Here is a 56,519-nt window from a genome sequence, read left to right as displayed (position 1 = left end):
GTCAGCCTGTCACAGCCCGCCAGCGCAAGGATTTGCTCGGTGCGGCGGAAGCTGGCACCCATAACGATGGTTTCATAGTTATGTTGCTTGAAATAGTCGTAGATATTGCGCACCGATTTCACGCCCGGATCCTCTTCCACTACGTAGGGATCCATCGGTTTGCGGGCCTGATACCAGTCGTAAATACGGCCCACGAACGGGGAAATCAGGAAGACGCCGGCTTCCGCACAGGCGCGAGCCTGAGCAAAAGAAAACAGCAGCGTCAGGTTGCAGTTGATGCCTTCTTTTTGCAGCTCTTCTGCCGCGCGGATCCCTTCCCAGGTTGAAGCCAACTTGATAAGGATACGGGACTTATCGATCCCTTGTTCCGCGTACAGCTCTACCAGGCGACGAGCCTTGCTGATGCTCTTTTCTTTGTCATACGACAGACGAGCATCCACTTCGGTTGAAACGCGCCCCGGAATGCTTTTCAGAATTTCCGCACCCACATTGACCGCTAGTTTGTCACTCGCTTCGGCCACTATCTGCTCTCTACTGCCGCCACGTTTCTTGCCGTAGGCCAGGGCGTCGTCAATAAGCGGTTGATATTGCTCAAGTCCTGCGGCTTTTAACAACAGCGAAGGGTTGGTGGTGGCGTCTTCAGGCTGGTAGTGGCGAATGGATTCGATATCACCGCTGTCGGCAACGACAGTGGTGTACTGTTTAATACTGTCTAGCTGATTCATTACTATCTCCTTGAAAAGCAATGTCTTACCTGAGCGTTCCGTGTCGCTCACCGTGAAAAATCACTCTTTGCCTAACCCAAAAGCATAGCAGATGGGGAGCTGTTACGGGGTGGCCGCTAACATCGGTTCTATAGTTAGCTAACAATAATTACGCCTAATCTTAATAGTATGGCTACCTTCAAAGTTTGCGAAACGTGCCCGCGTGATACTACGTGGCTGACGTAACAATAAAGAAGACCGAAAAAGGAACGATGCAATGGATGAACAACTGAAGCAAAGTGCCCTCGATTTCCATGAATTTCCGATCCCGGGGAAAATCCAGGTTTCTCCGACCAAGCCCCTTGCCACCCAGCGCGATCTGGCGCTGGCGTATTCACCGGGCGTAGCGGCACCTTGCCTTGAAATTGAAAAGGATCCGCTGGCAGCCTACAAGTACACCGCGCGCGGCAACCTTGTTGGCGTGGTGTCTAACGGTACCGCAGTGCTCGGGCTGGGTAACATTGGTGCGCTGGCGGGTAAGCCGGTGATGGAAGGGAAAGGCGTTCTGTTTAAAAAATTCGCCGGTATCGATGTCTTCGACATCGAAATTGATGAGATGGATCCGGACAAGCTGGTCGACATTGTTGCCGCGCTGGAGCCAACCTTCGGCGGCATCAACCTGGAAGATATCAAAGCGCCTGAGTGCTTCTACATCGAGCAGAAGCTGCGCGAACGCATGAACATTCCGGTGTTCCACGACGACCAGCACGGCACTGCGATTATTTGTACCGCGGCGGTGCTTAACGGCCTGCGCGTAGTGGAAAAGAACATTTCCGACGTGCGGCTGGTGGTGTCTGGCGCGGGAGCTTCCGCTATCGCCTGTATGAACCTGCTGGTTGCGCTGGGCATGCAGAAACACAACATCGTGGTTTGCGACTCTAAGGGCGTTATCTATAAAGGCCGCGAAGAGAACATGGCGGAAACCAAGGCCGCCTATGCCGTGGAAGACAGCGGCAAACGGACGCTGGACGATGTGATTGAAGGTGCGGACATCTTCCTCGGCTGTTCCGGTCCGAAAGTGCTGACCCAGGAAATGGTGAAGAAGATGGGCAAAGCGCCGCTGATTCTGGCGCTGGCTAACCCGGAACCTGAAATTCTGCCGCCGCTGGCGAAAGAAGTGCGTCCTGAAGCGATCATATGTACCGGCCGTTCCGACTATCCGAACCAGGTAAACAACGTGCTGTGCTTCCCGTTCATCTTCCGCGGCGCGCTGGACGTTGGCGCCACCGCAATTAATGAAGAGATGAAGCTTGCCGCGGTTCATGCCATTGCGGAACTGGCCCACGCCGAGCAGAGCGACGTTGTGGCCTCCGCCTACGGCGAGCAGGAACTGACGTTTGGCCCGGAATACATCATTCCTAAGCCTTTTGACCCGCGTCTGATCGTCAAAATTGCGCCTGCGGTCGCGAAGGCGGCGATGGACTCCGGCGTGGCCACGCGGCCGATTCAGGATTTTGATGCCTACGTCGAGAAGCTGGCCGAGTTTGTCTATAAAACAAACCTGTTTATGAAGCCTATTTTCTCCCAGGCGCGCAAAGAGCCGAAGCGCGTGGTACTGAGTGAAGGGGAAGAGGCTCGCGTGCTGCACGCGTCGCAGGAACTCATCACCTTAGGGCTGGCGAAGCCTATCCTGATTGGGCGCCCGAGCGTCATCGAAATGCGCATCAAAAAGCTGGGCCTGCAAATTCAGCCGGGCAAAGATTTTGAGATCGTGAACAACGAGTCCGATCCGCGCTTTAAAGAGTACTGGAACGAGTACTACAACATCATGAAGCGCCGCGGGATCACTCAGGAGCAGGCGCAGCGGGCGGTGATCAGCAACACCACGGTGATCGGTGCGATCATGGTGCATCGCGGCGAGGCGGACGCCCTGATTTGCGGGACGATCGGCGAGTACCATGAGCACTTCGACGTGGTGGAGAAGCTGTTTGGCTACCGCGAAGGCGTGAAAGCAGCCGGGGCGATGAACGCGCTGCTGCTGCCGAGCGGCAACACCTTTATCGCCGACACCTACGTGAACGATGACCCAACGCCGGAAGAGCTGACGGAAATCACCTTGCTGGCGGCGGAAACGGTGCGCCGCTTCGGCATCGAGCCGAAAGTCGCGCTGTTGTCCCACTCCAACTATGGCTCATCTAACAGTAAAGCGGCCTGCAAAATGCGTAAAACGCTGGAGCTGGTACGCGAGCGTGCGCCGGAGCTGGAAATTGACGGTGAGATGCACGGGGATGCGGCGCTGGTCGAAAGTATTCGTCATGAGCGCATGCCGGACAGCCCGCTGAAAGGTTCGGCCAATATCCTGATCATGCCGAACGTTGAGGCGGCGCGTATTAGCTACAACCTGCTGCGTGTTTCAAGCTCTGAAGGGGTGACCGTCGGGCCGGTACTGATGGGCGTGGCGAAGCCTGTTCACGTGCTGACGCCGATAGCCTCTGTGCGCCGTATCGTGAATATGGTGGCGCTGGCCGTGGTGGAAGCGCAGACCGCTCCGCTTTAATAGGGGGAGTCTGAAGAAAAGCACGAGGCTTGCCTCGTGCTTTTCTTTTTCCTGCGTTTTACATCGTGGAGAAGGCGTTCATTACGATGCCGCCGCAAATAATAAGCACCATTGAGAAGATGGCCGGGAAGTCCGGGCGTTGCTTATAAAGTATCATTGAGCAAATTGTTACCCCAACAATGCCGAATCCGCACCATAGGGAATAAGCAACCCCTACCGGGATAGTGCTCATGGCCCGCGTCAGGGCGAAGTAGCACAGCGAATAAGCGCATATCACCAGCACCGAAGGCCCCAGTTTGCTGAACCCGTTGGTTTTCTTAATCATCGAGGTGCCGGTAATTTCTGAGCCGATGGAGAGCGCCAGCCATAAAAAGCCTAGATTAAACATAGATGCATCCTTTCAGGTTAATGGGCGACGTGGTTATTGAGCGGAGCGGCGCCGTCAGGCGGCGTTTCTGTTGGCTCTTCGCTGCCCATTTTGGAGAATAAATTCATAATAATGATGCCGCTGGCGATGATGACCATCCCGATAATGGCCGCCATATCCGGATGCTGGCCGTAAAACAGCATACCCAGCGTAGAGACCATCAAAATACCGGTGCCGGACCAGGTGGCATAAGCCAGACCGACGGGAATATCTTTGACCGCGCGGGAAAGCGAGTAGTAGCAGATGCAGTAGAGTACGACGATCAGCGCCAGCAGCAGCGTTTTGGTCATCCCTTCGCTGTTATCGAACATTTTTAGCGTCGACGTTGCCGAGGTTTCGGACAAAATAACCAGCAGCATCCATAGCCAACATTTTGTTTTAGAAGACATAAGTTAAACTCCAGGGGTTACGATTTAAGGTAAGGTTCTTTTTTCTGTTTTTAAAAAATCGACGGCGGCATCGGTAAGCTGCGCATTGGGTGCTGAGGCCAGCGCAGGATTATTCATTATGTCTGTGACAGTGAGATAACGGCGTGAGCCGTCGGCCTTAGCCGCTGCCGCCACGTCTGAGCCAAGCCTTTCCAGTAGCTCATTCATCGTGCATAACGCGACGCCTATCTCCGCTACTTTGGCCAGTGTCGCTTGTATATGCGCGCCGTAGGCAGATTGCGCCCGTGCGCCGCGCAGCTGGTTCAGTTCGCTGTTGGGATCGCAGTGATAGCGCAGAGCCAGAACCGGTAGACCAATGAGTAATGCGTCGTGCAGGCGCCTGGCTATCGGGCTTTGCAGCGTACCGTTCACCAGCTCTGCCGCCAGCGAGTAGTCGAGAAACGGCAACACCAGCGCCCGCCACTGCCCCTTCGGCAAGGTGTGCTGCCATTCGCTTGGCAGAAGCGTTTTGCCTGCCGTCTGCCATAGCCCGGCATCGCTTATCCCGTCTTCCAGCGCGAGGGTCAGAGGGTGGCCGCACTCTGCCAGACGATGGCGAATTTCGTGGCGATATCCCTCGGCGTGCGTGACAAGGACCAGCACCGGCGGACGCAGGCGCTGGAGGATCTGTTGCACCAGACTGTCAATTTGCTCCTCGGTCATGGTGAACCTCCGTTAACCCAGCAGAATGACCTGCGCGCCGTTTTTCAGTCCGGCAGCATTGGCCTCTTCGGTATCGATGTGGAATTCCAGGGCGAAGTCGTCGCGTACCCGTACCACCACTTCATCGAAGGTCAGTTGGCGTTCGCCCTGGCTGCGCACGCTGACCTTTTGTCCATTGGAGACGTTTAGTCGGCGAGCGTCCTGCGGCGGCATATGGATATGCCGCCAGGCGCAGATGACCTGAGAGTGCAGTTCCACGTGGCCTTTCGGGCCTATCAGTAGCGCGCTGCCGGAGTTCTCCAGCTGGCCTGATTCGCGAACCGGCGCTTTTATTCCAAGGGTAAAGCAGTCCGCACGGGAGATTTCCAGCTGTGAAACAGGACGAGTCGGGCCGAGTACGCGAACGTTGGTGAGTGAGCCTTTTGGGCCGACTACGGTGACGCACTCCTGGGCGGCAAACTGCCCCGGCTGGCGCAGGGGCTTAAGCGGCGTCAGGGCATATCCCCGTCCAAACAGGGTTTCAACATCCTTCTGCGCCAGGTGGATATGGCGGTTCGAGATACCTACCGGAATGACCGGGGTAAAAGGCGTCAGGCGGCTGATAATTTTTTCACGTAGCAGAGCGTCGATCATGCCTTCTTCCCTTTCTTCGTCGTGGTTTTGTCATCTTTGTTGCCCGTCACCTGAGCGGGGGAAGAGGGGGGCAGAGATGTGGAAGCCTGAGGCGATGGCGTCGGTTTGGGATCTGGCGCGATCTCAGGCTTTTGCGCCGTTTTTTGCTCCGGGATAGGCTTGAGTGCAGGGGCCGGGGCAGGTTTCTGAACCAGCGCTTTCGGGCTTTTTAATGCATCACGCCCCTTTAGCGTGCGTAAGGTTGCCACCACGCTTTGTTCCGGGCGGGCAATGACCAGAGAATGCACGCAACGGTCCGCGCCGATGGCGGCGACGCCGCACTCTACCGCGGTATGGATAGCGCTGATTTCCCCTTCGAAGCAGACGCTAACCAACCCCGAACCTACTTTGCGGTAACCCATGCAGGTGACGCCTGCGGCTTTACAGGCGGCGTCGACGGCCTGAATGGCGGCGACTAATCCTCGCGTTTCTATTACGCCTAAACTTTTCATTGTCGGCTCCTGTTTAATGGCGAACTAAGCGAATATCAAAATCAAATTGCGTAAAAAACGTCTCCAGCCGATCTAATTCTTCGACGGAATAAGAAGGGTCTTGAGTAATGGGATAAGGCATATCCAGACGTTCATATTTTTTGCGCCCCAGCTGGTGGTAGGGCAGCATATCTATACGGCGGATATTTCCGCGCTTTGCCAGTTTTTGCACATAATCAATTGCGCCGGTAATAGCATCCCAGGAATCGTTATATCCGCGTACCAGCGGCATGCGGATAATCACGTTGGCACCGGAATCCACCAGCCATTCTAGATTGCGGCGAATACCTTCATTGCCGATACCAAAGAGTGCTTTATGGTGTTCACTGTTAATTTGTTTAATATCGAATAAAAATGTGTCGGTGACCGGGGCGAGTTTTTGATAATTAGCCAGCGGCGTAGTCCCCTGTGTTTCTATGGCCGTATTTAGCATCATCTTTTTACACTCACTAAATAGCGCGACGGCAAAGTCTGTTTGCAGGCTCATTTCGCCACCGCCGATAGTGACGCCGCCGCCGGACGAGAGATAAAAATCATAGTCCTGCATGATAATTTCCATTAACTCGCTGACGGTGACATCTTTGCCCATAATATCCAGCGCATTTTGGGTACAAATCTCTTCGCACTTACGGCAGCCAATACAGTCTTTATTACGATTAACGAAATGCTTCATTTCGCCATTTTCTTCCGCCCGATAATGAATACCCGCCGGGCAGACGTTGACGCAGTCACCACAGTTAATACATTTATCGTGAGAGAACATGACCTGAAACTGGCTATTAAGCCCTTCCGGGTTAGCGCACCACGGGCAGCGTATATTGCAGCCTTTAAAAAAAACCAGCGTGCGAATTCCATCGCCATCATAGATAGAGTATTTTTGAATATTGAATATTCGCCCGGTTAATTCTTGTTTTGCGCTCACAGATACCTCCAGAAAAAACGATTGGACATCCTTGTCCAAAAGCGTCCTTGTTTTGATCAGAACTTCTCAATGACCGTACGGCTGATAATTTCATCCTGAACCTCTTTACACAGCTCAACGAAGTAGGCGCTATATCCCGCCACGCGGACGATCAGGTCACGGTATTTCTCCGGCTCCAGCTGGGCCTTTTTCAGCACTTCATTATCGACATAGCTGAACTGCATCTGGCCGTTGCCGAGAATCGACGCCGCGCGCAGCAGAGTGATCAGGCCGTTGCGCCCTTCCGGGGTATCCAGCAGCCCCTTCAGGAACTTGAAGTTGTGCACCATGCCGATATTCATGGTTTCAACGTTCATCTTGCTCACGGATTTTATGATCGCCGTCGGACCCTGTTTATCCGCGCCCTGGGTTGGGCTGATACCGTCGGACAGCGGCATCCAGGCGAGTCGGCCATTAGGCGTGGCGTTCGTTAGCTCACCAATCGGCGTGTTGTTGGAAATCGACAGGGTGCCGTGGCTGAGAGTTGAGTAGAGCATTTTGTATTTACGGCACTCTCTTTCCGTCCATTCGGTGATATCCAGCGCATACTGGTCGACATAGTTATCGTCGTTACCGTATTTAGGCGCATTCAGGCAGTCACGGCGCAGGCCTTCATGGCCTTCAAAGTTAGCCAGCAGGGCGTCGCGGATTTGCTCCAGGGTGTATTTTTTGTCTTCATATACCAGCTTGCGGATAGCGGCCAGGGAGTCGACGTAGGTCGCCAACCCGGAGAAAATCAGCCCCGGGCCATGGTTAACGACGGCACCGCCGGCGGCGACATCTTTACCGCTTTCCATACAGCCTTCGACCAGCAGCGACATCAGCGGTTTTGGCGCGACATCCCGGTGGACGCGCTGGCTGATGACGGTCCCGATCGCGGACAGGCGCACGATATGGGCAATTTGTTGCTTCACCGCCGCGTCGAAATCATCGAAGGTACGCAGGTCGCGCAGGTCGCCGGTATCCAGACCCTGATAGCTGTCGAACAGCACCATTCGGCCACGGTTGAGAACGAACTCGATGGCGATGGGCCACTGGGTATACCCCGTGGAGGTCCACTGATAAATGCGGCCTGACTTCTGGGGTTCGACGCAGCCCATCAGGCAATAATCGCGGGCGTCTTCGAAGTCGAACCCTTTACGCAGCATCATTTTGATATGGGAGTCATCGAAGTGGCAGGCCGGGAACCCCATCCCCGCTTTTACAACGTCAACGATCTTTTCCATGTACTTCTGCGGCGACTGGTTATGAATACGGCAGGCCAGAGAAGGCTGGTAGACTTTAACGAAGCGTACGGCATCCATGATCAGGTAAGTCAGGTCGTTACAGGCATCGCCGCCGCTGCGCTTCTGGCCACCGACGGTGAGGTTGATAAACGGCTGATACCCGGCAAAGTATTTCGCCCCCAGTTCGCTGGACATCCACATCAGTTCGGCGCATTTGATGATAAATGCCTGCATCATCTCCAGTGCGTCCTCGTGGGTCAGACGGCCTTCGCGGATATCGGCTTCAAACATTGGGTAGCAATATTGGTCAACGCGCCCCAGCGACAGGCCGGTCTGGTTCTCTTCAATTTCGAACAGCGATTCGACGGTCCAGATGCTTTGCAGCGCTTCCTGCAGCGTTTTTGGCGGATTCGCCGGAACATTCTGGTTAACTTCTGCGATGGTCAGTAGTTCGGCGCGGCGTTGAACATTTTGCTCAACGGCGGCCAGTTCACGGGCGTGTGCGGCGATGCGATGCGCGTAGTTAATCACCCCTTCGCAGGTTTCAATCGCCGCTTTGTAGTAGTAGATGCGATCGATATCTTCCGGGTTTTCCATACTTAGTTGGTCAAGATGCGCCTGGGCATCGGCTTTAATACCGTTCATCCCTTTGGTAAACAGCAGAACGTCATAGCCCGGGCAGGTGTCGCCGCCGCCGTTAATCTGGTGGTAAGAGAGGTCGCTGACGAAGGTTTCGCCGCTGAATGCCCACACCCCGGCTTCGCGGTATTGGGCTTCGCAAATCTCGTCCAGCGAGCGGCCTTCCCAGAACGGCACGATCTCTTCGCGAATGGTCTTTTTATCGGCCTCGCTGATCTCAAACGGATCCTGTGGACGGGTGCTCATGGTATCGAGTTCGTCTCGCACCCAGCGCCAGGCGATATCCGGTGAGAAGGCACCGGCGCGTGCTTTACCGCAGGGGTGGCCGACAATCAGTTCATCGTCCTGAATCAGAATCGGTGCGGTTTCGCAGGCGCGGCGGAAGGCCTTAGCGCGCAGCAGAATGGTGGGCATACCCGGATTGGCTTTTACCACTTCGGTGAAGGCCAGGGCGCGATAAATAGAGACGCTTGGGCGAGCGGTCAGGTAGTGGCTACGCAGGCGCTGCATGCGCGGGGTTAGGCCTTCAACCGCTGGCGTCTCGCTACAGGCGGCAAACGGTATGCCCGATGCCTGCTGTGCGCCGTGGAACAGGCGTACCGGAAGGTTCAGGGCGTTCAGGTTACGGTATGCACTGAGGAATAGGGCGGAGAGTTCATTAATAACTACGCTGTCATCAAGGCTGGCACCGCGTGGCAGGGCGTCGAACATGGGGTAGCCATCAACCTTACCGGCGGGACGGACCTCACTGAGCTCTGCCAGTTTAAACCACAGGCATTCGACAATCTCATAAGCCTGCTGCGGTGCCAGCGTGCCGCTGTCGATATCGCGTTGGTACCAGGGCATCAGGGCTTTATCGGCCCCTTCCGGGTTAACCGCGTAGCTGCCGTTATCCAGGTGCAGCGCAAGCTGGAACAGATAAAATGCCTGGCAGGCTTCTTTAAAGTTACGTGCCGGATGGGCCGGAACGTGATGCAAAATAGCGGCGCTATCTAACAATTCGGCTTTGCGGTAAGCGTTGTTTTCAGCGGCGGCAAGTTGTTCGGCGCTGTTGGCCAGATTTTGCGCCAGCGCCAGCAGGGCATCACAGGCATAAATTGCCGCGCGACACCCGTTCACTTCGTCCATCCCGCTGCGGCTGACGGCGCTGCCAAGCGTGCGGGTCTTTTCTTCCAACTGGTGCTTAATCGCCAGCACGCCTTTATCCAGGATCATCCGGTAATCCGGTGAATCCAGATTGTCGTTGAGGTTAAGGAACTGGAACACTGACGGGCGCTGTACGGCGCTTTCATCGTGGAAAATCGCCCCGTGAGGTTTACGGGTTTGATCGCCGACAATCAGTTCGTCGGGGGAGATGCATAGCGGTAGCTGACGCATCAGCTCATAGAAGCGGTGCGCGGGTTTGACGGCGGCAGGAACGCCTGCAACAGCGCCGTCAATGGCATGTAGCGTGGTAGCATGTTCAGTACACAGGGTACTTTTATTCGCGAGTAAACGTTCCGCCAGCACTTTGACGCGTGGCGTTAAGCTGTAGTGTGCCATGAGGTTCTCCTGATAATTTTTTATCAATAGCCCTGTTCGGGATTGCCGGCCCAGGCGCGGCGATAAAGTTCGGTTAATGCGTTGGCGTCCGGGACCCGTGGGTTGGTTGGGGTGCAGCTATCGCGCAGCGCCTGAGCCACCATCTCCGGCAGTCGCTGTTCAAACTCGGCGCTGTCAACGCCGGTATCGCGAATGCCTGCGGGCATGACCATTTCATCTTTCAACGCCTGAATCGCGACCAGCAGACTGGCAACGCCCTGGCGGGTACTGTCAGCGGGCAGTTCCAGCAAATGCGCCAGCCGGGCATATTTGCGGGCCGCCTCGGTATCACATTGCCCCTGATAGTCCGCGTTCCATGCCACCACATCCGCCATTAGCAAAGCATTGGCACGCCCGTGCGGGACGTGAAATACGCCCCCCAGTGCGTGAGCCAGACTGTGGGTAATCCCTAAAGAAGCGTTGGTAAATGCCATTCCCGCCATGCAGGAAGCGTTGTGCATTTTTTCCCGCGCCTGCAGGTTGTCGCCGTTGCGCCAGCAGAGAGGCAGGTGAAGGAAGACCTGCTGCACCACCTTCTCTGCCAGCGCGTCGGAAAAGTCACTGGCATGGCGGGAGACGTAGGCTTCCAGCGCATGGCACAGGACGTCCATACCGGTGTCTGCGGTGATGGCCGGCGGTACGGAGGCCACCAGGGAAGGGGCCAGAATGGCGATATCCGGCAACAGCGACGGATCCACCAGCACCAGTTTTTCGGTGTGGGCTTTCACCACGGAAAAAGCGGTGACTTCAGAACCGGTACCGCTGGTTGTCGGGATAGCCACAAAGCAGGGGCGCTGGCGGGCGGTATCGACGCGGGTCTGCGCCAGGGCGAAAATCACCGCTTTGGCGGCGTCAATGACCGAACCACCGCCCAGCGCGATAACAACGTCCGGATAATTGGCGTCCATCAATTTCATACCGCGCACCAGGGTGGCGATATCCGGATCGGCCTTTACGTCATCCCAAATCTGGAACGTAATGCCGCGCTGGTGCAGAACCTGAGTGACGCATTCGGTCAGGCCAAACTTAACCATTGCCTGGTCGGTAACCAGCAGCACGTGACTGGCGGGGAGATCGTTCAGGATCGCCAGTGCGTCCTGACCGAAGCAGATCCGGGGTTTCAGCAAAAATTCACTCATTGGATTATTGACTCCTTAAGCGTCCCGAAACACATTCTCGACAATGGCGACCACCGACATGGCTTTGTAGCGTTCTTTATTGAGCGCTAAGTACTCTTCGGCCAGTACGATGTCGTGCATGCCTGCGCCGACGCTATCGACGGCGACCCAGGTTTGGTCCTTCATGGGCTGCTGGTTGTCATCTAATTGGGTGATCAACAGCAGATTGCTACCGCGTAGCTCATCGCATTTCTGCGTGGCGACGACATGTCCGGTTACCTTTGCGAGAATCATTTTATCGCCTTATATCAATGTGTTACTTGCCAAGCTGCGCCAGCGCCTGGCGGATGACGCGTTCCACATTTTGTTCGCTGATTTCTTCCCCGTTCGTGACGACTGCGCCAGCCAGGAAGCGGTTATCTCCCGCGGTATCGTCGGCGAGCATGGGCTTAGCCGTCGCTGGCTCGGCGAAGCGCGCGTCGTCGAGGATGCTGCGGTTTGGGTTATCCGTCGGGGGAGCGATCGTCGGCTGGGAGGGCTGGTGGCTGCCTGGGGCGCGCAGTTCATCAATCGAACGTACGCCGTAGCCCACTTTGCGGATATTGAGCAGGTTCATAGGGCCGACATTATCGGAACTGGATCCCCCGCCCACGGCACCGCAGCCGAGGGTCAGGGCCGGCGTAATGTTGGTTGTGGCACCAATACCGCCCAGCGCCGCGGGCGTATTGATTAAAATACGGTGGACCGGTTTTTCCAGGCTGAACTGGCGAATCACATCCTGGTTACGGGTATGGATCACCAGGGTATGGCCCAGTCCCTCGTTGGTCAGCAGCGTCATCACGCGTTGGCAGGCGGCTTTCCAGTCTTCTTCGACGTATAGACCGAGAACCGGGCACAATTTTTCACGTGAGTAGGGATTGTTGTGCGAGACGGTATTTTGTTCGGCAATCAGCACACGCGTGTCTGCGGAGACGCAGAACCCGGCAAGCTGGCTCAGGTAGAGCGCGCTTTTGCCTACGGTTTTTGGATTAATCGTGCCGTTAGGGCGAAGCAGCAGAGCCGCCATTTTTTCGGCTTCGCGCTCGTCCATGAAGTGTGCGCCCTGGGCAAGCAGTTCCCGGCGCACCTCGTCGTAAATGCAACGTTCAACGATGATTGACTGCTCGGAGGCGCAAATTACCCCGTTATCGAATGTTTTACTGGTAATAATGTCTTTGACGGCCTGGTGAATATTGGCGCTGCGTTCGATAAATGCCGGGCCGTTGCCCGGTCCGCCGCTGATGGTTGGCGTACCGGAGGCATACGCCGCGCGTACCATGCCCTCACCGCCGGTAGCCAGAATCAGCGAAACGTCTTTGCTGTGCATTAGCTCTGAAGTGGCCTCCAGCGTCAGTTCGGTAATCGCGCTTACGCAACCGACGGGAGCGCCTGCGGCTTCGGCGGCGCGTTTAACAATCTCAACGGCTTTCCAGCTGCACTGGCGTGCGCCCGGGTGAGGGGAGAAAACAATCGTGTTCCCGGCTTTCAGGGCAATCAGCGTTTTGTAGATAACGGTTGAGGTCGGGTTGGTCGACGGCACCAGCGCACAAATCACGCCCAGCGGCACGCCCACGTCCATCACTTTTTTTACCGGATCGTCATGAATGATGCCGACGGTCTTGATATCTTTGATGGCGTCATAAACGCGCAGCGAGGCAAAACGGTTCTTCAGCACTTTGTCCTGCCAGTTACCGAAGCCCGTTTCCTCTGAGGCCATTTTCGCCAGCGCTTCGGCGTGATGCGCCGCTTCCTGGGCCACGTTTTTTACGATGGCGTCGATTTGCTGCTGTGAAAAAGTCGCCAGGATCGCCTGTGCCTTTTTCGCGCTGCGCACCAGATCTCTTGCGTTCTGGCGGGACTGCAAATCATTATCCAGTTCAATCATGAGGGTATCCTTTATCAGGCTAAAAGAGTGGGGACGGGGCGCGCCCGCTCAGATCACGCTTTGTGCTGCGCCGCGATTTTTTCGATATCGTTATGGGGCCGTGCAATAACGCGAGACGTCACTACCTCACCGATGCGTTTTGCCGCTTCCACGCCGGAGTCCACCGCCGCTTTTACCGCCCCGACATCGCCTTTCACCATCGCGGTAACCAGCCCGGAGCCGACGTTTTCATAGCCAATCAGCTCGACGTTGGCGGCCTTGCACATTGCATCTGCCGCTTCAATACAGGCCACCAGACCTTTGGTCTCAATTAAGCCAAGTGCTTCTTTCATTTGGTTTTCTCCGGTTATTCCGCGATTTTGTAATGCGAGATGATTTTGTTGATGTCGTTATGCGGACGGGCGATAACCAGCGAGGTCACCACTTCTCCAATGCGCTGCGCGGACTCCACGCCGGAATCCACCGCCGCTTTTACCGCCCCGACATCGCCTTTCACCATGGCGGTGACCAGCCCGGAGCCGACGTTTTCATAGCCAATCAGCTCGACGTTGGCGGCTTTGCACATTGCATCTGCCGCTTCAATACAGGCCACCAGGCCTTTGGTTTCAATCAGACCTAATGCATCACCCATTTGCGTTCTCCCGGCCTCTAGGCCTTGTGTTTTATGACGATTTTGTTGATGTCGTTATGCGGACGGGCGATAACCAGCGAGGTCACCACTTCCCCAATGCGCTGTGCGGACTCCACGCCGGAATCCACCGCCGCTTTTACCGCCCCGACATCGCCTTTCACCATGGCGGTGACCAGCCCGGAGCCGACGTTTTCATAGCCAATCAGCTCGACGTTGGCGGCTTTGCACATTGCATCTGCCGCCTCAATACAGGCCACTAACCCTTTGGTTTCAATCAGACCTAATGCGTCACCCATTGCGGTTTCCTCCTCAAATAGGGTCTTGTGAAGATGAAAGAACGCCGATGTATCAGCCTTGCCGTAGCGCATTGGCGTTCGGTGTTCACTATAGGTTTCTAAAATTAAAATAAAATTTAAATTTGTTATTATGTATTTTTAGGTTTTTTATTCTTTAAATTAGATTTTTTTAGCCTTATTTTTATGTGTTTATGCTGATAAGCGGAGGGCGATTGCATTACCATAGCGGCGATAAAAAAGGGAAAAGTGGAGGATTTAATGATGTTGATAATTTGCTAAAACCAGGAAGAGATCAGGTAATAAAACCACTTTAAATATGTGGTTTTTGTCAAATGTTCAACGCAGTAAGGCAGGTGGACGAAGCGCGTTAAGTCAAAGCTAAATGGAGAGATCGCTGATAAAGGTGAGATTTGTGAGGTTAGTCAAATTTACTGCCGGGCTTGAGGGTGCAGATGAAGAGCGGTGAGTTGATTGAGTTAAGCAGTAGCGCTTTGTCATTCAGGCGCTGGGCGTTAAGGAACAGGCCATCGTGGCTGTCCGACATTTCACGCATAAAATAGTCGAAAATGACATCCGGTGACTGGTCGATGGATGATGCGCTGGCTTCCCATTTACCGATTCTGTAATGCCGCTCGGTGGGGGAGATACGCTTACTGGTCCAGGTGAATTTTACATAGCGCTGCAGGTAGAGCCACCCGGCTTCGGAATCCGTGTATCCTTCGACCACGATCGAACCGCTGCCGCCGGGAGCAAAATTAAAATGAATGCTGCCATTCACGTTCTCGTCCTTCATATTTTCAAAATGCATGATCGCCTTAGTTGAGCAGTTCATACTGCCCGCATCGGCGCCAGGCAGCAGTCGCCATGCGCAAAAGCCTGCAACCAAGGTAAATATTGATGCGGAAAGCAGGAAGGTGGTACGCGGTGGAAGTTTCATTGCGGTTTCCAGGAGTAGTAGAAATAGTTATCGCAATAGCTAAACGCATTGTCTGAATGTCTGGCGCAATGCGCCAGGAATACTCGTCCCAGGCCGTTGGTTTGTAATTTGTCGCCATAGAAAAAAACCAGCGGCTCACCGGGCTTACAGGCCAGCTTCAGGTGCTGGCGCACGGCGTCAAAGTTTTTAACGTAAGTGTTTTTGACCACGGAGCTGAGCATATCGTCACTGGCCAGCAGTTCGCACTGGCCGTGGGGAATAGGGGTAAGGCTAATGGGACGAGGTTTTTCTTTTCCCACCAGCGTCAGGGCCAGCAACAGAAGGGCGATCAGTAAAAGGGCCGCGCTGGCCATATACCAGCACATGCCGCTCTGATGCGTACCAAAGCAAGAGACGGTTTCTTCGGTGGGGCGGGGTGGGGCTTCAGCAGGCTGGCTTTCCTGGGTTATAGGGGCGGGATCGGGATCAAGCTTCTCGATACGCAGGTCGGGATTGAGCTGCAAATTGCCGCGGGAAATGGTCAGAATGACGTGATCGATCTCATAGCGGCGCAGCGTTTTACGCAGCATGCTCAAATATTGGTTCAGGTTCGCATTCGATGAGGTTAACCCATTATCATCCCAGACTTTTTTGAGTACCTCATCCCGGCTGACAACGTCGGTATGGCGCAAAAAAAATGACAACAGAGCGTTGGCCGTTGTCGAGAGTTGGGTCTCCGGAGCGCTGTCGCCCGGCAGCGTCAGGGAGCCGTCGCTGGTATCGTAAATCACGCAGGCATTGATGTTGTAACGCATCGCTTATTCCCCGCTCCACATCCTTATGTGTATTCATGTCGGAAGCGTCATTGCGCTCAGTTGGAAAACCAGCGACCGGCGATGTTCCGCGCCCATGGTACGCCCCTCCGTGAGTTCTGACAGCCAGATCCCATCCGCCGCGTAGCGAACCAGCGTCCCGGTCGGGCCGTTATCCAGTTCGTCGCCCTGTTTCAAATGCCCGAGCATCCAGTCACGCCAGCACTTTCTCAGCACGGGTTCATCCGGCATTGCCAGCGAGAGCACCATAAGCTGGCGGCTTTCATAGGTATCCGTCAGATCTGCGAGATAATTTAGATAGGCGCGTGTAAACCGCCCGTGCGCGACGTTGTCGCTATGCATTAACGCGGTAATGGCTTCTTCCATTACGGCAAGCAGCCGTTCAAACAGCGCAAAAATCAGCGTCTGCTTGTTGGGGAAGTGGTGCAGCAGGCCCCCTTTGCTGACCCCGGCTTCCCGGGCAACCGCATTGAGTGAAAGTGCGGCAATACCGTCTCGCCCGGCGATCGTGGCGGCAGACTCCAGTAATTGCTGGTGAAGGCGGGTGGGGTTCTTTTTCCGATGGATGGATTCTGTGCTCATGAATGAACCATACCGTCTGGTCGGTATGATTCATGTTGATCGCGATCAAGGGGGGCAGGCTGCGGCTCTCTTTTGTCGTAAGAGTGTGTATCGTTTCACATTTTACGGCGCGCCGGTGGGTTAAAGCCAATCTTTGATCTTTATAAACTCATTCAGGGCGGCCTCCGGGCTGCCTTCTTCTGCCCGGTAGTCATACTCCCAGCGCACAAGCGGCGGCATCGACATTAAAATCGATTCGGTTCGCCCGCCGGTTTGCAGGCCAAACAGCGTGCCGCGATCCCACACCAGGTTAAACTCCACATAGCGCCCGCGGCGGTATAGCTGGAAGTCGCGCTCGCGCTCGCCAAACGGCGTCTCTTTGCGGCGTTCAACGATCGGCAGATAAGCGTCCAGATATCCCTTCCCAACGGCCTGAATAAAGCGGAAGCCATAGTCGAAGTCCGGCTTGTTCAGATCGTCAAAGAACAAGCCGCCGATGCCGCGCTGCTCGTTGCGATGCTTAATAAAGAAGTAGTCGTCGCACCATTTTTTATAGCGCGGATAGACTTCCTCGCCAAAAGGCTGGCAGAGGTCGCGGGCGGTACGGTGCCAGTGAACGGCATCTTCTTCAAAGCCGTAGTAAGGTGTTAAGTCGAAACCACCGCCAAACCACCACACGGGCTCAGAGCCCGGTTTTTCAGCAATAAAGAAGCGCACGTTGGCGTGGCTGGTGGGGACATAAGGATTATTGGGATGAACCACCAGAGAGACGCCCATGGCCTGGAAACTTCTTCCCGCCAGCTCCGGGCGGTGCGCCGTTGCGGATGCCGGCATGGCATCGCCGTGGACGTGGGAAAAGTTTACTCCGGCTTGCTCAAATACCTCACCGTTGCGTAGCACCCGACTGCGCCCGCCGCCGCCGCCTTCGCGCTGCCAGTTATCTTCCTGAAAGGCGGTGCCATCGATGGCGGACAGCTGCTGGCAAAGGGTGTCCTGCAGGGAAAGCAGGAATTGCTTTACGGCGTGGATATCGGGCTCAGTCATAAAAATTAACGCTTCTTACCGTGAACTTTGTGATTATCAAACCAGTTGAAATAACTCATCACCCCGGAGGCAATGGCGGTGGCAATCTTCTGGCGGAAGGCCGTGGTGCCGAGCAGTTTTTCCTCGCCCGGGTTGGTGATAAATGAGGTTTCAACCAGCACCGAAGGAATAGACGGAGACTTTAGCACCACGAATGCGGCCTGTTCCGTGTTGCGGCTGTGCAGCTTATGCACGGGCTTAATCTGCTTCAGAATATGCGAACCGAGCGTCAGACTATTTTTGATGGTGTCGGTCTGAACCAGGTCAAACAGAACCTGCTGCAGGTAGTGATCTTTGTCTTTCACTTTGCTACCCGCTACGTCATCCGCGGCGTTCTCTCGGTCAGAAAGGTATTTTGCCATGGCGCTACTTGCGCCGCGGTTGGAGAGGGCAAACACCGATGCACCGGCGGCGGTAGGGCTGGTAAAACCATCCGCATGGATCGACATAAACAGATCGGCACCGTGCTTGTGGGCTATCTCTACGCGATCGTAAAGCGGAATAAATTCGTCAGTGGTGCGCGTCAGTCTGGCGTCGATCCCATTGCTGCGCAGAATGCTGCGCACGTTTTTGGCGATCGCCAGCACCACGTGCTTCTCTTTCGACCCGTTGTGGCCGATGGCACCGGTATCGATGCCGCCGTGGCCCGGATCGAGCATCACGATGCGGCGTGAACTGGTTTTTTTAGCCGGTTTACTGTGCGAGTTTGTGGCTTTAAGCGCTTTTGTTTCTTCCTTTGCCAGCGCTTTGTTGATGCCGGTTAGCGTTAATGCCGCTAAACCCGTGAGCAGGACCTGGCGGCGCGTCGTAAGTTGCGTTAGCGATTTAATTTTGCTCATGCGGATGAATTATTTATCTTATGAAGTCCAGATGGAAAGTTATAACGTATCGGCACCAGGCAAACGACACTCTAAGGTCAGAAATGTTTATCCATTCGTTTCATTTAATGACTGACTGGGGATTATGCCATTTTTTTATGGTTTTTGCGGCAGTTATTGGCTTAACGAACGGTTGCCGCCATAATCAACTTTTTACGGTTTAAGGGGTTTAATACCATGGAAATTCGCGTTTTTCGCCAGGAAGATTTCGAAGAGGTCATCACCCTTTGGGAGCGTTGCGACTTACTGCGCCCATGGAATGACCCGGAAATGGACATTGAACGTAAGCTGCACCACGATGCGGACCTGTTTCTGGTAGCCGAAGTTGGCGGTGAAATCGTCGGCTCACTGATGGGCGGCTATGATGGCCATCGCGGTTCTGCCTATTACCTCGGGGTGCATCCGGAGTTTCGTGGCCGGGGAATTGCTAACGCTTTGCTGAACCGGCTGGAAAAAAAGCTTATCGCTCGTGGCTGCCCGAAGATCCATATCCTGGTGCGCGAAGAGAACGATCTGGTGATCGGCCTTTATGAAAAGCTCGATTATGAGCATCAGGACACCATTTTGCTCGGCAAGCGGCTGATTGAAGATCAGGAATACTAATTTTCAGATGTGTTTATGTCATGTATCCGCCCGCTGATTACGATTCACAAGGCAACCTGAAGGCACCGCTGCTGTTCTGGGCAGTGTTGTTATTACAGGCGCGCACCTGGGTTTTGCTGGTGCTTGCCGGGGCTTCTCGTCAGCAGGGCGACGCGTTGCTGGGCCTGTTTTATCCCGATCGCGATAACTTTTGGCTGGGGCTGATTCCCGGCATTCCGGCCGCTTTCGCCTTTATGCTCAGCGGGCGACGCCACCTGTGGCCGCGATTCTGGCGGGCGTTCCGTTGGCTGTTGGTTGCCGCTCAGGTTGGGCTGCTGGTGTGGCAGCTTGCTTTACTGGCCGGTGACGAAGCGCTGACCGGCACCACGATTGTTTTGCTGGTCGCCGATCTTTTTGCGCTCTGGTGGCTGCTGGCTAACCATCGCCTGCGGGATTACTTTGCCTTGCAAAACGATTAAAGCGGCACTTTTTATCCTCGCCGTACTCCAAAGGCCGTTACCATTTATTGAAAAGGAATTATTGATGAAATCTCTGCGCCTGATGATGTTAGGCCTGCCGCTGGTATTGAGCGGTTGCTCCACGCTTTCATCCGTTCACTGGTCTGCCGCTTACCCGTGGAACTGGTTTGGCTCATCCGTCGAGGTAAGTGAGCAGGGCGTAGGCAAGCTGACCGCTGCCACCCCAATGGATGAGAAGGCCGTGAGCGAGGGGTTAAATGACAACTACCGCCTGCGCAGCGGCATGAAAACCGAAAAGGGCGCCATCGTGCGCTACTTTGAAGCGATGAAAGACAAAGACGTCAAGCTGGTAGTAAATGGTGAAAACAGCAGCGTCAGCCGCGTTGATGTGATGGATGACGATGTAGAAACCGCCAGCGGCGTGAAAATAGGGACGCCTTTCAGCGATCTTTATGACAAAGCGTTTGGTGCCTGTGAAAAAGGCAGTGGGGATGAGGCAGAAGGGGTTATCTGTAAGGCACCTAACAGCCAGCACATCAGCTATCTGTTTAAAGGCGAGTGGCACGGGCCGGAAGGGTTAATGCCGTCGGATGATACATTGAAGAAATGGACGCTTAACAAAATTATCTGGCGTCGATAAAATCTGCGCCAGGTTTGCGCCGCCGCAAGTCTGCGTTAATGAATCAGGTTAAAATAGCCCGATAAATGCCACCTCCGGTGGCATCATACTGGGTAACAAACATCCAAAAAACGTGGTTTTTGGATGTTTGGGGTAAATCAGAATACAGGATTCATTGTTTCATCAAACCTGAGTCGAAAGATTTTAAGGACAATGAAATTTGTCAGCAGTTATGTGCCACCTTTGGTGGCATTTTTTTCAGGAGGAATCATGTCTCGGGTTCAAAGCGGCATTCTGCCGGAACATTGTCGTGCCGCCGTTTGGCTGGAAGCGTCTGTCCAGGGTGACTTCAGCGCGCTGAGTGCAGGGTGCAAAACCTTTATTGATGCGCTGAACGTTTTCCAGGAAAAATTCCCTGACGCAATGCTCGGGGCCACCATCGGTTTCGGGCACGATCTGTGGCGTGACCTCAGCAGAGGCGAAGGTGCCGCAGAGCTGAAAAACTTTATGCCGTTAGGGAAAGGCCTGGCGCCTGCAACCCAGCACGATGTGATGATCCACATTCTTTCTCTGCGCCATGACGTCAACTTCTCCGTGGCTCAGGCCGCGCTGGCCGCGTTCGGCGATGCGCTAAAAATTGAAGAAGAGATTCACGGCTTCCGCTGGGTTGAAGAGCGCGATCTGAGCGGCTTCATTGACGGCACCGAAAACCCGCAGGGCGAAGAAAATCGCCGTCAGGTTGCCGTGATCAACGAAGGCGTGGATGCCGGCGGTAGCTACGTGCTGGTACAGCGCTGGGAGCATAACCTCAAGCAGCTTAACCGCCTGAGCGTTCACGATCAGGAAATGATCATCGGCCGTACCAAACAGGAAAACGAAGAGATTGACGGCGACGCGCGTCCTGCCACTTCTCACCTGAGCCGTGTCGATCTGAAGGAAGACGGCAAAGGATTGAAGATTGTGCGCCAGAGCCTGCCTTACGGCACCGCCAGCGGCGTGCACGGCCTCTATTTCATCGCCTATTGCGCACGCCTGCATAACATTGAGCAACAGTTGCTGAGCATGTTCGGCGACACCGACGGCAAGCGCGACGGTATGCTGCGCTTCACGAAGCCGGTTACCGGCGGCTACTACTTCGCGCCATCGCTCGATAAATTACTGAGCCTGTAATCCCCTCCGGCGTAGCGTTTGCTACGCCATCGTCTTATATCCCTTTCTTCTTGTAAATCGCCAAACGGTATATAAAAGCGTTACAGCTTTATCGCTCGTTATAAATACACTGAACGTCAGCTAATCATGACTATCATCACATTTATAAGGGCGAAGCATGGCAATCAGGTCGGTCAAAAAAGTATGGAACGCGCTCGCTGTCTCTTTGCTGTTGGCGGGTACTGCCCATGCAACGGAGCTGCTGAACAGCTCTTATGATGCGTCGCGTGAGCTTTTTGCCGCGCTAAACCCGCCGTTTGAAAAACAGTGGGCGCAGGACAATAACGGCGACAAGCTGACGATAAAACAATCTCATGCCGGGTCATCAAAACAGGCGCTGGCGATTTTGCAGGGCTTAAAAGCCGACGTTGTAACTTATAACCAGGTGACCGATGTGCAGATCCTGCACGATAAAGGCAATCTGATCCCGGCTGACTGGCAAAGCCGTCTGGGGAACAACAGCTCGCCTTTCTACTCGACCATGGCTTTCCTGGTGCGCAAGGGCAACCCGAAGAACATCCACGACTGGAGCGACCTGGTGCGCCCGGATGTGAAGCTGATTTTCCCAAATCCTAAAACTTCCGGGAACGCCCGATATACCTGGCTGGCGGCCTGGGGTGCGGCAGACAAAGCTGACGGCGGCGATAAAGCCAAAACCGAGCAGTTCATGACCCAATTCCTGAAGAACGTCGAAGTGTTTGATACCGGCGGCCGCGGCGCGACGACTTCCTTCGTCGAGCGTGGGCTGGGCGACGTGCTTATCTCTTTTGAGTCAGAAGTGAATAACATTCGCAACCAGTACGCCAAAGACGGTTATGAGGTCGTGGTGCCGAAGGTGAATATCCTGGCCGAATTCCCCGTTGCCTGGGTAGATAAGAACGTGAAGGCCAACGGCACCGAAAAAGCGGCGAAGGATTACCTGAATTATCTCTACAGCCCGCAGGCTCAGACCATCATCACTGACTACTACTACCGCGTGAATAACCCGCAGGTAATGGGCAAGCTGAAAGATAAATTCCCACAGACCGAGCTGTTCCGCGTGGAAGATGCGTTCGGTAGCTGGCCTGAAGTGATGAAAACGCATTTTGCCACCGGCGGGGAGCTGGACAAGCTGCTGGCGGCGGGGCGTAGTTGATGTTTGCCAGTCGCTCAAACCGCGTGCTGCCGGGGTTTACGCTTAGCCTCGGCACCAGCCTGCTGTTCGTTTGCCTGATCCTGCTGCTGCCGCTGAGCGCGTTGGTGATGCAGCTGGCACAAATGTCGTTGTCCCAGTACTGGGAAGTTATCACCAATCCGCAGGTGGTCGCCGCCTATAAAGTCACGCTGCTTTCTGCCGCGCTGGCCTCGGTGTTTAACGGCGCGTTCGGTTTATTGATGGCGTGGATCCTGACTCGTTATCAGTTTCCGGGCCGCAGCCTGCTTGATGCGCTGATGGATTTACCGTTTGCATTACCGACCGCAGTAGCAGGTTTAACCCTCGCGGGGCTGTTTTCCGTGAACGGCTGGTACGGCGAGTGGCTGGCGCAGTTCGGCATCAAAGTGACCTACACCTGGCTGGGGATTGCCGTCGCGATGGCTTTTACCAGCATTCCGTTCGTGGTGCGTACCGTTCAGCCTGTGCTGGAAGAGCTGGGGCCAGAATACGAAGAGGCCGCTGAAACGCTCGGCGCTACGCGCTGGCAGAGCTTCCGCCGCGTGGTGCTGCCTGAGCTGTCTCCGGCGCTGATGGCGGGCGTGGCGCTCTCCTTCACCCGCAGCCTGGGTGAATTCGGCGCGGTTATTTTTATCGCCGGAAACATCGCCTGGAAGACCGAGGTGACCTCGCTGATGATCTTCGTGCGCCTGCAAGAGTTTGATTACCCGGCAGCCAGCGCTATTGCCTCGGTTATTCTGGCGGCGTCGCTGCTGCTGCTGTTCACCATTAATACGTTGCAGAGTCGCTTTGGTCGGCGCGTGGTAGGTCACTGATGACGGACGTAACCGCTTTGAAAAGCTACAAACGTTCCCGCATTAACTGGGGGAAATGGGCGCTTATCGCCATCGGCGTGCTGATCTCTTTCCTGATTCTGGTGGTGCCGGTCGCGTCTATTTTTGTGGAGGCCTTTTCCAAAGGGCTGATGCCGGCGCTGCAAAATATTGTTGACCCGGACATGCTGCATGCCATCTGGCTGACGGTGATGATTGCCCTGATTACCGTGCCGGTAAACCTGGTGTTCGGCACGCTGCTGGCCTGGCTGGTGACGCGTTTTGATTTCCCCGGCCGCCAGCTACTGCTGACGCTGCTGGATATCCCGTTTGCCGTTTCACCGGTGGTGGCAGGCCTGGTTTACCTGCTGTTTTACGGCTCCAACGGCCCGCTGGCGGGGTTTATGGACGCCCACAACCTGCAAATTATGTTTGCCTGGCCGGGCATGGTGCTGGTGACAATCTTTGTGACCTGTCCCTTCGTAGTGCGTGAGCTGGTACCGGTGATGCTAAGCCAGGGTAGCCAGGAGGATGAAGCCGCGATTTTGCTGGGCGCTTCCGGCTGGCAGATGTTCCGCCGCGTGACGCTGCCCAATATCCGCTGGGCGCTGCTTTATGGCGTTGTGCTGACTAACGCTCGCGCTATCGGCGAGTTTGGTGCGGTGTCGGTGGTATCCGGTTCGATTCGCGGCGAGACCTTCTCGCTGCCGTTACAGATTGAATTGCTGCAACAGGACTATAATACCGTCGGCTCGTTTACTGCTGCCGCGCTGTTAACCCTGATGGCGGTTTTGACATTGTTCTTAAAAAGCGCAGTGCAGTGGCGCCTGAATAATCAGGAAAAACGCCTGAAGCAGGAGGAAAATCATGAGCATTGATATTGCCAATATTAAGAAGTCTTTTGGACGCACCCAGGTGCTGAACGATATCTCGCTGGATATCCCTTCTGGTCAGATGGTCGCGCTGCTCGGGCCGTCCGGCTCGGGTAAAACCACGCTGCTGCGTATTATTGCCGGGCTGGAGCATCAGAACAGCGGCCGCATTAGCTTTAACGGCACCGACGTGAGCCGCATGCACGCCCGCGACCGTAAAGTGGGCTTTGTGTTTCAGCACTATGCGCTGTTCCGCCATATGTCTGTATTCGACAACATCGCCTTCGGCTTAACGGTTCTGCCGCGTCGCGAGCGTCCTTCTGCCGCTGGAATCAAACAGAAGGTCACGAAGCTATTGGAGATGGTGCAGCTTTCCCATCTCGCCGACCGTTACCCTGCCCAGCTTTCCGGCGGACAGAAGCAGCGCGTTGCCCTGGCGAGAGCGCTGGCGGTTGAGCCGCAAATTCTGCTGCTGGACGAGCCTTTTGGCGCGCTGGATGCTCAGGTACGTAAAGAGCTGCGCCGCTGGCTGCGCGAGCTGCACGAAGAATTAAAGTTCACCAGCGTATTCGTGACTCACGACCAGGAAGAGGCGATGGAAGTCGCCGATCGCGTGGTGGTGATGAGCCAGGGAAATATCGAGCAGGTGGATACCCCTGAATCCGTCTGGCGTGAACCGGCAACTCGCTTTGTGCTGGAGTTTCTGGGTGAAGTTAACCGCCTGAAGGGCGTGATTCGCGGGAGCCAGTTCCACGTAGGCGCACACCGCTGGCCGCTGGGGTTTACGCCTGCTCATCAGGGCGATGTCGATCTGTTCCTGCGCCCGTGGGAAGTGGACGTTAGCCGCCGCACCAATCTGGATTCACCGCTGCCGGTGCAAGTGCTCGAAGTCAGCCCACGCGGGCACTATATGCAGCTGGTGGTGCAGCCGCTCGGCTGGTATCACGAACCGTTAACGGTGGTTCTGAAAGAACAGCAAATCCCGCAGCGCGGTGAGCGCCTGTTTGTGGGATTACAAAACGCGCGCCTGTACGAGGGGGCCAACCGTATTCAGGGTGTAGACCTGGCGCAGTCTGCCTGATAATTTACCCCGACAGGACACGCACAAGCGGCCCAATGAGGCCGCTTTTTTCTTTTACTGCGGGCAGGCAAGTGATCACTTTAGAAAGCACAATTGGCAATACTCCTCTGGTTCGACTGCAGCGCAGCGGGCTGACCAACGGCAGCGAAATCTGGGTCAAGCTTGAGGGCAACAACCCAGCTGGCTCGGTAAAAGACCGTGCGGCGCTCTCAATGATTGTTCAGGCGGAAAAGCGCGGGGATATTAAGCCCGGCGATACGTTGATTGAGGCAACCAGCGGCAATACCGGCATTGCGCTGGCGATGATCGCCGCGCTCAAAGGCTATCGCATGAAGCTGCTGATGCCGGACAACATGAGCATGGAGCGTAAGGCGGCGATGCAGGCCTACGGCGCCGAGCTGATTCTGGTGAGTAAAGCTCAGGGCATGGAGGGAGCACGCGAATTGGCGCAGCAGATGGCCGATCGCGGCGAAGGTAAGATCCTCGACCAGTTTAATAACCCGGATAACCCGCTGGCGCACTACGCCACTACCGGGCCGGAAATCTGGCGTCAGACCGAAGGCCGCATAACCCACTTTGTTTCCAGCATGGGCACCACCGGTACCATTACTGGCGTGAGTCGTTTTATGCGAGAGCAAAGCAAGCCGGTGACGATTGTTGGGCTGCAGCCGGAAGAGGGCAGCAGTATTCCGGGGATCCGCCGCTGGCCGGAAGAGTGGTTACCTAAAATTTTCAACCCGACGCTGGTGGATGAAGTTATCGATATGTCGCAGACCGAGGCCGAGCAGACGATGCGCCGCCTGGCGATGGAAGAGGGGATTTTCTGCGGCGTAAGTTCCGGTGGCGCGGTAGCCGGTGCGCTGCGCGTAGCCAGAGCAAACCCTGGCTCCGTGGTGGTGGCTATTATTTGCGACAGAGGCGATCGCTATCTTTCTACCGGCGTGTTTGGGGAAGAAAGCTACGTTCAGGGCGCAGGGATCTGACGCACCGGAGGAAGGAAGATGGCTCAGGATAACGATATACAGTCGGTGCTGTTTCACGACTCGGGCAGGGCGCTACAGGCCGATATTGTCGCGGTACAGTCTCAGGTGGTTTACGGCAGCGTCGGCAACAGCATCGCGGTACCGGCCATTCAGCAGCACGGCTGGCGAGTGATGGCTGTGCCAACAGTATTATTCAGCAACACGCCGCATTACGATACCTTTTACGGCGGCGTGATCCCGACAGAGTGGTTCAGCGGTTACCTGCGGGCGCTGGAAGAGCGTGACGCTTTGCGCGAGCTTAAGGCAGTGACGACCGGCTATATGGGCAGCGCGGAACAGATTCATCTGCTGGCGGACTGGCTGCGTGAAAGGCGCGAAAGCCATCCTGATTTGCTGATCCTCGTCGATCCGGTTATCGGTGACACGGACAGCGGTATTTACGTCAAGCCCGGTATTCCCGAAGCTTATCGCACTACGCTGTTGCCGCATGCTCAGGGGCTGACGCCAAACCTTTTTGAGCTGCATATTCTGACCGGGATGCCGTGCGACACGCTGGAACTGGCGGTTATCGCGGCCAGAAGCCTGCTGTCTGAGACGCTGCGCTGGGTGGTGATTACCAGTGCGCCGGGGAATAGCTCTGATACGATTTCTGTGGTGACTGTGACCGCCGATGCGGTAGATGTGACCAGCCATGAGCGTGTGGTAACCGACCTGAAGGGAACCGGGGATTTGTTCTGTGCCGAATTGGTCAGCCGTATTCTGGAAGGGAAAAAGGTGGCGGTGGCGGCAGGGGAGGCGGCGCACCGGGTGTTTGAAGTGATGGCCTGGACTCAGGCGCAGCGCTCAGATGAGCTGATTCTACCGCGCTGAATCGCAGCCAATAAAAAAGGCACCTAAGGGTGCCTTTTTCTCTGCATGAATCTTACTTCTTGATGCGGATAACCGGGGTTTCGCCCACGGTTACGCTACCCGTCAGTTTGATCAGCTCTTTGATTTCGTCCATGTTGGAGATAACAACCGGCGTCAGGGTAGACTTGGCTTTCTCTTCCAGCAGCGGCAGATCGAACTCAATGACCACGTCGCCTTTCTTCACGCGCTGGCCTTCTTCAGCGATGCGCTTGAAGCCTTCGCCTTTCAGCTCAACGGTGTCGATACCAAAGTGAACGAATAACTCAATGCCGCTATCGGATTCGATAGAGAAGGCATGGTTGGTTTCGAAGATTTTACCGATGGTGCCGTCAACCGGAGCAACCATTTTGTTGCCGGTTGGTTTGATAGCAATACCATCGCCAACGATTTTTTCAGCAAACACGACGTCCGGCACGTCTTCAATGTTAACGATTTCGCCAGACAGTGGAGCAACGATCTCAATGGTTCCGGTGTCGCTATTGCCTTTGTCACCGAACAGTTTACTAAATAACCCCATTAGCCTTCTCTCCTAAGCAGTAATTTGGGCAGCATCTCGTGAATTAGCAGATTGTTTTTTCTTCAATGAACTTGTTAACCAGCGTCATTAACTCGTCCGTTGTCGGTTGAGCAAGAGCCTGCTCTGCTAACACTTTCGCATCTTCGAAGTTCGTGTTACGGATAATCTTCTTGATACGTGGGATAGAAATGGCGCTCATACTGAATTCGTCCAGGCCCATCCCAAGCAACAGAAGTGTAGCACGTTCGTCGCCCGCAAGCTCACCACACATACCGGTCCATTTACCTTCTGCATGAGAAGCATCAATAACTTGCTTAATCAGAGTCAGTACGGACGGTGACATTGGCTGGTAAAGATGTGAAATCATATCATTACCACGGTCAACTGCCAGGGTGTACTGAGTTAAATCGTTGGTGCCGATGCTGAAGAAGTCGACTTCTTTAGCCAGGTGACGAGCAATCGTCGCGGCCGCAGGGGTTTCAACCATTACGCCGATTTCGATGGTTTCATCGAATGCTTTACCTTCGTCACGCAGTTCCTGCTTGAAGATCTCAATCTCTTTTCTCAGCGCACGCACTTCTTCAACGGAGATGATCATCGGGAACATGATGCGCAGTTTGCCGAAAGCAGAGGCGCGCAGGATGGCACGAACCTGGTCACGCAGGATCTCTTTGCGATCCATGGCGATACGAATCGCACGCCAGCCCAGGAACGGGTTCTCTTCTTTAGGGAAGTTCATGTACGGCAGCTCTTTGTCGCCGCCGATGTCCATGGTACGCACGATGACCGCCTGAGAGCCACAGGCTTCAGCCACGGCTTTGTACGCGGCAAACTGCTCGTCTTCAGTCGGCAGTGAGTCACGGTCCATGAACAGGAATTCGGTACGATACAGACCGACACCTTCTGCGCCGTTACGCTCTGCACCGTCGATATCACGAACGGTACCAATGTTGGCGCACACTTCGACCTGATGGCCGTCGAGGGTGATAGCCGGTAGGTCCTTCAGCTTGGCCAGCTCTGCTTTCTCAGAGGCAACCTGCTGTTGAACGGCGCGCAGCTCTTCGATCTGCTCGTTGGTCGGGTTAACGTAAACTTTGTTGTTAACCGCATCAAGGATCAGATAGTCGTCGTTTTTCACGTCAGAGGTGACGCTACCGGTGCCCACAATCGCCGGCAGCTCAAGGGAGCGCGCCATGATGGAGGTGTGGGAGGTACGCCCGCCGATATCGGTGATGAAGCCCAGCACTTTTTTCAGGTTCAGCTGTGCAGTTTCAGACGGCGTCAGATCTTTAGCAACCAGGATAACTTCATCCTTGATTGCGCTTAAATCGATAATGTTCAGGCCAAGAATGTTTTGCAGCAGACGTTTACCAATGTCGCGTACGTCAGCGGCACGTTCTTTCAGGTATTCGTCATCCAGCTCTTCAAGAGCCGTAGCCTGGCCTTCAATCACTTCGTACGCCGCAGCGTCCGCTGTGACCAGCTTGTCTTTGATAAGGGCAATGATTTCCTGCTCGAGCTCTTCGTCTTCCAGCAACATAATGTGGCCTTCGAAGATAGCTTCCTTTTCTTCACCGAAGGTCTCGCCAGCTTTAATTTTGATCGCTTCTAATTGCTCGGATGCTTTGGCGCGCCCGCTAAGGAAACGTTCAACTTCCTGCTCAACTTTGTCGGCAGAAATCTTCTTCCGGTCGATGACAATTTCATCTTCCTTCAGCAAAAGTGCTTTGCCGAAAGCGATACCCGGGGATGCTAAAATGCCTGAAATCATAACCCTACCTTACTTGTGACTGATATTTACGAAGAACCCAGAACTTACTCGAGTTCAGCCATCAGTTTTACTAAATGCTCAACGGCTTTCTGCTCATCTTCACCTTCAGCGGACAGAGTCACTACGGTGCCCTGAGTCAGGCCCAGAGTTTGCAGTTTGAACAGGCTCTTAGCGCTGGCGCTTTTGCCGTTTGAAGTCACGGTGATTTCGGAAGTGAAGCCTTTAGCTTCTTTAACAAACTGTGCAGCAGGGCGGGTATGCAGACCGTTCGGAGCGGTAATAGTTACTTCTTGCTGGAACATTGTATTTCCCCAACTTATAGGTTTAGTGTTGTGGAACTAAAGTCTAGCCTGGCGGCCACACTTTAGCCTCTATCGTTAGCACCACCGTTGATGAAACGAGGCACTGGATGCCTGGGAACCAAGAAAAAGACGCCAGTAGCGTTTCGTCGGTCCGTAACCATTATGCCGTGAAAAGCGGACATGCACCAAATCGTTAAATCGATTCAGCAGGGCCATCTCACAGCTTGATTAATTTCGCGCATCGAAATAATTGCTGGTTAAATACCAGACCTGGGGGGAGGAAAGCAATGCTGATGAGGGTGAAACTTTGATGTATGCCACAAAAAAGCACCCTCGCGGGTGCTTTTTTAAGCATGTATCAAATACTGGCATTACTGTTGCAGTTCTTTCTCAGTGAACAGATCGGCAAACAGTGCAGTACTCAAATATCGCTCCCCGGATGATGGAAGGATAACCACAATATTCTTATTGGTAAAGGCTTCGTCTTCCTGAAGCTTCAGTGCGGCTGCAACGGCGGCCCCGGAAGAGATACCGGCCAGAATGCCTTCTTCGTCCATCAGGCGACGGGCGGTAGAAATAGCCTCTTCATTGGTGATGGTCACCACTTTGTCGATAAGCTTGAGATCCAGGTTGCCGGGAATAAAACCTGCGCCGATGCCCTGAATTTTATGTGGGCCAGGCTTCAGTTCTTCGCCTGCCAGCGCCTGTTTGATAACCGGAGAGTCGGTTGGCTCAACCGCCACGCTAATCAGCGAGGTTTTGCCTTTGGTGTTTTTGATATAGCGGCTAACGCCGGTTAGCGTGCCACCGGTACCGACACCCGCGATAAACACATCGACTTCACCATCGGTATCTTCCCAGATTTCCGGGCCGGTAGTTTTTTCGTGGATTTCCGGGTTGGCCGGGTTGCTGAACTGCTGAAGCAGCAGGTACTTAGCCGGATCGCTGGCAACGATTTCTTCCGCCTTCTGGATAGCCCCTTTCATCCCTTTAGCGCCTTCAGTCAGCACCAGGTTTGCCCCCAGTGCTTTTAACAGCTTACGGCGCTCAATGCTCATGGTTTCCGGCATGGTCAGCGTCAGTTTATAACCACGCGCGGCCGCCACGTAGGCCAGAGCGATACCGGTGTTGCCACTGGTCGGTTCGACTAACTCCACGCCAGGCTTCAGCACGCCGCGTTTTTCGGCATCCCAAATCATATTGGCACCAATGCGGCATTTGACGCTGAAGCTTGGGTTACGCGACTCCACCTTCGCCAGAATGCGTCCGTTGCCGATACGGTTCAGGCGAACCAACGGCGTGTGGCCGATTGTCAGGGAGTTGTCTTCATAAATTTTGCTCATGGCTCGTCCTTAACTGTCTGAATTTTGGGATACCGGTTCAGCATACCCGCTCAGGAAATATGCGGAAGTAAGGAAATAGCATATCTATATGTGGAAGGGAAATAAGCCAACGCTACATGGAATAAGCAAAGGCATAAGCAATGTCACCTTCCGTAAGGCATTATTTCCACAAAGCATGTTTTGCCCGATAGCAATCCACCCACATGGCCGTTGCGCCACAGACGGCAACCGGCATGATAAAAAGATTCAGGATGGGTATCAGGGTGAACAGGCTTACCAGGGCGCCAAACTGCATGTTGACAACCTTTTGCTCCCGAAGCGCCACGCGCATTTGCTTAAACGGAACCTTGTGGTTGTCGAACGGATAATCACAATACTGGATTGCCAGCATCCAGGCGCTGAACAGGAACCACAGTACCGGGGCGATGGTCTGGCCGATGCCGGGTATAAAGTAAAGCACTAGCAACACAACCGCGCGCGGCAGATACCAGGCAAGTTTCTGCCACTCACGCTTCATGATGCGCGGCAGATCTTTCATGATGCCCAGCACCCCTGTATCAGGCGGCGTAGCGCCCGTAAGTCTTGCTTCGAGCTGTTCTGCCAGCAGCCCACTAAAGGGGGCAGCAATCAAATTCGCGATGGTTGAAAAGAAATAGCCAAATACCAGCAGTACGGAAAGCGTCACCAGCGGCCAGAGCAAATAACTCAGCCACTGTAACCAGTCCGGGATGTGGCTCATCATGGCCGGGATCCAGACATCAAGGCGGGTGAATAGCCACCAGAAGGCACCGCCTAACAAAATAATATTGACCAGCAGCGGGAGCAGAACGAAGCGTTTAATGCCCGGTTCGCGCACCAGTTTCCAGCCCTGGGAAAAATAGTAAACGCCACTACGCGGCGCGGTTCCGGAAGTTGAAACCATGATTTGAACAGACTCCTTTTTGTTAACGCTGTTGGTTACCGGGTATCATAACCGACTGTATTCAGAAAAACTTACCAGGAATTGGTCGAAAAAACAGCGGAAAGGTGCCCTGAGGCTATCTTTATGGTGAGAAAACCGTGCTCGCACTTGCACTTGAGCAGATGGGCAAATACTCTTAGTGAGTAAATGTTTGCCGCGGTGGCAAGGTGTTAGAACAACAGAGAATATAATGATGCAGGATTTGCGTCTGATATTAATCATTGTTGGCGCAATCGCCATAATAGCCTTACTGGTACACGGCCTGTGGACCAGTCGTAAGGAACGATCTTCCGTGTTCCGCGATCGCCCATTAAAACGTATGAAGTCGAAACGTGACGAATACGAAGAAGAGGACGATGAGGAAGAGGAAGGAGTGGGCGAAGTGCGCGTACGTCGTACTGCTCCTGTGCCGGAGTCTGCTTCTCGTGAAGCGAATGCCCCACGTCAGCCTCAGGCACCTCAACACAATTATGAGCCGCCGTATGCGTCAGCAGAACCTCGTCCTGCGCCGCAGCCGCGTCAGCCTGAGCCGGTAACCCCGCGCCACGTTGAGCCCGCTCCTCAGCATGTTGAACCTGTGCGCCATGCTGCGCCTCAGGCTCCGGTTGCGCCTGTGTCTGAGCCCGTCGTAGCCCCGGTAGAGCCAACGCCTGCGCCCCAGCCGTTTACTGCTGAACCTGCACCTGTTGTTGCCGAACCGGCACCGCAGCCCGCACCGGCGAAGAAAGAGACCGTGATCGTGATGAACGTAGCGGCTCATGCTGGCAGCACGCTGAACGGCGAACTGTTGTTAAACAGCATCCAGCAGGCTGGGTTCAAGTTTGGTGAGATGAATATTTTCCATCGCCATCTTAGCCCGGACGGCAGCGGCTCGGTACTGTTCAGCCTTGCCAATATGGTGAAACCGGGTTCCTTTGACCCGGAGCACATGGCTGATTTTGCTACGCCAGGCGTGACTATCTTTATGCAGGTGCCGTCCTACGGTGACCCAATACAAAACTTTAAGCTGATGCTGCAGTCTGCGCAGCACATTGCCGATGAAGTGGGCGGTGTTGTGCTCGACGATCAGCGTCGCATGATGACTCCGCAGAAGCTGCGTGAGTACCAGGACAGGATCCGTGAGGTTGTTGAATCCAACGCCTGAATTCTGCCCTGAACGTTCTCCCTAAACCCCCGCCTGTCGGGGGTTTTTTATCATTGATGGTGCGATATGGACTCAATCGAACAACAACTCACTCAACTGCGAACCACGCTTCGCCATCATGAATATCTGTACCACGTGCAAGACAGCCCTGAAATTCCGGATGCCGAGTACGACAGACTGATGCGCGAGCTGCGTGCGCTTGAAGAGGCTCATCCGGAGCTGATTACCCAGGATTCCCCGACCCAGCGCGTCGGTGCGGCGCCGCTCAGTGAGTTTACCCAGGTACGTCATGAAGTGCCGATGCTGTCGCTGGATAACGTCTTCGACGAAGCAAGCTACCTGGCGTTTAACAAGCGCGTGCAGGACAGGCTGAAAAGCTCCGATGCCCTGACGTTTTGCTGCGAGCTGAAGCTGGATGGCCTGGCGGTGAGCCTGCTGTATGAAGACGGCGTTCTGGTTCGGGCCGCAACGCGTGGTGACGGGACGACCGGTGAAAATATTACGGCTAACGTCCGTACTATCCGCGCGATCCCGCTCAAGCTGACAGGTGACAATATTCCTCGTCGCATAGAGGTTCGTGGCGAAGTATTTCTGCCGCAGGCAGGCTTCGAGAAAATCAACGAAGAAGCCCGCCGCACCGGCGGTAAAGTGTTTGCTAACCCGCGTAACGCCGCAGCTGGTTCATTGCGCCAGCTGGACCCGCGCATTACCGCTAAACGCCCGCTGACCTTCTTCTGCTACGGCGTAGGCCTGCTGGAAGGCGGCGATCTCCCGGCAAGCCATATGGCGCGTTTACAGCAGTTTAAAGCCTGGGGGTTACCGGTGAGTGACCGTATCCGCCTGTGCAGTACGCCTGAAGAAGTGCTGGCGTTTTACCATCAGGTTGAGGCCGACCGCCCCACGCTGGGCTTCGATATCGATGGCGTGGTCATTAAAGTTGATTCACTCGCGCTGCAGGAAACGCTGGGCTTTGTTGCCCGCGCGCCGCGCTGGGCCGTGGCGTTTAAATTCCCTGCCCAGGAACAGATGACGACCGTGCGCGACGTGGAGTTCCAGGTAGGGCGTACCGGCGCGATTACGCCAGTGGCTCGTCTGGAGCCGGTGCAGGTTGCCGGCGTGCTGGTCAGCAACGCGACGCTGCACAACGCCGATGAAATTGAGCGTCTTGGTCTGCGTATCGGCGACAGGGTCGTTATCCGTCGCGCGGGCGATGTTATCCCGCAGGTGGTTGGCGTGGTTGAGTCCGAGCGTCCTGAAGACACGCAGACAATCATCTTCCCAACGCATTGCCCGGTTTGTGGCTCGGACGTTGAGCGCGTAGAAGGTGAAGCCGTAGCTCGCTGTACCGGCGGCCTTATCTGCGGTGCACAGCGCAAAGAAGCGCTGAAGCACTTTGTTTCTCGCCGGGCGATGGACGTTGACGGCATGGGCGACAAAATCATCGATCAACTGGTGGAAAAAGAGTACGTCCACACGCCAGCGGATTTATTTAAGCTGACGGCGGGCAAACTCACCGGGCTGGATCGTATGGGCCCCAAGTCGGCTCAAAACGTTGTTGATGCGTTGGAAAAGGCGAAAGAGACAACCTTCGCGCGCTTCCTGTATGCCTTAGGCATTCGTGAGGTCGGTGAAGCTACTGCCGCAGGGCTGGCGGCACATTTTGGTACGCTGGATGACCTGGTGGCCGCCAGCATCGACGATCTGCAAAAAGTGCCGGACGTCGGCATTGTTGTTGCGACGCACACCTTTAACTTCTTTGCGGAGGAGAGCAACCGGGAGGTTATTCGTCAGCTAAGAGAAGATGCGGGCGTTCGCTGGCCGGATCCTGTGGTCGTTAAAGCGGAAGAGATTGATAGCCCGTTTGCCGGTAAAACCGTGGTGCTGACCGGCTCGTTAAGCATTCTCTCCCGTGATGAAGCTAAGGACAGGCTGACTGCGCTGGGGGCAAAAGTGGCGGGCAGCGTGTCAAAAAAAACCGACCTGGTTATCGCCGGCGAAGCGGCTGGCTCAAAGCTTGTAAAGGCGCAGGAGCTGGGCATCCAGGTTATCGACGAAGCGGAAATGATTCGTTTGTTGGGTGACTAAATGGACAAAGAGCAGCTCATTGAGATAGCCAATACGGCGATGCCGTTTGGTAAATACAAAGGCCGAATGCTGATTGATTTACCGGAAGAGTATTTGCTGTGGTTCTCCCGCAAAGGGGAGTTTCCGCAGGGCCATCTCGGTGAGTTAATGGCCCTGACGCTGCTGATCAAAGTTGAGGGGCTGGATAATTTGGTCCGGCCCCTCAAACGCCATTAAGTTCTGGCTGCAGCAGCCTGCTTTTCAGCGTCTGCGGCCGTTTTACGCTGGTAACGGCGGGCCATACCGGCGCAGACCATAAGCTGGATTTGATGAAAAATCATCAACGGTAGCACCATCATCCCCACTGCTGCGACCGGGAACAGGATGTTGGCCATGGGAATGCCGTTGGCCAGGCTCTTTTTCGACCCACAAAATACGATGGTAATTTCATCCGCTTTGCTGAACCCAAAGCGCCGTGCCACAAAAATATTTACCGTCATCACAATGGCCAGCAGCACGATGCTGGAGACCACGATAAACAGCAGCGAACCCGCTCCCACTTTATGCCATATGCCGTGCGTGACGGCTTCACTAAAGGCCGAATAGACCACCAGAAGAATCGATGTCTGGTCGGTTTTGCCGATCCATTTCTTGTTTTTTGCCACCCATGCACCAATCCACGGCCGCATTAAATGCCCGGCCACGAACGGTACCAGCAGCTGCAGCATAATACTGCCGACCTGTTGGAGACTGCCGCTCGCCCCCTGGATATGCATCACCAGCCCTACCAGCAATGGAGAGAGGAATATCCCCAGCAGGCTGGACGCAGAGGCAGAACAAATAGCCGCCGCAACGTTGCCCCCGGCAATGGAGGTAAACGCGATGGCCGACTGTACCGTGGCGGGCAAAATACAGAGGTAGAGGAAACCGCTGTACAGCTCAGGGCTGACATTGACCGGTTTCCACCAGCTGAATAATACGCCGAGCACCGGGAACAAAACGAACGTGCTGCACATCACCCACAAATGTAGCCGCCAGTGGCTGCTGCCGGAAATTACCGCTTCACGGGAAAGCTTTGCACCATGCATGAAGAACAACAGGGCAATAGCGGCGGTGGTGAGCCCCTCAAAGAAACCGACAAAGCTTCCTTTCGCCGGAAAGAAGGAGGCCAGCAGAACGGTGCAAACCAGCGTTAAGGTAAAGGGGTCAACAATGCGTAGCAATTTCATAGCCATTCCTCAAAGGTGAATGGCGCTATTGTGTTTCCGTTGATTTCAGAAATAAAATTGATTTATTACATGCATTGATGAGTGAAATAGATGAATTATTCCCTGCGTCAGCTTCGTGTGTTTGTCGCCGTAGCCCATGCCGGCAGCTTTAGCCGCGCAGGGGAGAGTATAGGTCTTAGCCAGTCTGCCGTAAGCCACAGTCTGAAGGAACTGGAAGCCGAGCTGGGGGTAAAATTACTTGACCGTACCACGCGGGAGGTGGTGCTAACTCCCGCTGGGGAGCAGCTGGCGCCGAGGTTGGAACGGCTGCTGGAAGAGCTAACGACAACGCTTCTTGATGCCCGTGTTGTGGGTCATCAGCTTAGCGGCACGGTCCGCGTCGCGGCCAGCCAAACTTTATCAGCACATCTTATGCCACAGTCTATTGCTGCCTGCGCAGAGGCTTATCCCAATATTCGGTTTGTCCTTCATGATGCTTCGCAGCAGTGGGTCCTGCAGAGCATTCGTCAGGGCGAGGTGGATTTTGGGGTGGTTATCGATCCGGTGCAGGCAAGCGATCTGGAATGTGAAACGGTGCTGTCCGAACCCTTCCTGTTGCTGTGCCGCAGTGACCATCAGTTTGCAGAAGTGGCGCAGGTTGAATGGCAGGCGTTGCAGGGGCAAAAATTGGTGTTACAGGATTATGCTTCCGGTAGCCGCCCGCTTATTGATGAGGCTTTTATTCGGCAGGGGATCGCAGTGCATGTTGTACAGCAGATTGGCCATCCCACGACGCTATACCCGATGGTTGAGGCCGGAATTGGCCTTAGCGTGCTGCCAGCGCTGGCGCTACCGCTGCCTCAGGGGCGGCCGTTAGTGGTAAAGCGATTAACGCCGGTTGTCAATCGACAGCTGATGTTGGTCAGGCGAAAAAACCGCTCACTTTCACGGGCCGCGGAAGTCATCTGGCAGGAGGTACGAGAGCAGGCCAGGCTGTTAACCCTGGCCCGTAGAGGCGATCCGCTATTTATTGAAGATTAAATATAAACATCGATCTTGTTGTCGGCTGAAGGTTTGTTCACGCCTGTTGCTTTAATCTGCTGCTGTTCCTTTTTTTGCTGTGCTTCTTCAGCCTGTTTGCGCTGGAGTTGCGCCAGCTGGGCCTGCAGCATTTTTATCTCAGCCTGAATAACCTCAATCTGCTTCTTTTTCTCTTCAGCCGTGCGATCCGGGGTGCCGGAGACTTCTTTTAGCTTTTGGGTAAGCTGAGAGATTTTTTTCGTGATTTGCGCAATTTGTGCCGCAGTGCTGTTATCCGAGCTGCCGGAGGCGCTGCTGCCGCTGACATCGCTTGCCTGTATGCCTACCGGCGCGGAACTGCTGATAGTTGTCATTATCTTTCCTTCAGAGGAATGGAATAGGTAATGGCATTATCGGCCTGGGTATGGGGAAGTTGATGACTTTTTGCTAAGGGGATTAAACGGCAGATAGCAAAAAGGCGCCTTTAGGGCGCCTTTCTACATTGGTGGGTCGTGCAGGATTCGAACCTGCGACCAATTGATTAAAAGTCAACTGCTCTACCAACTGAGCTAACGACCCGATGGTGGGTGATGACGGGCTCGAACCGCCGACCCCCTCCGTGTAAAGGAGGTGCTCTACCAACTGAGCTAATCACCCAAACTTCGGTACTGCTAATTCGGTAAGAGGAGATGGTGGGTGATGACGGGCTCGAACCGCCGACCCCCTCCGTGTAAAGGAGATGCTCTACCAACTGAGCTAATCACCCATCTCTAAATCTCTTACTGTACATTCCGGGTCACTCTTAAAGAGTGGTGGGTGATGACGGGCTCGAACCGCCGACCCCCTCCGTGTAAAGGAGATGCTCTACCAACTGAGCTAATCACCCCCGGTTTGTGGAGTCGCATTATAGGGACAGTTGAAAATGAGTCAACGCCTTTTCTAAAGTTTTTGTTCGTTCGTCTTAAAATTAAACGATGCGATCAAGAAACATGCATTGGCGTTTGATTTATCATCAAATTCTCTGCTTTACGGCTATCTGCAGGCATCAACATTGAGGAATTAGCGCACAGTGATAGAATGTTGCCTGTTAATTTTCCCTGGCAATTGCCGCTTTGCCGGCAAATATGTGTAACTAAGGCCGTTTAATGAAAATCAAAACTCGCTTTGCGCCAAGCCCAACAGGCTATCTGCACGTTGGCGGTGCCCGTACTGCTCTCTACTCCTGGCTTTTCGCTCGTCATAACAAAGGCGAGTTCGTGCTGCGTATAGAAGATACCGATCTCGAACGTTCAACCCCGGAAGCGATTGAAGCGATTATGGACGGGATGAACTGGTTGAGCCTGCAGTGGGATGAGGGCCCGTACTATCAGACCAAGCGTTTTGATCGTTACAACCAGGCCATCGATGAGATGCTGGCCGCAGGGACGGCTTATAAATGCTATTGCTCTAAAGAGCGCCTTGAAGCACTGCGCGAAGAACAAATGGCTAATAACGAGAAGCCTCGTTATGACGGCCGTTGCCGCCACAGCCACGAACATCACGCTGATGACGAACCGTGCGTCGTGCGTTTTGCCAACCCGCAGGAAGGCTCCGTCATCTTTGACGACCAGATTCGTGGCCCGATCGAATTCAGCAACCAGGAGCTGGACGATCTGATCATCCGCCGTACCGACGGCTCCCCAACCTATAACTTCTGTGTAGTGGTGGACGACTGGGATATGGAGATCACCCACGTGATCCGTGGTGAAGACCATATCAACAACACGCCGCGCCAGATCAACATCCTGAAAGCGTTGAACGCGCCGGTTCCACTTTATGCGCACGTCTCCATGATCAACGGCGACGACGGTAAAAAGCTTTCTAAACGCCACGGTGCGGTGAGCGTGATGCAGTACCGCGACGACGGCTATCTGCCGGAAGCGCTGCTGAACTATCTGGTGCGTCTGGGCTGGTCCCACGGTGACCAGGAGATCTTCTCTCGCGAAGAGATGATTGAGATGTTCAGCCTGAACGCGGTAAGCAAGTCGGCCAGCGCCTTCAACACTGAGAAGCTGCAGTGGCTGAACCACCATTACATCAATACGCTGGAGCCAGAGTACGTGGCGACCCACCTGCAGTGGCACATCGAGCAGGAAAACATTGATACCCGCAATGGTCCGCAGCTGTCAGCGCTGGTGAAACTGCTCGGCGAGCGTTGCAAAACCCTGAAAGAAATGGCGCAGACCTGCCGCTACTTCTATGAAGATTTCAGCGAGTTTGATGCCGATGCGGCGAAGAAACACCTGCGCCCGGTTGCGCGTCAGCCGCTTGAAGTGGTGCGTGACAAGCTGGCCGCGCTGAGCGACTGGACGGCAGAAAACGTTCATCACGCCATTCAGGCGACGGCCGATGAGCTGGAAGTGGGCATGGGTAAAGTAGGGATGCCGCTGCGCGTGGCCGTTACCGGTGCAGGCCAGTCTCCTGGTCTTGATGTTACCGTGCATGCGATCGGTAAACAGCGCTCTGTTGCGCGCATCAACAAAGCGCTCGATTTTATCAGCGAGCGTGAAGTACAGCAGTAAGCGAAAGCTTTAGCGCTGCAAAAAGCCGGTTAGTGTGCCGGCTTTTTTTATTCGTTATCGCGAATACCCAAACGTTTCAGTAAGCCAGCAATCCCATCTCGCAGCAGCATCGCAGACATCTTTTGCTGTTCGCTGTCGGACATTTGCTGCACCGAATTAATCAGCAGGTTTTCCAGCGACGCATCGATCACACTATAGCGAGCGGTATTTTCCGTTACTCGTCGGGCACTGTTGATAAACTCCCGAACCTGCTCATCAATATGAATTAACCGCGCTTTACCGCCCTGAACACCGGGTTTAGGCGAGGTCTCCCAGTTTTCTTTGCGAACCCATTTGTTGATGGTCTGGCGACTATAGCCGGTAATGATGGCTAATTCTTCAGGTGTCATTCTTTCCTTGAGCACAGTGATTCCTTTTCATTGCGGCCGAAAGGGCGTTAATTAGTGGTTCATTTTATTGAACTGCCTAACGTGAAACTGTGACAGAATTAACTACAACGGGATGATATGCAACCTGGAATTGCCTGATGCGATGGCTTTTTAGGCGATTGATCGCGGAAGAACAATTTGCCGTTGACACTGTTTGTTGGGTTTCATATTATGCCGCCCGTCAACACGACAAGGTTGTACGGTTAGGGGCTATAGCTCAGCTGGGAGAGCGCTTGCATGGCATGCAAGAGGTCAGCGGTTCGATCCCGCTTAGCTCCACCAAATCTTCACCAGCAAGATTGGTACCGTGTCACTTAAGTTTGTCTGTGGGGCTATAGCTCAGCTGGGAGAGCGCTTGCATGGCATGCAAGAGGTCAGCGGTTCGATCCCGCTTAGCTCCACCAAAATTTAAAACCCTCGCTTCGGCGGGGGTTTTTGTTTTTAGCGCATCAACCCCTCCTTTCCTCAGGCTGTCGCTTGGTAAAAATGTCTCTATTTATGTCGGCTTGTTCTATTATTTCTGCTGGGCGGTAAGATTTTCTTTTGGGCTTTTCTGTAACTTGATTCGCTCAATAAATAAACGTACTCTTCCCGACCGAAACCGATATTTCAGCAATTACATAAACTTAACACTGCGGCCTATGATTATTCACAAAACGATAAGAAAAATAGCGATTGCCCTGGCCTTGTGTTTTCTCTTTATTCCTTTTTCTCGTGTTATTTCACCAACGACCATTGTTGATGGGCATAAAACCTATCTGGCCTACCTGCCGTTAAGCTTTATTATGGCAATGATAATTATTTACGGACGGCAGGCGATTTTACCGTTAGGGGCAGGTGTTCTGGCTATTTATGCCCGGCTTCTTGATTTACCGGTTGTTCCGCTGGTTGCTTTTATTTTCTGTCTGCTATTCCCTCTACTGATTGCCAGTCTGATTACCCGCTATTATGTTGGCCGCCGCTGGCGTTTTGGGTTGCCAAACAAGGGGATGGGGCAGCGTATTTTTTGGCTCGGGTTTGTTGCTCCGTTTAGTATCAAACTGCTGATGTACCTCGTGGGTAAAGTCATAGCGTATCCGCCTGAACTCGCGCCATTTTTCGGCGGTGGCTCAGTTATCTACATGATTGTCGATGTGCTTAACCTGATAGCGGCGTCGTTGATCTTCACGCCGCTTTTCTATTACCCGCTGCGCATGCTCCTGAACCCGCATTTTGCCGTCGGTTTCTGGCGGCGCGGTGTGCAGCATTACAGGCAGGATAAGCACCGTTTTTATACGCCGTGTTGGCTGGTTGCCTGGGGGTTATACCTGTTGGTGATGTGTTCGCCATGGCACAGTGAACTGATTTCCGGCTATCTGGTACCGGTTGTCTTTGTGCTGTTCACGCTCGGTATCCGCCGTCTTGGCGCAAAGCTGGTTTCCCTGCTGTGGGGGATTTCAGCATGGGTATTACTGACCTACAACACCGGTTTTTTGCAGGGTGTTAATACGCAATACGCTTTGTCGTTTATTCTTTCAGTATTTATTTCATTTACTGTTTGCCTGTTGTACATGGCCATTTCCTACCATAAAAATGAATGGATGAAGCGCATTTATCATCTACAGGCGCAGACCGATCCTTTAACAAATCTACCCAATTTACGTGCACTTGAAGAACATATTCGGGCTTACCCGACCGGTTCGCTGTGCTGCCTGAGAATGGCTAACTTTGAATTTCTTAGCCGACATTACGGCATGATGATGCGAATATACTGCAAGAAAACCATTGCCAGAGAATTACAGCCATGGTTGCTTGACGGTGAAAAAATATTTCAGCTTCCCGGCAGCGAATTGCTTTTGTTTTTACGAGGCGGAGAAACAGAAGCTCGGCTAACCTATTTTGTTGATCAACTGAATAATAAAAAAATCCCCTGGCACAATACTCTCCTTGAAATTGAATACGGGGCTTCATGGGGAATTGTTGATGTTCCCGAAGAACTGCAGCGCACGCTTGGGCAATTAAGCTACCTGGCAGAGAAAGCCAGCGACGTACAGCGTGTGCTTGGCCTGGATTCAAGATTGCAGGCGGTTTCAGGGCAAACCACCGAGCGCGTATTACTGCTGCAAAAGATAAAGCGAGCAATAGACGATGAGGCCTTCCAGCTCTACGCTCAGCCGATAGTCGACAGCCAGGGGAAAGGCTACCATGAGATCCTCAGCCGCCTGGTGATTGACGGTCAGAACATTACCCCGGATAAATTTATCCCCATTATCGCCGAGTTTAACCTCAGTACCCGTTTTGACATGATGGTAATGAAGATGCTGTTGGCGTGGCTTGCTAAGCACCCCGGCGATACGCGGCAGGCACGTTTCTCGGTCAATCTGATGCCGCTCACGCTGATGCAAAAAGACATTGCTCAAAAGATTGTTGCGCAGTTTGACGCTAATAAGGTGCCAACCAGCGCGGTGGTTATTGAGGTCACGGAAGAGCAGGCCTTCTCCAACTCCGACACCTCTAACCAAAATATTGCGCTACTGCGTGAGAACGGTTTCAGGATTGCTATTGATGATTTTGGGACAGGCTACGCTAACTATGAGCGTCTGAAAAAACTGCAGGCGGACATCATTAAAATTGATGGCTGTTTTGTCCGGGATATCACCAGCGATGTCATGGACAGACTGATCGTGAAATCCATCTGCAAACTGGCGGCGGCCAAACCGCTGACCGTTGTCGCTGAGTATGTCGAAACGGAAGAGCAACGCGAAATCCTGTTGCAGCTTGGTGTACAGTTCCTGCAAGGTTATCTGGTGGGGAAACCCGAGCCGCTACAGCAGTTGACGCACCGATCGCACTCCTTTGCGCCATAAAAAGGAATCACCGTGAGCACATCGTTGATGAGCTATATTCACCAGCCACTGGTCAAGACATTACGCATAACCCATGTGTGCTTTTTGTCGCTCTTTCTGCTGATAACGTTCCTGTTCTGGCAGCAGGGCGAGCTGTTCAACCACGGCTATCGCACCAGCCAGCTCAGCCATCTTGAAAGCGTCACCGCCAGGCTTGAAAGCAAATCTCAATATCAAATGGACAACCTGCGCTACCTGCGCCGAATGTTCATTGAAACGCTGCATGAGCCGCAGTTTACGCCGCTGTCGCAGCTGACCTCCAGAGCCAGTAACAAAGAGACACTGTCGCCGCTGCATATTCAAAGCTTACCGATCCCCGATAGCGTTCTGTACTTTAAGAATCAATCTGAAGATGAAAGCGAAAGATTAACCCGGCGCGAGTATCAGGCGCTACGTGACATTCAGGATCTCTTCCCGCTGGCTGGCGGGAGTAACCGCCTGTCCTCCAGTATCTATTACATGTCGCGCTCCGGCGCCTTTATTGCTTCCCTGTCGCCTGATGTGAACACGCTGCTTGTCCAAAGCGCTAACCCGCTGGCAAAGCAGGGCTCGTTTGTTCTCGGCTCACCGCTGTTAAACCCCAGGCGTGAGCCGTTCTGGACGCGGCAAAATATCGCCAATACCGGGAAAACGTTGATTAACGGCTCGCTCCCCGTCGATTTTGACGACAGATGGATTGGGCTGTTTGGCATTGCGGTTACCACCCAAACGCTGCGGCTGTTCCTCTCGAGTTCTTTGCCGGAAGATACGCAAAGCGCCTATCTGCTTTTTGATGAGCAGATGAACCCGCTAACGCGCCCGGTTGGCTCACAGAATGGCTATCACCTCAGCGAAAAGCAGCGGCTGGCTATTCTTGAAAAACTGACTGACAAATCCCGCGGAACATTGCGCTTTGGCTATGCCTACGTCACTTTCGGTCAAGTGAGGGGGACGGGAGCCATTCTGGTGAGTATCCAGACGATCGGGCAGGGGCTGCATGAGGACTTTGGGCGTTTTAGCATCCTGCTGGTGGTGATGTGGCTGACCGTCATTCTTATCCTGCTTGGCTCGCACCGTATGATCTGCCGGCTGATTCGTAATATGGGACAGCTGCAGCAGGAAATGCACCGACACGCGCTCCATGACGACCTGACCGGCGTCCTTAATCGGCGTGGGTTCTTTGAGACGACTGGACGCATAAGCCCGCAGTATGTGGATTACTCCCTGATTCAGTTAGATCTCGATCATTTCAAAAAAGTGAATGACCGCTTTGGGCATCAGGTCGGCGACCGGGTGCTTATCCATGCCACGCGCTGCATCCAGCAGGCGATCCGCACCCAGGATATTGTCGGGCGTATAGGCGGCGAAGAGTTTTGTATCTACCTGCCCAATACCGATCTTCATGCGGCGATTGCCGTGGCGCAGCGGGTACGCAAAATGCTGGTGAATACGCCGCTAAAACTTGAGAATGACACTACGCTGCTGGTCACGGCTTCGCTGGGTGTTGCTTCCCATGAAGAAGCGCCTGAGGGTGACCTGGAACACATTCAGAGCCAGGCGGATATTCGCCTGTACCGGGCGAAACAGCAGGGGCGCAATAGAGTGTGTTGGAGTGGCGAGGCAGAATCGCAGGCATAAAAAAAGCCGGTGACCAGCACCGGCTTTTTAATACGCAATAATCAGATAACCAGCGCGGCGATAGACGCCGACAGGATACTCACCAGCGTAGAACCGTAAACCAGCTTCAGGCCGAAGCGGGAAACCACGTTACCTTGCTCTTCGTTCAGACCTTTAATCGCACCGGCGATGATGCCGATAGAAGAGAAGTTAGCGAAGGAAACCAGGAACACGGACAGGATACCTTCAGCGCGTGGAGACAGGGAGCTGGCAATCTTCTGCAGATCCATCATGGCAACGAATTCGTTAGAAACCAGTTTGGTCGCCATGATACTGCCTACCTGCAGCGCTTCGCCGGACGGCACGCCCATTACCCATGCAACCGGGTAGAAGATGTAGCCCAGAATGCCCTGGAAGGAGATGCCCAGCACGGCCGCGAACAGCGCGTTCAGACCAGAAATCAGCGCGATGAAGCCAATCAGCATAGCGGCAACGATAATTGCCACTTTGAAACCTGCCAGAATGTACTCGCCGAGCATTTCGAAGAAGCTTTGACCTTCGTGCAGGTTAGACATCTGCAGGTCTTCTTCTTTCTCATCCACGCGGTACGGGTTGATCAGCGACAGCACGATAAAGGTACTGAACATGTTCAGCACCAGCGCGGCAACCACGTATTTTGGCTGCAGCATAGTCATGTACGCGCCCACGATTGACATGGACACGGTAGACATCGCGGTTGCCGCCATGGTGTACATGCGGTTGCGCGACATCTTGCCGAGAATATCCTTATAGGCGATGAAGTTTTCTGACTGTCCCAGAATCAGCGAGCTTACGGCGTTAAAGGATTCCAGCTTACCCATACCGTTGACTTTAGAAAGCACGGTACCGATAGCGCGGATAACAATCGGCAAAATGCGGATGTGCTGCAGAATACCGATCAGCGCAGAAATGAACACGATAGGGCACAGCACCTTCAGGAAGAAGAATGCCAGGCCTTCGTCGTTCATTTTGCCGAAGACAAAGTTTGTCCCTTCGTTAGCGAAGCCCAGCAGTTTCTCGAACATCTCGGAGAAGCCTTTTACAAAGCCCAGGCCGACGTCGGAAGTCAGGAAGAACCAGGCCAGTAATACTTCGATCACCAACAGTTGAATGACAAAGCGAATACGAATTTGCTTGCGGTTAGGGCTAACCAGCAAAGCCAGCAGCGCGACCACAGCAAGCGCTAAAACAAAGTGCAAAACGCGGGACATATTTGCTCCAAATATGAGGCAGGTTTAATTTCGTTGCACATTCTATGTAACAAGCAATAAGAAAACGAGATCAATTCCACACTATAGTGATGAGCTGTGACGGAACGCAAAAATAGTGATCCACCATACATTTCTGCTATGTTAAGTAAAGAAGCTAAAAGTTACGTTAGGATAGCTGGTTAACAGCTTACACGTTGGTCAAATGTTAATCCGTTAACCGGCATCCAGATCCACCATCTCACGCCTCCTGCATATCGTTTTCAGCTATCAGAGAAATCAATTTCCCCGTATTAAATGAACTTGATAACCATTCTCATTTTGATAGCATGAAACATAGCAAAGGCTATATCTCAGAGGCAGAAGATGACAAGCAGTCGCATTGACAGCAATACCGGGCGCACCGCGCGCAAGCTACGGCTGGCGCTGATGGGGCCGGCGTTTATCGCCGCTATCGGCTATATCGATCCCGGTAACTTCGCGACCAATATTCAGGCCGGGGCGAGCTACGGCTACCAGCTGCTGTGGGTGGTGGTGTGGGCAAACCTGATGGCAGCGCTGATTCAGGTGCTTTCTGCCAAGCTGGGGATCGCCACCGGCAAAAACCTCGCGGAGCAAATCCGCGACCATTACCCGCGTCCGCTGGTGTGGATTTACTGGGTACAGGCGGAAATTATCGCGATGGCGACGGATCTCGCCGAGTTTATCGGGGCAGCCATCGGCTTCAAGCTTATCCTTGGCGTTTCGCTCTTGCAGGGCGCGGTGTTGACCGGGATCGCCACCTTCCTGATCCTGATGCTGCAAAGTCGGGGGCAGAAGCCGCTGGAAAAAGTGATTGGCGGGCTGCTGCTGTTTGTGGCCGCGGCCTACATCGTTGAGCTGATATTCTCCCAGCCGAAGGTGGCGGAGCTGGGCAAAGGAATGTTAATCCCCAGCCTGCCAACCTCTGAAGCGGTTTATCTTGCCGCGGGCGTGCTGGGTGCTACGATCATGCCGCACGTGATTTACCTGCACTCTTCACTGACCCAGCACCTGCATGCGGGAAATCGGGCAGAGCGCTATTCCGCGACCAAATGGGATGTGGCTATTGCTATGACCATTGCCGGCTTTGTTAATCTGGCGATGATGGCGACCGCCGCAGCGGCGTTTCACTTTACCGGGCACACCGGCGTTGCCGAGCTGGAAGATGCCTATAAAACGCTGGAGCCGCTGCTAAGCCATGCGGCGGCCACGATTTTTGGCCTTAGCCTGGTGGCGGCTGGTTTGTCATCAACGGTCGTCGGGACGTTGGCCGGGCAGGTGGTGATGCAGGGGTTTGTGCGCTTTTATATCCCTCTGTGGGTTCGCCGGGCTATTACCATGGCGCCGTCCTTCGTGGTCATTATGATGGGGCTCGACCCAACGCGTATCCTGGTGATGAGCCAGGTTCTGCTGAGCTTCGGGATTGCTCTGGCGCTGGTGCCGCTGCTGGTGTTTACCAGCGACAAAAAGCTGATGGGAGACCTGGTTAACGTTCGCTGGGTGAAGCTTGTCGGCTGGGCGATTGTGGCAGTGGTGGTGGCGCTCAACCTGTGGTTAATCTTCGGGACGCTGTTTGGCAACTAATCTTGCCAAATAAAGAAAGAAGGGCTGGATAATCCAGCCCTTTTTTGTCAGTGGTGGTGTCCATGGCCTCTGCCACGATGGTCGTCACGATCTCTCCAGCCTTCACGGTATCCGCGTTCGTAGCTGTTGCGACCGCGATCCCAGCCTTTGTTCCAGCCACGGTGGTGATGCCAGCCGCGATCGCGCCATTCATAGTTTCGGTGCCAGTAGTCGCGGTCGCGCCATCTGCCGCCGTCCCAGTAATTACCGCGATAATCCCTGTCGCCAATCTGTAACTTAACCGACGGCAGCAGGGTGATTTCACCCGCGTTAGCCACCATCGGCGCCGCGGCCAGTAAGGCAAGGGCAAGCATTAATGACCTGAACATACTTTCTCTCCCTGGTTCTCTTAGCCGTGTTGCGGCTTGTTAACACAATATTACAAACCGACAAACAGTCCGATGAACTACACAATTCCTAAATCAAAGACGGCAGCACTTTTTGCACAAGCTAGCGGCTGACTCAGGGAGAGAAGGTAAGCGTTTACACCAAAATGGCCTCGATTGCAGCGCGTTCCTGCTCGCTGAAACCACGCCTGCTTAGCATGCCAACGGCATCTTCGATCTGGCTGGTTTTGCTGGCGCCAATCAGTACGGAGGTAACCTTTTCGTCGCGAAGTACCCAGGCTAATGCCATCTGCGAAAGCTTCTGCCCTCTCTGTTCCGCTATCACATTGAGCCTGCGGACTTTGCTCAGTTTCTCTTCGGTTATCTGGTCGGGATTGAGGAAGCGGCTGCCGCTGGCGGCGCGTGAGTCAGCGGGAATGCCGGCCAGATAGCGGTCGGTGAGCTGGCCGCCGGCGAGAGGGGAAAAGGCGATGCTGCCGACGCCTTTGCTTTGCAGCAGATCCAGCAGGCCGCCTTCAACCCAGCGTTCAAACATCGAGTAACGCGGCTGGTGGATCAGGCAGGGGGTACCCAGATCGTTCAGGATCTCGATGGCCTTTTCCGCCAGTTCTGCCGGGTAGTTAGACATTCCGACGTACAGCGCTTTGCCCTGGCGTACGACATGGTCAAGGGCGCGCATTGTCTCCTCGAGCGGCGTTTCCGGATCCGGACGGTGATGATAGAAGATATCCACGTACTCCAGCCCCATACGCCGCAGGCTTTGGTCAAGGCTGGAAATCAGATACTTGCGCGATCCCCAGTCGCCGTAAGGCCCGTCCCACATGGTGTAACCTGCCTTCGTGGAGATAATCAACTCGTCGCGGTATGGATGAAAATCTTCCCGCCAGATACGGCCAAAGTTGGACTCAGCCGAGCCGGGAGGTGGCCCGTAGTTATTGGCGAGATCGAAATGAGTAATACCGAGATCAAACGCCTTTCTCAGCAGCTGGCGGCTGGTTTCCAGCAGCGTTTCGTCGCCAAAATTATGCCAAAGGCCAAGTGAAATAGCGGGCAGTTTCAGGCCACTGCGGCCGCAGCGACGGTATTCCATGGAGGTATAGCGTTCGGGGTCAGGCTGCCAGGTCATTATTGCCATCCTTATAGGTAACAGTGAAATGAGTGTATACGTTTTCACAACCGCAATGTGCATCAGAATACGCCGTATTCCACTGTAAATTCCACGTTCCACCCCCAAAATTGGATATATTCTCGACACCGATCCCGGTTACTCAATACTCACAGCAAGCCCTCATAGAAGGAAAATCCTATGCGCTACTGTGTGGCAGACTATCTGGTCGACCGGCTCAACGAATGCGGCATCAGCCATCTTTTCGGCGTGCCTGGCGACTATAACCTCGTGTTTCTGGATCATGTTATTGCCCACCCGCAGCTTGCCTGGGTGGGCTGTGCTAATGAGCTCAACGCGGCCTATGCGGCCGACGGCTACGCCCGCTGTAAAGGCGCGGCTGCGCTGCTGACCACATTTGGCGTCGGCGAGCTGAGCGCCGTTAACGGCGTGGCGGGGAGCTACGCTGAGCATCTGCCGGTTATCCATATCGTCGGCGCACCAAATACCCGTTCCCAGCAGCGCGGAGAACTGCTGCACCACTCGCTGGGCGACGGAGATTTCCAGCATTTCCAGCGCATTGCCTCCGAGGTGTCGGTGGCCCAGGCTTCGCTGACCGCGGCCAACGCCTGCAGCGAAATTGATCGGGTGATTCTTGAGGCTCTCAGGCAGCAGCGTCCGGGTTATCTGCTGTTGCCAAGCGATGTCGCCGAGGCCCCGGCTACCCGACCGTCAAAACGGCTGGTCGCCAGTAAAACGGTAGCTGAACCCGCGACGCTGGAAGCGTTCCGCCACTGTGCGCAGGCCAAAATTGCCGAAAGCCGCAGCGTTGCGCTGCTGGCTGATTTTCTCGCTCAGCGGCATGGGCTACAGAACACGCTCCAGCAATGGATGAACAGCGCGCCCGTGCCGCACGCATCGCTGCTGATGGGGAAAGGGCTGTTTGATGAAAGCAAACCCGGTTTCCTGGGCACCTACAGCGGGGCGGCCAGCCCGCCGGAGGTGAAGCAGGGGATTGAAGGCGCGGAGCTGGTTATCTGCGTGGGCGTGAAATTTACCGATACCATCACGGCCGGTTTCAGCCAGAAGCTAAGCCAGCAGCAGACGATTGAGGTCCAGCCGGAGGCGGTACGGGTCGCCGAGCGCTGGTTCAGCGGCATTCCCATGGCGCAGGCGATAGATATTTTGCAGCAGCTGTGCATTCGTCATGCCGCAACGTGGCCTGAAGCAAACCAGAGGCCACCGGCACTGCCTGTCAGTCAAAATGGCAGGCTTGACCAGCACGCGTTCTGGCAAACCTTGCAAAATGCCCTACAGCCGGGGGATATCATTCTGGCCGATCAGGGTACAGCGGCGTTCGGCGCAGCAGCGTTAACCCTGCCGGCAGGCGCAACTTTCATCGTACAGCCTCTCTGGGGATCGATAGGTTATACGCTGCCGGCGGCGTTTGGTGCTCAGACCGCATGGCCGAACCGTCGTGTGGTACTGCTGATAGGCGATGGTTCTGCCCAGCTAACGATTCAGGAACTGGGCAGCATGCAGCGTGACGGCCAGAAGCCGGTCATTCTGTTGCTGAATAATGAGGGTTACACGGTTGAGCGCGCTATTCATGGCCCTGAACAGCGTTATAACGATATTGCGGCCTGGGACTGGACCCGTTTGCCGCAGGCGATGAGCGTTGACAGCCTCGCCGAGTGCTGGCGAGTGACCGAAACCGCACAGCTCGCCGCCGTGCTGGAGAAACTGGCCAGCCCGGAAAGGCTGGCGCTGGTGGAAGTGGTACTGCCGAAGCAGGACATTCCCGAGCTGCTGCGAGCGGTCACCAGCTCGCTGGGCAAACGCAACTCAGAAATGGAGCACTAGCGATTCGACCGCCCGGCCATCATCAGCGGTTTACCCGCCAGCAGGAGCCAGGCGGGTAACATCACGATGCACAGCAGGGGCAGGAGTTTGACGTCCGGCACCACGGCCATCGCCATAAACAGGCTCAGCCAGCCATCACGAGTTACCACAAGCACCAGGCCAAGGACGGCGCACGACAGCGTAATCGCGGCGGGAACGGCCTCGACATGCTGGTGCAGCATCATGCCCAGCGCCACGCCCACAAATACCGCCGGGAAAATACGCCCGCCCCGGAAACCGCTGGCGGCGGCAACAACCAGCGCCGCCAGCTTCACCACCGCAAACAGCAGCAGCGATGAAACCGAGAAGCCGGAGACGGCCAGCTGGCGCATTTCGTCCAGGCCTTTAAACAGGGTGATTTCGCCGCCAATTACCCCCAACAGACCAAGCAAAAAACCACCGACGCCGAGGATAAGCACCGGCTGTTTTAGCTGATGCATCAGGCGGTGCAGCCTCGGCAGGCACCAGACGCCCACCATGCCCATCGCGATGGCGATAGCGGTAACCACCGCGCCGCTGAACAGATCTTCAATGTGCATTTCCGGGTAGTTGGCAACCGGCAGGGCGAAGTGTGGATGGAAGAAAATGCTGGTGGTTAGCGCCCCTGCGGAAGCCGCCATTAATGGGGCAAACAGCCTGTCCCACAGCGGCACTTCGTTATTCCCGCCGAGCGTTTGCGAAAAGATAAGCGCGGCGGCAACGGGCGTTCCGAATAATGCGCCGAGGGTGCCTGCTGCGGCGAGAATCGTCCAGTCCAGCGGACTGACCTTCGGCAATACACGGGCGCCTAGCGCAACCGCGAGCGCAATATTCACGGCCATAATCGGGTGTTCCGGCCCGAGGCTAACGCCACCGGCAAGACCGATAACCAACGCCATAATCAGGCCCGGTATGGCCATTGCGGGCACCGGCGCACCGATAAGTGGTTCGGTTGCCGGGTCTGGCCCGCCGTGGCCCGGTAGAAAACGGATAACCAGCCCGACCGCCACGCCGGTTAAGGTCAAGATCGGGATTATCCAAAAGGGTGAATGAGGATCGTAACCGTGCTCTGTGGGCAGGGTGGCCCATAGATACGCCTGTAACACAGCGGCGACCTTCATTACGACAATTAGCACCAGGCTGGACAAGACGCCAATAATCAGAGCCGGAATGGAAAGTACCAGCATGGTTCTGGCTCGCGGATGGAGCATAGTCAATCCTTACAATGGGAAGTCGCACGGCGTAAAGACAAAAAGGCATAAGCCGCATTGCAACCAGGGCTGAAACGGTAAAGCCAGAATGTGACCTGGCTCAATAATCACACCGCACCTGGATGATGGTCGTTGTTGTTTCGGCTGGCTAATTTTACAGTGTTGCCAGAACTTATTCTGACTTTAGCGGAGCTGTTTGAGAATGACAAAATATGCTTTGGTGGGAGATGTCGGCGGCACCAATGCACGTCTGGCGCTATGCGATTTGAGCACGGGTGATATTTCACAGGCAAAGACCTACTCCGGTCTTGATTTCCCGAGCCTGGAAGCCGTGATTCAGCACTATCTCAAAGAACATAACATCAGCGTGCAGTCAGGGTGTGTGGCGATTGCCTGTCCGATAAACGGTGATTGGGTGGAGATGACCAACCATACCTGGGCGTTTTCAACCGCCGAAATGAAGAAAAACCTCGGCTTCGATCATCTGGAAATCATTAACGACTTTACCGGCGTTTCGATGGCCATTCCGGCGCTGAAAAAAGAGCACCTGATCCAGTTCGGCGGCGACAAGCCCGTTGAAGGTAAACCGGTTGTGGTGTACGGCGCGGGCACCGGGCTGGGCGTTTCTCACCTGGTTCACGTCGACAAACGCTGGATCAGCCTGCCGGGCGAGGGCGGCCACTCAGATTTTGCCGCGAACAGTGAAGAAGAGGGCATCATTCTGGAGCAGCTGCGTAAAGAGCTTGGGCACGTCTCGAACGAGCGCATCCTTTCCGGCCCGGGCCTGGTTAACCTCTATCGCGCCATCGTCAAGGCAGATGGCCGTGAGCCGGAAAACTACCAGCCAAAGGATGTCACCGAGAAGGCGGTGGACGACAGCTGCACCGACTGCCGTCGCGCGCTGTCGCTGTTCTGCGTGATCCTGGGGCGTTTTGGCGGCAATCTGGCGCTGAACATGAGCACCTTTGGCGGGGTGTATATCGCGGGCGGCATCGTGCCGCGATTCCTGGAATTCTTTAAGGCTTCTGGCTTCCGCGGCGGGTTTGAAGATAAAGGACGCTTCAAAGAGTACGTGAAGGATATTCCCGTCTACCTGATTGTTCACGATCAGCCGGGGCTGCTGGGCGCCGGGGCGCATTTGCGCCAGACGCTGGGGCAGATTCTGTAATACGGTGCGGGCGCGCTGCGCCCGCCTGATCCCCTTTTTTACAGGCGCATGAGCTGCCTGAACTCTTTCACCTTGCTTCGGCTCACCGGCACCTGAAAATCCAGATCGCGCAGGCGCAGAATATAGGTGTTATTGAACCATGGTTCTATCTCGCGGATTTTGCTCAGGTTTACCACGTAAGAGCGGTGGCAGCGGAAGAAATGGCTCTCCGGCAGGCGGCTGCAAAACTCAGTGATATTCATCGGCATCACGTAAGACTCGCGGCGCGTATAAACGAACGTCATCTTCTCGTGGGCTTCCGCGTAGTAAATATCGTTGATGTCGGTAACGATAATCCGTTCGTCTTTGATCAGGTTAATCGTCGTGGCATCACGATTCTCATGAGTTGCGGCAGGCTGAGAGGTTTGCTGCTGATAAGCGGCCTCAAGCTTTTGCAGCATGCCAATAATGCGCGACTCCTGGTACGGCTTCAGGATGTAGTCGAAGGCTTCGAGCTCAAAAGCTTCTACCGCATGCTCTTTCCAGGCGGTGATAAACACGATAAACGGCTTATGGGCAAACTTGCTGATGTTCTGCGCCAGCAGCACCCCGTCCAGCGACGGAATATTGATGTCGAGAAAGATGGCGTCAACGTCGTGGTGCTGCAAATACTTGAGCACGTCCATGCCGTCGTCAAAAGAGGCGACGATCTCCATCTCGCTGTGGTTTTTAATCAGCCAGCTAAGCTCCTGCTGTGCCAGGAACTCATCCTCTACAATGATCACCTTCATACTTCTCTCCCTTCCTGTGGGCGGGCGGCGGCGGGGATGGCGCGTGGCACGTAAAAAGCTATCTCGGTACCTGGTTCCAGGCGGCGAATAATCAGCCCTTCGCCGTATAATAGCTGGACGCGATGGTGTACGTTCAGCAGGCCAATTTTATTGCCCGGCATTTCGTTATTTTCAACGCGCTCAATCACTTTAGGATCGATGCCGTTGCCGGTATCGCGCACCGCAATGCGCACCCGGTTGCCGCTCTCTTCAATACTTATCGTCACCACGCCCTTACCTTTGCAGGGCTGGATGCCGTGAACGATGGCATTTTCTACCAGCGGCTGGATAAGCAGGCTGGGAATACGGCAGTTAACTTCTTCATCAATGTTATAGATAACCGTCAGCTTGTCGCCGAAGCGCGCCTGCTCGATGGCGATGTAATCCTTAATTTGGTAAAGCTCTTTGCGGATATCAATCTGTTCGTCGTCGTTCAGCTCGATGTTATAGCGCAGATAGCGTGACAGGTTGACGATAAGCTGCCGTGCGGTGTCCGGATTCATGCGGATAGAGGAAGAGATCGCATTCAGCGCATTGAACAGGAAGTGTGGGTTTATTTTGCTTTGCAGCGCCCTGAGCTCGGCCTTATTCGCCATTTCGCGCAGTTGTTCAGCGCGGGAAACCTCCAGCTGAGTGGAGATAATCTGCGACAGGCCGACGGCCATTTCCTGCAGTGTTGAGGTTATCTGGTGGGCGTGACGATAATAGATTTTCAGCGTACCGGTGACCACACCTTTTTCCCACAGCGGGATGATTATCAGGGAGTGAATTTCCGGAGTACGCCAGGCTTCATCATCATTACGGATGATAATGCGTCCCTCTTTCAATGCCTGACGGGTGCGCGGACTGAAGGCCTGGTCATTCTCATGGTAGTTATTTTCACCCAGCCCGACGTAGGCCAGCACTTTTTCGGTATCGGTAATGGCCACCGCATCCGCGTCGATATCCTGACGAATAATCCTGCAAACCTGGCGTAGTGACTCGCTATTGACCTTGCGGAACAGGGGCAGCGTTTTGTTGGCGATATCCAGCGCCAGCTTGGCCTGGCGGGCGGCGCTGGCCTCCTTTTCACCCTCCACGCTTTGTACCAGCAGGATGATAAAGCCGATAGACACCGAGCCGAGGATCATTGGCACGCCGATTTTAGAGACGATATCGAGGCCGAGCGCGGTGCTTGGTGCCCAGAGCACGACCAGAATCATGGTCATGGTTTCGCACACCATGCCGCCGACGATCCCGACCCGCCAGTGCTTCTCTTTCGGCACTTTGCGGTTGATCCAGCCGGCAATTATCCCGGCCAGGATACTGGTGATAAAACAGGGAATAGCGGTAATGCCGCCGATATCAATCAGGTAGCGGTGGGTCCCGGCAATCAGCCCGGTAATAATGCCTACCCAGGGGCCAAACAGAATGCCGCCGGACATCACCGCGATAATGCGCACGTTGACCAGCGAGCCTTCAACCGGCACGCCTGACCAGGTACTGAATAAAGCGAACATCGAGAAGATGGCCGTGACCGCCAGCAGCTCTTTTGGCGTGTGGGCGCTTTTGTGCAGCAGTTCGCGGAACAGTCGAATGCGAATCAGGAAGAAAAGGCAAATAAGCATCAGCGCCGCGCGATCGAATACCGCCAGCAACATAGTAAAAATTTCGTGCACGGGACACTCGCGTGGCTCAGAGGGGAAGCGCTAATGATAAGGAAATTTGACGGGGGTTTCCAGTTGCGGGCTGGTTCTCAGCTTGAACAGTCGCCTTTACCGTCCAGTAACATTCACTCGTATGCAGGGGCGGCTCAGGTTCCGTTCACCCGTAAATCTATTTTCCCTGTACGTTTAGATACGGTGAACGTGTCCGGGGGATCACGCCATCCCCCGGACAGCCCCGGCGCCCGGCGAGCTCATCGCCGCTGAAGCGGTAAACCCACCGGCTATCACCCAAACATTCGGGGTCGTTCGCGATTCGTTCCCGACGATCGCTCTCTTTCGCTGCTCCCGGCAGCTCAACCCCGTCTGAGTTGGG

The 56,519-nt window shown here is 54.6% G+C and carries 54 protein-coding genes and 6 tRNA genes (1 of these 60 running past the window's edge); 23 read left to right on the top strand and 37 right to left on the bottom strand.

What is annotated here, in order from left to right; genetic code table 11:
- On the bottom strand, positions 1-725 hold the 5' portion of the coding sequence (tal, locus tag VGM55_RS03915; protein ID WP_154187792.1) for a transaldolase. It extends 226 nt beyond the left edge of the window; only the first 725 of its 951 coding nucleotides appear in the window; its start codon is at positions 723-725; its stop codon lies off the left edge, out of view.
- Between the two features lie 256 nt (positions 726-981).
- Between tal and maeB the strand changes: the two genes are divergently transcribed.
- Entirely contained in the window at positions 982-3,261 is a 2,280-nt protein-coding gene (maeB, locus tag VGM55_RS03910) for an NADP-dependent oxaloacetate-decarboxylating malate dehydrogenase (protein WP_331634632.1), read from the top strand.
- Positions 3,262-3,319: 58 nt separating this feature from the next.
- Here maeB and VGM55_RS03905 read toward each other — a convergent pair whose 3' ends face one another.
- The 18 genes from VGM55_RS03905 to amiA all read right to left on the bottom strand — a co-directional run bounded on the left by VGM55_RS03905 (position 3,320) and on the right by amiA (position 18,550).
- Positions 3,320-3,649 carry a DMT family transporter gene (locus tag VGM55_RS03905; RefSeq protein ID WP_154187790.1) on the bottom strand — a complete coding sequence of 110 codons (330 nt, stop codon included), beginning with the start codon at positions 3,647-3,649 and terminating at the stop codon, positions 3,320-3,322.
- Positions 3,650-3,666: 17 nt separating this feature from the next.
- Positions 3,667-4,077 carry a DMT family transporter gene (locus tag VGM55_RS03900; protein ID WP_154187789.1) on the bottom strand — a complete coding sequence of 137 codons (411 nt, stop codon included), beginning with the start codon at positions 4,075-4,077 and terminating at the stop codon, positions 3,667-3,669.
- 24 nt (positions 4,078-4,101) lie between these two features.
- A complete protein-coding gene (locus VGM55_RS03895) occupies positions 4,102-4,779 on the bottom strand; it encodes a hypothetical protein (RefSeq protein WP_331634631.1) in 678 nt (225 codons plus the stop codon).
- Between the two features lie 12 nt (positions 4,780-4,791).
- Positions 4,792-5,412, bottom strand: coding sequence for a phosphate propanoyltransferase (locus VGM55_RS03890; protein ID WP_154187787.1), 621 nt, complete (start codon positions 5,410-5,412; stop codon positions 4,792-4,794).
- Positions 5,409-5,903: a BMC domain-containing protein gene (locus VGM55_RS03885; RefSeq protein WP_154187786.1), complete on the bottom strand. Its 495-nt coding sequence runs from the start codon at positions 5,901-5,903 to the stop codon at positions 5,409-5,411. The genes VGM55_RS03890 and VGM55_RS03885 overlap by 4 nt, the downstream gene beginning before the upstream one ends.
- A 13-nt stretch (positions 5,904-5,916) precedes the next feature.
- Complete coding sequence (gene cutD / locus VGM55_RS03880; protein ID WP_331634634.1) at positions 5,917-6,864, bottom strand: choline TMA-lyase-activating enzyme; 948 nt, start codon at positions 6,862-6,864, stop codon at positions 5,917-5,919.
- Positions 6,865-6,920: 56 nt separating this feature from the next.
- The gene (gene cutC, locus VGM55_RS03875) at positions 6,921-10,310 is read right to left on the bottom strand and encodes a choline trimethylamine-lyase (protein ID WP_331634630.1); all 3,390 of its coding nucleotides are present in this window, start codon (positions 10,308-10,310) and stop codon (positions 6,921-6,923) included.
- A gap of 23 nt (positions 10,311-10,333) precedes the next feature.
- Positions 10,334-11,488: a 1-propanol dehydrogenase PduQ gene (locus VGM55_RS03870; RefSeq protein WP_331634629.1), complete on the bottom strand. Its 1,155-nt coding sequence runs from the start codon at positions 11,486-11,488 to the stop codon at positions 10,334-10,336.
- Positions 11,489-11,503: 15 nt separating this feature from the next.
- Positions 11,504-11,761, bottom strand: coding sequence for a EutN/CcmL family microcompartment protein (locus VGM55_RS03865; RefSeq protein WP_154187783.1), 258 nt, complete (start codon positions 11,759-11,761; stop codon positions 11,504-11,506).
- A gap of 22 nt (positions 11,762-11,783) precedes the next feature.
- Positions 11,784-13,391: an acetaldehyde dehydrogenase (acetylating) gene (locus VGM55_RS03860; protein WP_331634628.1), complete on the bottom strand. Its 1,608-nt coding sequence runs from the start codon at positions 13,389-13,391 to the stop codon at positions 11,784-11,786.
- Positions 13,392-13,444: 53 nt separating this feature from the next.
- Entirely contained in the window at positions 13,445-13,723 is a 279-nt protein-coding gene (locus VGM55_RS03855; protein WP_154187781.1) for a BMC domain-containing protein, read from the bottom strand.
- Positions 13,724-13,737: 14 nt separating this feature from the next.
- The gene (locus VGM55_RS03850; RefSeq protein ID WP_154187780.1) at positions 13,738-14,022 is read right to left on the bottom strand and encodes a BMC domain-containing protein; all 285 of its coding nucleotides are present in this window, start codon (positions 14,020-14,022) and stop codon (positions 13,738-13,740) included.
- Between the two features lie 17 nt (positions 14,023-14,039).
- Complete coding sequence (locus tag VGM55_RS03845; protein WP_001540796.1) at positions 14,040-14,318, bottom strand: BMC domain-containing protein; 279 nt, start codon at positions 14,316-14,318, stop codon at positions 14,040-14,042.
- 418 nt (positions 14,319-14,736) lie between these two features.
- The gene (locus tag VGM55_RS03840) at positions 14,737-15,255 is read right to left on the bottom strand and encodes a FidL-like protein (protein ID WP_154187779.1); all 519 of its coding nucleotides are present in this window, start codon (positions 15,253-15,255) and stop codon (positions 14,737-14,739) included.
- On the bottom strand, positions 15,252-16,049 hold the full coding sequence (locus VGM55_RS03835; RefSeq protein WP_154187778.1) for a winged helix-turn-helix domain-containing protein: 798 nt from the start codon (positions 16,047-16,049) through the stop codon (positions 15,252-15,254). Before VGM55_RS03835 ends, VGM55_RS03840 begins: the two co-directional genes overlap by 4 nt.
- Positions 16,050-16,082: 33 nt before the next feature.
- Complete coding sequence (locus VGM55_RS03830) at positions 16,083-16,649, bottom strand: TetR/AcrR family transcriptional regulator (protein ID WP_154187777.1); 567 nt, start codon at positions 16,647-16,649, stop codon at positions 16,083-16,085.
- Positions 16,650-16,769: 120 nt separating this feature from the next.
- Positions 16,770-17,672 carry an oxygen-dependent coproporphyrinogen oxidase gene (hemF, locus tag VGM55_RS03825; protein WP_154187776.1) on the bottom strand — a complete coding sequence of 301 codons (903 nt, stop codon included), beginning with the start codon at positions 17,670-17,672 and terminating at the stop codon, positions 16,770-16,772.
- Between the two features lie 5 nt (positions 17,673-17,677).
- Positions 17,678-18,550 carry an N-acetylmuramoyl-L-alanine amidase AmiA gene (amiA, locus tag VGM55_RS03820; RefSeq protein ID WP_154187775.1) on the bottom strand — a complete coding sequence of 291 codons (873 nt, stop codon included), beginning with the start codon at positions 18,548-18,550 and terminating at the stop codon, positions 17,678-17,680.
- Positions 18,551-18,766: 216 nt separating this feature from the next.
- On the opposite strand from amiA, the gene VGM55_RS03815 reads away from it, so the two are divergent.
- The 10 genes from VGM55_RS03815 (at position 18,767) to pdxK (ending at position 27,249) form a co-directional block, all read left to right on the top strand.
- A complete protein-coding gene (locus VGM55_RS03815; RefSeq protein WP_154187774.1) occupies positions 18,767-19,192 on the top strand; it encodes a GNAT family acetyltransferase in 426 nt (141 codons plus the stop codon).
- A gap of 20 nt (positions 19,193-19,212) precedes the next feature.
- Complete coding sequence (locus VGM55_RS03810) at positions 19,213-19,650, top strand: DUF2919 domain-containing protein (RefSeq protein WP_154187773.1); 438 nt, start codon at positions 19,213-19,215, stop codon at positions 19,648-19,650.
- Between the two features lie 64 nt (positions 19,651-19,714).
- Complete coding sequence (locus VGM55_RS03805; protein ID WP_154187772.1) at positions 19,715-20,290, top strand: RpoE-regulated lipoprotein; 576 nt, start codon at positions 19,715-19,717, stop codon at positions 20,288-20,290.
- 249 nt (positions 20,291-20,539) lie between these two features.
- Positions 20,540-21,439: a Dyp-type peroxidase gene (locus tag VGM55_RS03800; RefSeq protein ID WP_154187771.1), complete on the top strand. Its 900-nt coding sequence runs from the start codon at positions 20,540-20,542 to the stop codon at positions 21,437-21,439.
- A gap of 157 nt (positions 21,440-21,596) precedes the next feature.
- Entirely contained in the window at positions 21,597-22,613 is a 1,017-nt protein-coding gene (locus VGM55_RS03795; protein WP_331634624.1) for a sulfate ABC transporter substrate-binding protein, read from the top strand.
- Positions 22,613-23,446, top strand: coding sequence for a sulfate/thiosulfate ABC transporter permease CysT (gene cysT, locus VGM55_RS03790; RefSeq protein WP_331634623.1), 834 nt, complete (start codon positions 22,613-22,615; stop codon positions 23,444-23,446). The genes VGM55_RS03795 and cysT overlap by 1 nt, the downstream gene beginning before the upstream one ends.
- Positions 23,446-24,321, top strand: coding sequence for a sulfate/thiosulfate ABC transporter permease CysW (gene cysW, locus VGM55_RS03785; RefSeq protein ID WP_154187768.1), 876 nt, complete (start codon positions 23,446-23,448; stop codon positions 24,319-24,321). Before cysT ends, cysW begins: the two co-directional genes overlap by 1 nt.
- Positions 24,311-25,396 (top strand): sulfate/thiosulfate ABC transporter ATP-binding protein CysA, encoded by a 1,086-nt coding sequence (gene cysA / locus VGM55_RS03780; protein ID WP_154187767.1) that lies wholly within the window; start codon positions 24,311-24,313, stop codon positions 25,394-25,396. The genes cysW and cysA overlap by 11 nt, the downstream gene beginning before the upstream one ends.
- Before the next feature lie 71 nt (positions 25,397-25,467).
- Positions 25,468-26,379 (top strand): cysteine synthase CysM, encoded by a 912-nt coding sequence (gene cysM, locus VGM55_RS03775; protein WP_331634622.1) that lies wholly within the window; start codon positions 25,468-25,470, stop codon positions 26,377-26,379.
- Positions 26,380-26,397: 18 nt separating this feature from the next.
- On the top strand, positions 26,398-27,249 hold the full coding sequence (gene pdxK / locus VGM55_RS03770; RefSeq protein ID WP_154187765.1) for a pyridoxine/pyridoxal/pyridoxamine kinase: 852 nt from the start codon (positions 26,398-26,400) through the stop codon (positions 27,247-27,249).
- A gap of 52 nt (positions 27,250-27,301) precedes the next feature.
- Here the strand turns inward: pdxK and crr are convergent, their stop codons facing one another.
- The 5 genes from crr to cysZ all read right to left on the bottom strand — a co-directional run bounded on the left by crr (position 27,302) and on the right by cysZ (position 32,143).
- The gene (crr, locus tag VGM55_RS03765; RefSeq protein WP_008459580.1) at positions 27,302-27,805 is read right to left on the bottom strand and encodes a PTS glucose transporter subunit IIA; all 504 of its coding nucleotides are present in this window, start codon (positions 27,803-27,805) and stop codon (positions 27,302-27,304) included.
- A gap of 43 nt (positions 27,806-27,848) precedes the next feature.
- Positions 27,849-29,576 carry a phosphoenolpyruvate-protein phosphotransferase PtsI gene (ptsI, locus tag VGM55_RS03760; RefSeq protein ID WP_154187764.1) on the bottom strand — a complete coding sequence of 576 codons (1,728 nt, stop codon included), beginning with the start codon at positions 29,574-29,576 and terminating at the stop codon, positions 27,849-27,851.
- A 44-nt stretch (positions 29,577-29,620) separates the two neighbouring features.
- A complete protein-coding gene (gene ptsH / locus VGM55_RS03755; protein WP_002913505.1) occupies positions 29,621-29,878 on the bottom strand; it encodes a phosphocarrier protein Hpr in 258 nt (85 codons plus the stop codon).
- A 371-nt stretch (positions 29,879-30,249) separates the two neighbouring features.
- The gene (gene cysK, locus VGM55_RS03750) at positions 30,250-31,221 is read right to left on the bottom strand and encodes a cysteine synthase A (RefSeq protein WP_154187763.1); all 972 of its coding nucleotides are present in this window, start codon (positions 31,219-31,221) and stop codon (positions 30,250-30,252) included.
- A gap of 160 nt (positions 31,222-31,381) precedes the next feature.
- On the bottom strand, positions 31,382-32,143 hold the full coding sequence (gene cysZ, locus VGM55_RS03745; protein WP_154187762.1) for a sulfate transporter CysZ: 762 nt from the start codon (positions 32,141-32,143) through the stop codon (positions 31,382-31,384).
- A 229-nt stretch (positions 32,144-32,372) separates the two neighbouring features.
- Here cysZ and zipA point away from each other — a divergent pair, with 229 nt between their 5' ends.
- The 3 genes from zipA to VGM55_RS03730 all read left to right on the top strand — a co-directional run bounded on the left by zipA (position 32,373) and on the right by VGM55_RS03730 (position 35,627).
- Positions 32,373-33,326, top strand: coding sequence for a cell division protein ZipA (gene zipA, locus VGM55_RS03740; protein ID WP_331634620.1), 954 nt, complete (start codon positions 32,373-32,375; stop codon positions 33,324-33,326).
- A 66-nt stretch (positions 33,327-33,392) separates the two neighbouring features.
- Positions 33,393-35,411, top strand: coding sequence for an NAD-dependent DNA ligase LigA (ligA, locus tag VGM55_RS03735; protein WP_331634619.1), 2,019 nt, complete (start codon positions 33,393-33,395; stop codon positions 35,409-35,411).
- Entirely contained in the window at positions 35,412-35,627 is a 216-nt protein-coding gene (locus VGM55_RS03730; RefSeq protein ID WP_016537559.1) for a DUF3820 family protein, read from the top strand.
- Here the strand turns inward: VGM55_RS03730 and VGM55_RS03725 are convergent.
- A complete protein-coding gene (locus VGM55_RS03725) occupies positions 35,624-36,619 on the bottom strand; it encodes a bile acid:sodium symporter family protein (protein ID WP_154187759.1) in 996 nt (331 codons plus the stop codon). The two genes, VGM55_RS03730 and VGM55_RS03725, sit on opposite strands and share 4 nt — an antisense overlap.
- A 90-nt stretch (positions 36,620-36,709) precedes the next feature.
- Here VGM55_RS03725 and VGM55_RS03720 point away from each other — a divergent pair, with 90 nt between their 5' ends.
- A complete protein-coding gene (locus VGM55_RS03720) occupies positions 36,710-37,639 on the top strand; it encodes a LysR family transcriptional regulator (protein ID WP_331634617.1) in 930 nt (309 codons plus the stop codon).
- Here VGM55_RS03720 and VGM55_RS03715 read toward each other — a convergent pair.
- The 5 genes from VGM55_RS03715 to VGM55_RS03695 form a co-directional block, all read right to left on the bottom strand.
- Positions 37,636-37,992: a FlxA-like family protein gene (locus VGM55_RS03715; protein ID WP_331634616.1), complete on the bottom strand. Its 357-nt coding sequence runs from the start codon at positions 37,990-37,992 to the stop codon at positions 37,636-37,638. The genes VGM55_RS03720 and VGM55_RS03715 overlap by 4 nt on opposite strands.
- A gap of 129 nt (positions 37,993-38,121) precedes the next feature.
- Positions 38,122-38,197: transfer RNA gene (locus VGM55_RS03710), tRNA-Lys, on the bottom strand.
- A 2-nt stretch (positions 38,198-38,199) separates the two neighbouring features.
- A tRNA-Val gene (locus tag VGM55_RS03705) sits at positions 38,200-38,275 on the bottom strand.
- A gap of 33 nt (positions 38,276-38,308) precedes the next feature.
- A tRNA-Val gene (locus VGM55_RS03700) sits at positions 38,309-38,384 on the bottom strand.
- Positions 38,385-38,428: 44 nt separating this feature from the next.
- A tRNA-Val gene (locus VGM55_RS03695) sits at positions 38,429-38,504 on the bottom strand.
- 259 nt (positions 38,505-38,763) lie between these two features.
- On the opposite strand from VGM55_RS03695, the gene gltX reads away from it, so the two are divergent.
- On the top strand, positions 38,764-40,179 hold the full coding sequence (gltX, locus tag VGM55_RS03690) for a glutamate--tRNA ligase (protein WP_154188704.1): 1,416 nt from the start codon (positions 38,764-38,766) through the stop codon (positions 40,177-40,179).
- 47 nt (positions 40,180-40,226) lie between these two features.
- On the opposite strand, the gene VGM55_RS03685 is transcribed toward gltX, so the two are convergent.
- Positions 40,227-40,583: a YfeC-like transcriptional regulator gene (locus tag VGM55_RS03685; RefSeq protein WP_331634615.1), complete on the bottom strand. Its 357-nt coding sequence runs from the start codon at positions 40,581-40,583 to the stop codon at positions 40,227-40,229.
- A gap of 230 nt (positions 40,584-40,813) precedes the next feature.
- On the opposite strand from VGM55_RS03685, the gene VGM55_RS03680 reads away from it, so the two are divergent.
- The 4 genes from VGM55_RS03680 (at position 40,814) to VGM55_RS03665 (ending at position 45,109) form a co-directional block, all read left to right on the top strand.
- A tRNA-Ala gene (locus VGM55_RS03680) sits at positions 40,814-40,889 on the top strand.
- A gap of 46 nt (positions 40,890-40,935) precedes the next feature.
- Positions 40,936-41,011: transfer RNA gene (locus tag VGM55_RS03675), tRNA-Ala, on the top strand.
- Positions 41,012-41,248: 237 nt separating this feature from the next.
- Positions 41,249-43,453, top strand: coding sequence for an EAL domain-containing protein (locus tag VGM55_RS03670; protein ID WP_154188706.1), 2,205 nt, complete (start codon positions 41,249-41,251; stop codon positions 43,451-43,453).
- Positions 43,454-43,465: 12 nt separating this feature from the next.
- The gene (locus tag VGM55_RS03665) at positions 43,466-45,109 is read left to right on the top strand and encodes a diguanylate cyclase (protein WP_331634614.1); all 1,644 of its coding nucleotides are present in this window, start codon (positions 43,466-43,468) and stop codon (positions 45,107-45,109) included.
- A gap of 41 nt (positions 45,110-45,150) precedes the next feature.
- Here VGM55_RS03665 and VGM55_RS03660 read toward each other — a convergent pair whose 3' ends face one another.
- On the bottom strand, positions 45,151-46,338 hold the full coding sequence (locus VGM55_RS03660; RefSeq protein ID WP_126355420.1) for a NupC/NupG family nucleoside CNT transporter: 1,188 nt from the start codon (positions 46,336-46,338) through the stop codon (positions 45,151-45,153).
- Positions 46,339-46,683: 345 nt separating this feature from the next.
- On the opposite strand from VGM55_RS03660, the gene VGM55_RS03655 reads away from it, so the two are divergent.
- Entirely contained in the window at positions 46,684-47,940 is a 1,257-nt protein-coding gene (locus VGM55_RS03655; RefSeq protein WP_331634633.1) for an Nramp family divalent metal transporter, read from the top strand.
- Positions 47,941-47,987: 47 nt separating this feature from the next.
- Here the strand turns inward: VGM55_RS03655 and VGM55_RS03650 are convergent, their stop codons facing one another.
- Together VGM55_RS03650 and mgrA are read right to left on the bottom strand one after the other, a co-directional pair.
- Positions 47,988-48,308 carry a DUF2502 domain-containing protein gene (locus VGM55_RS03650; RefSeq protein WP_154188708.1) on the bottom strand — a complete coding sequence of 107 codons (321 nt, stop codon included), beginning with the start codon at positions 48,306-48,308 and terminating at the stop codon, positions 47,988-47,990.
- Positions 48,309-48,462: 154 nt separating this feature from the next.
- On the bottom strand, positions 48,463-49,452 hold the full coding sequence (gene mgrA / locus VGM55_RS03645; RefSeq protein ID WP_331634612.1) for an L-glyceraldehyde 3-phosphate reductase: 990 nt from the start codon (positions 49,450-49,452) through the stop codon (positions 48,463-48,465).
- Positions 49,453-49,632: 180 nt separating this feature from the next.
- On the opposite strand from mgrA, the gene VGM55_RS03640 reads away from it, so the two are divergent.
- Positions 49,633-51,294, top strand: a complete 1,662-nt coding sequence (locus VGM55_RS03640) for an alpha-keto acid decarboxylase family protein (RefSeq protein WP_331634611.1) — start codon at positions 49,633-49,635, stop codon at positions 51,292-51,294.
- On the opposite strand, the gene VGM55_RS03635 is transcribed toward VGM55_RS03640, so the two are convergent.
- A complete protein-coding gene (locus VGM55_RS03635; protein WP_331634610.1) occupies positions 51,291-52,523 on the bottom strand; it encodes an ion channel protein in 1,233 nt (410 codons plus the stop codon). The two genes, VGM55_RS03640 and VGM55_RS03635, sit on opposite strands and share 4 nt — an antisense overlap.
- 202 nt (positions 52,524-52,725) lie before the next feature.
- Here VGM55_RS03635 and glk point away from each other — a divergent pair, with 202 nt between their 5' ends.
- Positions 52,726-53,691, top strand: a complete 966-nt coding sequence (glk, locus tag VGM55_RS03630; RefSeq protein ID WP_154188712.1) for a glucokinase — start codon at positions 52,726-52,728, stop codon at positions 53,689-53,691.
- A 38-nt stretch (positions 53,692-53,729) separates the two neighbouring features.
- On the opposite strand, the gene VGM55_RS03625 is transcribed toward glk, so the two are convergent.
- Positions 53,730-54,461, bottom strand: coding sequence for a LytR/AlgR family response regulator transcription factor (locus tag VGM55_RS03625; protein ID WP_154188713.1), 732 nt, complete (start codon positions 54,459-54,461; stop codon positions 53,730-53,732).
- Positions 54,458-56,158, bottom strand: a complete 1,701-nt coding sequence (locus VGM55_RS03620) for a sensor histidine kinase (protein WP_331634609.1) — start codon at positions 56,156-56,158, stop codon at positions 54,458-54,460. Before VGM55_RS03620 ends, VGM55_RS03625 begins: the two co-directional genes overlap by 4 nt.
- Positions 56,159-56,519 lie beyond the last annotated feature (361 nt).

The organism is Cedecea sp., assembly GCF_036500665.1.
Classification (GTDB): Bacteria; Pseudomonadota; Gammaproteobacteria; order Enterobacterales; family Enterobacteriaceae; genus Cedecea.
The sequence above is the reverse complement of the archived record's forward strand: the minus strand, read 5'-3'. Positions and strand labels throughout refer to the sequence as shown.

Bases quoted from the DNA above. Each gene is read 5' to 3' on its own strand.
- maeB (WP_331634632.1), top strand. From the start codon at position 982: ATGGATGAACAACTGAAGCAAAGTGCCCTCGATTTCCATGAATTTCCG.
- VGM55_RS03905 (WP_154187790.1), bottom strand. From the start codon at position 3,649: ATGTTTAATCTAGGCTTTTTATGGCTGGCGCTCTCCATCGGCTCAGAA.
- VGM55_RS03900 (WP_154187789.1), bottom strand. From the start codon at position 4,077: ATGTCTTCTAAAACAAAATGTTGGCTATGGATGCTGCTGGTTATTTTG.
- VGM55_RS03895 (WP_331634631.1), bottom strand. From the start codon at position 4,779: ATGACCGAGGAGCAAATTGACAGTCTGGTGCAACAGATCCTCCAGCGC.
- VGM55_RS03890 (WP_154187787.1), bottom strand. From the start codon at position 5,412: ATGATCGACGCTCTGCTACGTGAAAAAATTATCAGCCGCCTGACGCCT.
- VGM55_RS03885 (WP_154187786.1), bottom strand. From the start codon at position 5,903: ATGAAAAGTTTAGGCGTAATAGAAACGCGAGGATTAGTCGCCGCCATT.
- cutC (WP_331634630.1), bottom strand. From the start codon at position 10,310: ATGGCACACTACAGCTTAACGCCACGCGTCAAAGTGCTGGCGGAACGT.
- VGM55_RS03870 (WP_331634629.1), bottom strand. From the start codon at position 11,488: ATGAGTGAATTTTTGCTGAAACCCCGGATCTGCTTCGGTCAGGACGCA.
- VGM55_RS03865 (WP_154187783.1), bottom strand. From the start codon at position 11,761: ATGATTCTCGCAAAGGTAACCGGACATGTCGTCGCCACGCAGAAATGC.
- VGM55_RS03860 (WP_331634628.1), bottom strand. From the start codon at position 13,391: ATGATTGAACTGGATAATGATTTGCAGTCCCGCCAGAACGCAAGAGAT.
- VGM55_RS03855 (WP_154187781.1), bottom strand. From the start codon at position 13,723: ATGAAAGAAGCACTTGGCTTAATTGAGACCAAAGGTCTGGTGGCCTGT.
- VGM55_RS03850 (WP_154187780.1), bottom strand. From the start codon at position 14,022: ATGGGTGATGCATTAGGTCTGATTGAAACCAAAGGCCTGGTGGCCTGT.
- VGM55_RS03845 (WP_001540796.1), bottom strand. From the start codon at position 14,318: ATGGGTGACGCATTAGGTCTGATTGAAACCAAAGGGTTAGTGGCCTGT.
- VGM55_RS03840 (WP_154187779.1), bottom strand. From the start codon at position 15,255: ATGAAACTTCCACCGCGTACCACCTTCCTGCTTTCCGCATCAATATTT.
- VGM55_RS03835 (WP_154187778.1), bottom strand. From the start codon at position 16,049: ATGCGTTACAACATCAATGCCTGCGTGATTTACGATACCAGCGACGGC.
- VGM55_RS03830 (WP_154187777.1), bottom strand. From the start codon at position 16,649: ATGAGCACAGAATCCATCCATCGGAAAAAGAACCCCACCCGCCTTCAC.
- hemF (WP_154187776.1), bottom strand. From the start codon at position 17,672: ATGACTGAGCCCGATATCCACGCCGTAAAGCAATTCCTGCTTTCCCTG.
- amiA (WP_154187775.1), bottom strand. From the start codon at position 18,550: ATGAGCAAAATTAAATCGCTAACGCAACTTACGACGCGCCGCCAGGTC.
- VGM55_RS03815 (WP_154187774.1), top strand. From the start codon at position 18,767: ATGGAAATTCGCGTTTTTCGCCAGGAAGATTTCGAAGAGGTCATCACC.
- VGM55_RS03810 (WP_154187773.1), top strand. From the start codon at position 19,213: ATGTATCCGCCCGCTGATTACGATTCACAAGGCAACCTGAAGGCACCG.
- VGM55_RS03805 (WP_154187772.1), top strand. From the start codon at position 19,715: ATGAAATCTCTGCGCCTGATGATGTTAGGCCTGCCGCTGGTATTGAGC.
- VGM55_RS03800 (WP_154187771.1), top strand. From the start codon at position 20,540: ATGTCTCGGGTTCAAAGCGGCATTCTGCCGGAACATTGTCGTGCCGCC.
- VGM55_RS03795 (WP_331634624.1), top strand. From the start codon at position 21,597: ATGGCAATCAGGTCGGTCAAAAAAGTATGGAACGCGCTCGCTGTCTCT.
- cysT (WP_331634623.1), top strand. From the start codon at position 22,613: ATGTTTGCCAGTCGCTCAAACCGCGTGCTGCCGGGGTTTACGCTTAGC.
- cysW (WP_154187768.1), top strand. From the start codon at position 23,446: ATGACGGACGTAACCGCTTTGAAAAGCTACAAACGTTCCCGCATTAAC.
- cysA (WP_154187767.1), top strand. From the start codon at position 24,311: ATGAGCATTGATATTGCCAATATTAAGAAGTCTTTTGGACGCACCCAG.
- pdxK (WP_154187765.1), top strand. From the start codon at position 26,398: ATGGCTCAGGATAACGATATACAGTCGGTGCTGTTTCACGACTCGGGC.
- crr (WP_008459580.1), bottom strand. From the start codon at position 27,805: ATGGGGTTATTTAGTAAACTGTTCGGTGACAAAGGCAATAGCGACACC.
- ptsI (WP_154187764.1), bottom strand. From the start codon at position 29,576: ATGATTTCAGGCATTTTAGCATCCCCGGGTATCGCTTTCGGCAAAGCA.
- ptsH (WP_002913505.1), bottom strand. From the start codon at position 29,878: ATGTTCCAGCAAGAAGTAACTATTACCGCTCCGAACGGTCTGCATACC.
- cysK (WP_154187763.1), bottom strand. From the start codon at position 31,221: ATGAGCAAAATTTATGAAGACAACTCCCTGACAATCGGCCACACGCCG.
- cysZ (WP_154187762.1), bottom strand. From the start codon at position 32,143: ATGGTTTCAACTTCCGGAACCGCGCCGCGTAGTGGCGTTTACTATTTT.
- zipA (WP_331634620.1), top strand. From the start codon at position 32,373: ATGATGCAGGATTTGCGTCTGATATTAATCATTGTTGGCGCAATCGCC.
- ligA (WP_331634619.1), top strand. From the start codon at position 33,393: ATGGACTCAATCGAACAACAACTCACTCAACTGCGAACCACGCTTCGC.
- VGM55_RS03730 (WP_016537559.1), top strand. From the start codon at position 35,412: ATGGACAAAGAGCAGCTCATTGAGATAGCCAATACGGCGATGCCGTTT.
- VGM55_RS03725 (WP_154187759.1), bottom strand. From the start codon at position 36,619: ATGAAATTGCTACGCATTGTTGACCCCTTTACCTTAACGCTGGTTTGC.
- VGM55_RS03720 (WP_331634617.1), top strand. From the start codon at position 36,710: ATGAATTATTCCCTGCGTCAGCTTCGTGTGTTTGTCGCCGTAGCCCAT.
- VGM55_RS03715 (WP_331634616.1), bottom strand. From the start codon at position 37,992: ATGACAACTATCAGCAGTTCCGCGCCGGTAGGCATACAGGCAAGCGAT.
- gltX (WP_154188704.1), top strand. From the start codon at position 38,764: ATGAAAATCAAAACTCGCTTTGCGCCAAGCCCAACAGGCTATCTGCAC.
- VGM55_RS03670 (WP_154188706.1), top strand. From the start codon at position 41,249: ATGATTATTCACAAAACGATAAGAAAAATAGCGATTGCCCTGGCCTTG.
- VGM55_RS03660 (WP_126355420.1), bottom strand. From the start codon at position 46,338: ATGTCCCGCGTTTTGCACTTTGTTTTAGCGCTTGCTGTGGTCGCGCTG.
- VGM55_RS03650 (WP_154188708.1), bottom strand. From the start codon at position 48,308: ATGTTCAGGTCATTAATGCTTGCCCTTGCCTTACTGGCCGCGGCGCCG.
- mgrA (WP_331634612.1), bottom strand. From the start codon at position 49,452: ATGACCTGGCAGCCTGACCCCGAACGCTATACCTCCATGGAATACCGT.
- VGM55_RS03640 (WP_331634611.1), top strand. From the start codon at position 49,633: ATGCGCTACTGTGTGGCAGACTATCTGGTCGACCGGCTCAACGAATGC.
- VGM55_RS03635 (WP_331634610.1), bottom strand. From the start codon at position 52,523: ATGCTCCATCCGCGAGCCAGAACCATGCTGGTACTTTCCATTCCGGCT.
- glk (WP_154188712.1), top strand. From the start codon at position 52,726: ATGACAAAATATGCTTTGGTGGGAGATGTCGGCGGCACCAATGCACGT.
- VGM55_RS03625 (WP_154188713.1), bottom strand. From the start codon at position 54,461: ATGAAGGTGATCATTGTAGAGGATGAGTTCCTGGCACAGCAGGAGCTT.